At 62.6% G+C, this 57,671-nt stretch carries 47 protein-coding genes and 1 tRNA gene (2 of these 48 only partly in view); 17 read left to right on the top strand and 31 right to left on the bottom strand.

Annotated features, from left to right (window positions below; all coding sequences use genetic code 11):
- From gyrB to dnaA, 6 genes are all read right to left on the bottom strand, one after another.
- Window positions 1-1,319, bottom strand: the 5' portion of a protein-coding gene (gene gyrB / locus INF35_RS08740) for a DNA topoisomerase (ATP-hydrolyzing) subunit B (RefSeq protein ID WP_193501557.1). Its footprint begins 643 nt before the window's first position; 1,319 of the gene's 1,962 nt are visible here — the first part of the coding sequence; it begins with the start codon at window positions 1,317-1,319; the stop codon falls past the left edge of the window.
- A gap of 135 nt (window positions 1,320-1,454) precedes the next feature.
- Window positions 1,455-1,712, bottom strand: a complete 258-nt coding sequence (gene remB / locus INF35_RS08735; protein WP_193501555.1) for an extracellular matrix regulator RemB — start codon at window positions 1,710-1,712, stop codon at window positions 1,455-1,457.
- Window positions 1,713-1,714: 2 nt separating this feature from the next.
- Window positions 1,715-2,875, bottom strand: a complete 1,161-nt coding sequence (gene recF, locus INF35_RS08730) for a DNA replication/repair protein RecF (protein WP_193501553.1) — start codon at window positions 2,873-2,875, stop codon at window positions 1,715-1,717.
- Window positions 2,875-3,129: an RNA-binding S4 domain-containing protein gene (locus INF35_RS08725; RefSeq protein ID WP_193501551.1), complete on the bottom strand. Its 255-nt coding sequence runs from the start codon at window positions 3,127-3,129 to the stop codon at window positions 2,875-2,877. The genes recF and INF35_RS08725 overlap by 1 nt, the downstream gene beginning before the upstream one ends.
- 16 nt (window positions 3,130-3,145) lie before the next feature.
- The gene (gene dnaN / locus INF35_RS08720; protein ID WP_193501549.1) at window positions 3,146-4,252 is read right to left on the bottom strand and encodes a DNA polymerase III subunit beta; all 1,107 of its coding nucleotides are present in this window, start codon (window positions 4,250-4,252) and stop codon (window positions 3,146-3,148) included.
- A gap of 448 nt (window positions 4,253-4,700) precedes the next feature.
- Complete coding sequence (gene dnaA / locus INF35_RS08715) at window positions 4,701-6,011, bottom strand: chromosomal replication initiator protein DnaA (RefSeq protein ID WP_193501547.1); 1,311 nt, start codon at window positions 6,009-6,011, stop codon at window positions 4,701-4,703.
- 357 nt (window positions 6,012-6,368) lie between these two features.
- On the opposite strand from dnaA, the gene INF35_RS08710 reads away from it, so the two are divergent.
- Both INF35_RS08710 and INF35_RS08705 read left to right on the top strand, forming a co-directional pair.
- On the top strand, window positions 6,369-7,205 hold the full coding sequence (locus INF35_RS08710; RefSeq protein ID WP_193501545.1) for an MYG1 family protein: 837 nt from the start codon (window positions 6,369-6,371) through the stop codon (window positions 7,203-7,205).
- Complete coding sequence (locus INF35_RS08705) at window positions 7,205-8,101, top strand: GNAT family N-acetyltransferase (RefSeq protein ID WP_193501543.1); 897 nt, start codon at window positions 7,205-7,207, stop codon at window positions 8,099-8,101. Before INF35_RS08710 ends, INF35_RS08705 begins: the two co-directional genes overlap by 1 nt.
- 180 nt (window positions 8,102-8,281) lie before the next feature.
- Here INF35_RS08705 and INF35_RS08700 read toward each other — a convergent pair whose 3' ends face one another.
- Together INF35_RS08700 and tsaA are read right to left on the bottom strand one after the other, a co-directional pair.
- Window positions 8,282-8,578 (bottom strand): Dabb family protein, encoded by a 297-nt coding sequence (locus INF35_RS08700; RefSeq protein WP_193501541.1) that lies wholly within the window; start codon window positions 8,576-8,578, stop codon window positions 8,282-8,284.
- Window positions 8,579-8,849: 271 nt separating this feature from the next.
- Window positions 8,850-9,551 (bottom strand): tRNA (N6-threonylcarbamoyladenosine(37)-N6)-methyltransferase TrmO, encoded by a 702-nt coding sequence (tsaA, locus tag INF35_RS08695; RefSeq protein ID WP_193501539.1) that lies wholly within the window; start codon window positions 9,549-9,551, stop codon window positions 8,850-8,852.
- 254 nt (window positions 9,552-9,805) lie between these two features.
- Between tsaA and INF35_RS08690 the strand changes: the two genes are divergently transcribed.
- Window positions 9,806-10,213 (top strand): hypothetical protein, encoded by a 408-nt coding sequence (locus INF35_RS08690; protein WP_193501537.1) that lies wholly within the window; start codon window positions 9,806-9,808, stop codon window positions 10,211-10,213.
- An 11-nt stretch (window positions 10,214-10,224) separates the two neighbouring features.
- Here the strand turns inward: INF35_RS08690 and INF35_RS08685 are convergent, their stop codons facing one another.
- Both INF35_RS08685 and INF35_RS08680 read right to left on the bottom strand, forming a co-directional pair.
- The gene (locus tag INF35_RS08685; protein WP_193501536.1) at window positions 10,225-11,208 is read right to left on the bottom strand and encodes a glycosyltransferase family 10 domain-containing protein; all 984 of its coding nucleotides are present in this window, start codon (window positions 11,206-11,208) and stop codon (window positions 10,225-10,227) included.
- 2 nt (window positions 11,209-11,210) lie between these two features.
- Window positions 11,211-11,750 (bottom strand): NUDIX domain-containing protein, encoded by a 540-nt coding sequence (locus INF35_RS08680; RefSeq protein ID WP_193501534.1) that lies wholly within the window; start codon window positions 11,748-11,750, stop codon window positions 11,211-11,213.
- A gap of 647 nt (window positions 11,751-12,397) precedes the next feature.
- Between INF35_RS08680 and nifJ the strand changes: the two genes are divergently transcribed.
- Window positions 12,398-15,928, top strand: a complete 3,531-nt coding sequence (gene nifJ, locus INF35_RS08675) for a pyruvate:ferredoxin (flavodoxin) oxidoreductase (RefSeq protein WP_193501532.1) — start codon at window positions 12,398-12,400, stop codon at window positions 15,926-15,928.
- Window positions 15,929-16,410: 482 nt separating this feature from the next.
- Here nifJ and INF35_RS08670 read toward each other — a convergent pair whose 3' ends face one another.
- The 4 genes from INF35_RS08670 to INF35_RS08655 all read right to left on the bottom strand — a co-directional run bounded on the left by INF35_RS08670 (window position 16,411) and on the right by INF35_RS08655 (window position 19,980).
- Window positions 16,411-17,091: a potassium channel family protein gene (locus INF35_RS08670; RefSeq protein WP_193501530.1), complete on the bottom strand. Its 681-nt coding sequence runs from the start codon at window positions 17,089-17,091 to the stop codon at window positions 16,411-16,413.
- Window positions 17,092-17,289: 198 nt separating this feature from the next.
- Window positions 17,290-18,597, bottom strand: coding sequence for a TrkH family potassium uptake protein (locus tag INF35_RS08665; protein WP_207728285.1), 1,308 nt, complete (start codon window positions 18,595-18,597; stop codon window positions 17,290-17,292).
- Between the two features lie 451 nt (window positions 18,598-19,048).
- Window positions 19,049-19,579, bottom strand: coding sequence for a DUF4234 domain-containing protein (locus INF35_RS08660; RefSeq protein WP_193501528.1), 531 nt, complete (start codon window positions 19,577-19,579; stop codon window positions 19,049-19,051).
- 149 nt (window positions 19,580-19,728) lie between these two features.
- A complete protein-coding gene (locus INF35_RS08655; protein WP_193501526.1) occupies window positions 19,729-19,980 on the bottom strand; it encodes a hypothetical protein in 252 nt (83 codons plus the stop codon).
- A 293-nt stretch (window positions 19,981-20,273) separates the two neighbouring features.
- Between INF35_RS08655 and INF35_RS08650 the strand changes: the two genes are divergently transcribed.
- From INF35_RS08650 to INF35_RS08615, 8 genes are all read left to right on the top strand, one after another.
- Window positions 20,274-20,933: a response regulator transcription factor gene (locus INF35_RS08650; protein WP_193501524.1), complete on the top strand. Its 660-nt coding sequence runs from the start codon at window positions 20,274-20,276 to the stop codon at window positions 20,931-20,933.
- Window positions 20,930-22,375: a sensor histidine kinase gene (locus INF35_RS08645; RefSeq protein WP_193501522.1), complete on the top strand. Its 1,446-nt coding sequence runs from the start codon at window positions 20,930-20,932 to the stop codon at window positions 22,373-22,375. Before INF35_RS08650 ends, INF35_RS08645 begins: the two co-directional genes overlap by 4 nt.
- Window positions 22,363-23,115 (top strand): hypothetical protein, encoded by a 753-nt coding sequence (locus INF35_RS08640; protein ID WP_193501520.1) that lies wholly within the window; start codon window positions 22,363-22,365, stop codon window positions 23,113-23,115. Before INF35_RS08645 ends, INF35_RS08640 begins: the two co-directional genes overlap by 13 nt.
- Window positions 23,116-23,231: 116 nt before the next feature.
- The gene (locus INF35_RS08635; RefSeq protein WP_193501519.1) at window positions 23,232-24,500 is read left to right on the top strand and encodes a cupin domain-containing protein; all 1,269 of its coding nucleotides are present in this window, start codon (window positions 23,232-23,234) and stop codon (window positions 24,498-24,500) included.
- Window positions 24,501-24,526: 26 nt separating this feature from the next.
- The gene (locus INF35_RS08630; protein WP_193501518.1) at window positions 24,527-25,849 is read left to right on the top strand and encodes a hypothetical protein; all 1,323 of its coding nucleotides are present in this window, start codon (window positions 24,527-24,529) and stop codon (window positions 25,847-25,849) included.
- Between the two features lie 268 nt (window positions 25,850-26,117).
- Window positions 26,118-26,783, top strand: a complete 666-nt coding sequence (locus INF35_RS08625) for a response regulator transcription factor (RefSeq protein ID WP_193501517.1) — start codon at window positions 26,118-26,120, stop codon at window positions 26,781-26,783.
- Complete coding sequence (locus INF35_RS13825) at window positions 26,780-28,186, top strand: sensor histidine kinase (protein WP_193501516.1); 1,407 nt, start codon at window positions 26,780-26,782, stop codon at window positions 28,184-28,186. The genes INF35_RS08625 and INF35_RS13825 overlap by 4 nt, the downstream gene beginning before the upstream one ends.
- On the top strand, window positions 28,183-30,441 hold the full coding sequence (locus INF35_RS08615; protein ID WP_193501515.1) for a hypothetical protein: 2,259 nt from the start codon (window positions 28,183-28,185) through the stop codon (window positions 30,439-30,441). Before INF35_RS13825 ends, INF35_RS08615 begins: the two co-directional genes overlap by 4 nt.
- A 72-nt stretch (window positions 30,442-30,513) precedes the next feature.
- Here INF35_RS08615 and INF35_RS08610 read toward each other — a convergent pair whose 3' ends face one another.
- Window positions 30,514-31,104: an RICIN domain-containing protein gene (locus tag INF35_RS08610; RefSeq protein ID WP_193501514.1), complete on the bottom strand. Its 591-nt coding sequence runs from the start codon at window positions 31,102-31,104 to the stop codon at window positions 30,514-30,516.
- 285 nt (window positions 31,105-31,389) lie between these two features.
- On the opposite strand from INF35_RS08610, the gene INF35_RS08605 reads away from it, so the two are divergent.
- Together INF35_RS08605 and INF35_RS08600 are read left to right on the top strand one after the other, a co-directional pair.
- Window positions 31,390-32,574: a DEAD/DEAH box helicase gene (locus tag INF35_RS08605; protein WP_193501513.1), complete on the top strand. Its 1,185-nt coding sequence runs from the start codon at window positions 31,390-31,392 to the stop codon at window positions 32,572-32,574.
- Window positions 32,575-32,737: 163 nt separating this feature from the next.
- Window positions 32,738-32,813 (top strand) — tRNA-Val (locus tag INF35_RS08600).
- A 151-nt stretch (window positions 32,814-32,964) separates the two neighbouring features.
- On the opposite strand, the gene INF35_RS08595 is transcribed toward INF35_RS08600, so the two are convergent.
- From INF35_RS08595 to INF35_RS08520, 16 genes are all read right to left on the bottom strand, one after another.
- Window positions 32,965-33,777, bottom strand: coding sequence for a hypothetical protein (locus tag INF35_RS08595; protein WP_193501511.1), 813 nt, complete (start codon window positions 33,775-33,777; stop codon window positions 32,965-32,967).
- Between the two features lie 213 nt (window positions 33,778-33,990).
- Window positions 33,991-34,563 (bottom strand): HAD family hydrolase, encoded by a 573-nt coding sequence (locus INF35_RS08590; RefSeq protein ID WP_193501509.1) that lies wholly within the window; start codon window positions 34,561-34,563, stop codon window positions 33,991-33,993.
- 13 nt (window positions 34,564-34,576) lie between these two features.
- A complete protein-coding gene (locus INF35_RS08585; protein WP_193501507.1) occupies window positions 34,577-36,514 on the bottom strand; it encodes a lysylphosphatidylglycerol synthase transmembrane domain-containing protein in 1,938 nt (645 codons plus the stop codon).
- Complete coding sequence (locus INF35_RS08580) at window positions 36,511-37,266, bottom strand: glycosyltransferase family protein (RefSeq protein ID WP_193501505.1); 756 nt, start codon at window positions 37,264-37,266, stop codon at window positions 36,511-36,513. The genes INF35_RS08585 and INF35_RS08580 overlap by 4 nt, the downstream gene beginning before the upstream one ends.
- A gap of 9 nt (window positions 37,267-37,275) precedes the next feature.
- A complete protein-coding gene (locus INF35_RS08575; protein ID WP_193501503.1) occupies window positions 37,276-38,310 on the bottom strand; it encodes an NAD-dependent epimerase/dehydratase family protein in 1,035 nt (344 codons plus the stop codon).
- 503 nt (window positions 38,311-38,813) lie between these two features.
- Complete coding sequence (locus INF35_RS08570) at window positions 38,814-39,611, bottom strand: glycosyltransferase family 2 protein (protein WP_193501502.1); 798 nt, start codon at window positions 39,609-39,611, stop codon at window positions 38,814-38,816.
- 151 nt (window positions 39,612-39,762) lie between these two features.
- Complete coding sequence (locus INF35_RS08565; protein WP_193501501.1) at window positions 39,763-41,544, bottom strand: hypothetical protein; 1,782 nt, start codon at window positions 41,542-41,544, stop codon at window positions 39,763-39,765.
- Window positions 41,545-41,572: 28 nt separating this feature from the next.
- The gene (locus INF35_RS08560; protein WP_193501500.1) at window positions 41,573-42,466 is read right to left on the bottom strand and encodes a family 6 glucosyltransferase; all 894 of its coding nucleotides are present in this window, start codon (window positions 42,464-42,466) and stop codon (window positions 41,573-41,575) included.
- A gap of 6 nt (window positions 42,467-42,472) precedes the next feature.
- Window positions 42,473-44,008 (bottom strand): lipopolysaccharide biosynthesis protein, encoded by a 1,536-nt coding sequence (locus INF35_RS08555; RefSeq protein WP_193501499.1) that lies wholly within the window; start codon window positions 44,006-44,008, stop codon window positions 42,473-42,475.
- Window positions 44,009-44,141: 133 nt separating this feature from the next.
- The gene (locus INF35_RS08550; protein ID WP_193501498.1) at window positions 44,142-45,155 is read right to left on the bottom strand and encodes a glycosyltransferase family 2 protein; all 1,014 of its coding nucleotides are present in this window, start codon (window positions 45,153-45,155) and stop codon (window positions 44,142-44,144) included.
- Between the two features lie 37 nt (window positions 45,156-45,192).
- Window positions 45,193-46,128: an alpha-1,2-fucosyltransferase gene (locus INF35_RS08545; RefSeq protein ID WP_193501496.1), complete on the bottom strand. Its 936-nt coding sequence runs from the start codon at window positions 46,126-46,128 to the stop codon at window positions 45,193-45,195.
- Complete coding sequence (locus INF35_RS08540; RefSeq protein WP_193501494.1) at window positions 46,125-47,267, bottom strand: glycosyltransferase; 1,143 nt, start codon at window positions 47,265-47,267, stop codon at window positions 46,125-46,127. Before INF35_RS08540 ends, INF35_RS08545 begins: the two co-directional genes overlap by 4 nt.
- A 47-nt stretch (window positions 47,268-47,314) precedes the next feature.
- The gene (locus INF35_RS08535) at window positions 47,315-48,238 is read right to left on the bottom strand and encodes a hypothetical protein (protein WP_193501492.1); all 924 of its coding nucleotides are present in this window, start codon (window positions 48,236-48,238) and stop codon (window positions 47,315-47,317) included.
- Window positions 48,231-49,349, bottom strand: a complete 1,119-nt coding sequence (locus INF35_RS08530) for a glycosyltransferase family 4 protein (RefSeq protein WP_193501490.1) — start codon at window positions 49,347-49,349, stop codon at window positions 48,231-48,233. Before INF35_RS08530 ends, INF35_RS08535 begins: the two co-directional genes overlap by 8 nt.
- Window positions 49,350-49,432: 83 nt before the next feature.
- Complete coding sequence (locus INF35_RS08525; protein WP_193501489.1) at window positions 49,433-50,461, bottom strand: glucosamine inositolphosphorylceramide transferase family protein; 1,029 nt, start codon at window positions 50,459-50,461, stop codon at window positions 49,433-49,435.
- A gap of 71 nt (window positions 50,462-50,532) precedes the next feature.
- Window positions 50,533-51,753: a glycosyltransferase family 4 protein gene (locus INF35_RS08520; protein WP_193501487.1), complete on the bottom strand. Its 1,221-nt coding sequence runs from the start codon at window positions 51,751-51,753 to the stop codon at window positions 50,533-50,535.
- A gap of 423 nt (window positions 51,754-52,176) precedes the next feature.
- Between INF35_RS08520 and INF35_RS08515 the strand changes: the two genes are divergently transcribed.
- From INF35_RS08515 to INF35_RS08505, 3 genes are all read left to right on the top strand, one after another.
- Entirely contained in the window at window positions 52,177-54,099 is a 1,923-nt protein-coding gene (locus tag INF35_RS08515) for a glycoside hydrolase family 2 protein (protein ID WP_193501485.1), read from the top strand.
- A gap of 105 nt (window positions 54,100-54,204) precedes the next feature.
- On the top strand, window positions 54,205-57,447 hold the full coding sequence (locus INF35_RS08510; protein ID WP_193501484.1) for a glycoside hydrolase family 3 C-terminal domain-containing protein: 3,243 nt from the start codon (window positions 54,205-54,207) through the stop codon (window positions 57,445-57,447).
- Between the two features lies 1 nt (window position 57,448).
- On the top strand, window positions 57,449-57,671 hold the 5' portion of the coding sequence (locus tag INF35_RS08505) for a hypothetical protein (protein WP_193501482.1). 209 nt of this gene lie beyond the right edge of the window; the window shows 223 of its 432 coding nt (coding positions 1-223); its start codon is at window positions 57,449-57,451; its stop codon lies off the right edge, out of view.

Genomic DNA, 57,671 nt, shown 5'->3' with positions numbered 1-57,671 from the left:
TTGCTGGGGTCCTTTTCCCGGCAGTCGGCCAGCTTGCCGGGCATGCGGCTGGTCTCGAGGGCGCTCTTGCGGCGGACGAGATCCCGGGCCTTCTTGGCGGCAGCCCGGGCGCGGGCGGCCTGGGTGGCCTTCTCAAACACCGTCTTGGCAACGGCGGGGTTTTCCTCAAAGTATTCGGTGAGCTTGGCGTAGACCATCTGGCTGACCAGCGTCTTGATATAGGTGTTGCCCAGCTTGGCCTTGGTCTGGCCTTCGAACTGTGCCTCCTGCAGCTTGACGCTGATGACGGCGGTGAGGCCCTCGCGGACATCGGTGCCCGAGAGGTTCTCGTCCTTGTCCTTCAGGTAGCCCTTGGCCCGGCCGAACTCGTTGAACACACGGGTCAGAGCCGTCTTGAAGCCTTCCTCGTGGGTGCCGCCGTCAGGGGTGTGGACGTTGTTGGCAAAGCTCAGGATCAGCTCGTTGAAGCTGTCGTTGTACTGCATGGCCACCTCGGCAATGGCGCCGTTGGCCTCCCCCTTGATATAGATGACCTGGGGATGCAATACCGTCAGGTCCCGCTTTTCGTGCAGGTACTGCACAAAGCTGCGGATGCCGCCCTCGTAGCACATGCTCTCGCGGCGGGGTTCGGGGTTTTCCTCGGTGGTGCGCTCATCGGTGAGGGTGATGCGCACGCCGGCATTGAGGAAGGATTCCTCCCGCAGACGCTTGAGCAGCGTCTCGTAGTCGTAGACCGTGGTCTCGGTGAACATGAGGGGGTCGGGCTTGAAGGTGACGGTGGTGCCGGTGGAGGTGGCGGTGCCGATCTTTTTCAGATCGCCGTCGGCCTTTCCCCGGGTAAACTTCTGTTCATACTCAAAGCCGTCCCGGCGCACCCGGACGATGAGCCACTCGGACAGGGCGTTGACGACGGAAGCGCCCACGCCGTGCAGGCCGCCGGCCACCTTGTAGCCGGAATCCTCGCCGCCGAACTTGCCGCCGGCGTGGAGCACGGTGTAGACGACGGTGACGGCGGGAATGCCCATTTTGGGCTGGATGTCCACCGGGATGCCGCGGCCATTGTCGCTGACTTCAATGATGTCGCCCTTCTTGATGGTGACCTCGATGTGGGTGCAGTATCCGGCCAGAGCCTCGTCGATGGAGTTATCCACGATCTCATAGACCAGATGATGCAGGCCCCGGGGGCCGGTGGAACCGATATACATGCCCGGGCGCTTGCGCACCGCCTCCAGACCCTCCAGGACCTGGATCTGGGCGCCGCTGTACTCGTGATCGGTCACGGTCTCGCGGTTGGTTTCGGTAATGATCTCATTTGCCATTTGGCTGCCATCCTTCCCTTCAAAAAACCTGTTTTCCCTGTTTCCGTGCGGAAATCTCATGGTTTCCGCTCTTCCCTCTATTCTGGTTGGAAAAGGCCCTTTCTGCGGGCCTGATTGTCTGTGGTTTTCCTGTCCTCACTTCACCGAGAAATGCTCCGCCCTACCCTTCAGCGCCGCGGTGGACAGCTGGGACACATAGACGGTGTCGATGGGGAAATCGGTGACGATAAAGCTTTTGGGCAGGTCGTCGGACAGGTCGACGACGGCCCCTTCCTTCTCCGCCCGGGCCAGAAATTCATGGGTGATCCGCCCCGGCGAGGTGGTGTCCAGATCAAAAATGCCGATGATATCCCGGGTGTTCAGGATAAAGTCCCGGCCTGCGTGGAGATACATGCTTACGCTCCCTCCCTGTGTCTGTCCGGCCCCTCTGCAGGCATGGCGGCAGGGACCGCCGCCCCCTCAAAGGGCGTCTCGGAGACTTTGCCGCCCCGCACAAAGACCAGCTTGCCGTTGGTCCGGGCAAAGGCGGCGGAGTCGCAGGTGGTGACAAAGGTCTGCTTGTCCTCAATGCGGGTGAGCAGATAGGCCTGGCGGCTGTCGTCCAACTCGCTGAGCACATCGTCGAGGAGCATCACCGGATGCTCCCCCAGAATCTCCCCCGCCACGCTGGCCTCCGCCAGTTTCAGGCTCAAAACCGCGCTGCGCTGCTGGCCCTGGCTGCCGTAGATGCGGCCGGGCTGGCCGTCGATGTCGATCTCCATATCCTCCCGGTGGGGCCCTGCCAGGCAGAAGCCCGCCCGCAGCTCGGCGCTGCGGACCTCCTCCAGCTTGCGGGCCAGGGCGGCGGGGCCGGGCTCACAGGTGGGCTGGTAGCGCACGGCGAGGGTCTCCGCCCCGCTGGAAATGTCCCGGTAGTTCTGAGCCGCCGCGGGGGCCAGCCGCTCCAGATAGGCCGCCCGCCGCGCCATGAGGTCGGCGCCGCAGACGGACAATGCCTCGTTGAAGGTGTCCAGCATCATGCCGGCCCCGGGGGTAATGTCGTAGGCCTTGAGCAGGGCGTTTTTCTGGGCCACCGTGCGGGCATAGCGGCGCAGGGCCGTGAGATACCCGGGGTACAGCTGGCACAGCGCCGCGTCGAGAAACCGCCGCCGGCCCTCCGGCCCGCCCTTGACCAGGCTTAAATGATTGGGGTCAAAAACCACGGCGGTAAAGGTCCCCGCCACGCTGGCCGCCCGGCCCCGGTCCACCCCGTTGAGGCGGGCGGTGCGCCCCGGGCGCTTGGTGTCCCTGCCGCCCACGGTGAGGCGCAGGCTCTGGTCCCGGTCCCCCGCCGTAAAGTCCGCCTCCAGCACCGCAAAAGGTGCCTCGCGGCGGATGAGCTCGGCGTCCTTGGAGCCCCGGAAGCTCTTGCCCCCGGTAAGCAGCCAGATACTCTCCAAAAGATTGGTCTTGCCCTGGCCGTTGGGCCCGCAGATCACCGTCAAAACGGGGGACGGCGTCAGTTCCGCCGATTCCAGGTTGCGGAAATCCGTCACCTTCAGGCTGTTCAGGCGCATCAGCGACCCTCCGCCACCCGCAGGCTGCGGCCGTCCAGCGTCACCACGTCGCCGGGGACGCATTTTTTGCCCCGCATGGTGCAGACTTCCCCGTTCAGGGCCACGTCCCCGCCCTGGATGCGCTCCTTGGCCTCGCCGCCGGTCTCGCACCAGCCGCAGAACTTGAGCAGCGCTTCCAGCTTGATGAAGTCGGTATGGATGCGCACCGTTTCGGTGGAAGCATTGGTAAGATTTTCCTTGTCAGTATTTTCCATTTTATCCAGTTCTCCCTTACTCGTTCTTGAAGCGCACGGGCAGCACCAGATAGATAAAGTCCTTGCTCTCCACCGGCAGCATCTTGACGGGGCTTAAGGGGCCGTTGATCTCCAGCACCACCTGCTCGGAGCGGGAATTGCGCAGCGCTTCCAGCATATAGCGGTTGTTGAAGCCGATCTCCACGCCGTCGCCCTCCATCTTTTCGGGGGCGAACTCGTCCACCACCTTGCCCAGGGCAGTTTGACAGCGCACCGTGATTTTATCGGGGGCAAAGGTGATGCGCAGGGGGTTTTTCAGCCGCTCGGTGATGATGAGGGAGGCGCGCTCGATGGTATCGATGAAGCGCTTGCACTCCACCGTCACCCGGGTGCGGCAGCCGTCGGGGATGACGCTCTTGTAATTGAGGAACTCGCCCTCGATCAGGCGGCTCATGATGGTGTAGCCGTTGGTGGTAAAGACCACATACCGACGGTTTGCGTCGATCTTGATGTCGTCGTCCCCGCTGCCCATAATCTTCAGAAGTTCCTGCAGGGTCTTTGCGGGGATGATGATGCGGATATCCCGGGTGCACTCCACGTCCCGCTGGATGATGGCCAGCCGGTAGCCGTCCAGGGCCACAATGGTCAGGCTGCCCGGCTCAATGACGAAGAGCTCGCCGGTGTGGGCGGGCTTTTTGTCGTCCTGGGAGACCGCATAGATGGTCTTTTCAATCATTTCACGCAGCATCGAGCATTTTACCGTCATGGTATTCTCGGCGCCGGGGTTGGGCAGCGTTGGATACTCCCCGGCCATCATGGCGGGGATCTCGAATTCGGCCACGCCGCCCCGGATGGTGGCGGTGCCGTTGTCGTCCAGCTCCACGTGGACACTGCCCGCGGGCATGCGGCTGACCATGCTGCCGAAGAGCTTGGCGTCCAGCACCATCTCGCCGGGGACCAGAACGTTGCACTCAATGGTAGTAGTGATTCCCATTTCCATGTCGTAGCCGGTGAGGGTCAGAGAAAAACCCTCCGCCTTGAGGAGAATGCCCTCCAAAACGGGGATGGCCGCCCGGTTGGTGATGGCCCGGGAGACGCCCTCAATGGCAGAGGTGAGAAGAGTTTTTTCGCATTCAAATTTCATAAGCTGTCTGCTCCTGTGGGATGTTAGGGGGATGCCCGTTTTTCGGGGCAGCCGACCGGTTTCAAATTGGATACTCTCGTCTTATCGGCTTTGGGCCTTCTGTTGAGAAGCTGTTTTTCATTTTGCAAGAAACTTTCAAAACAGATGCAGAAAACAGAGACGTGGATAGTAGTAGTAGTAGGGACCGTGGAATCTGTGGAAAAGTCGGACAAAGCCTTTCGCCATGCGGAAAAACGGGCACGAATCCGTTTTTGACAATTTGTGGGGAAAATGTTGAAAGGGTTAAAAATTCAGGCTTTCAACTCGGATTGTGGAAAACGAATGTTAATTGTTGAAAAATCGGTTGAAACTGTTGATACTTTTCAACAGCCCTTTTCCGGCCCGGAATTCCAGCCCCGAAAAGCCCCATTTTCCTTCGATAAAAGGCACTTTTCCGGCGGTTTGTCCGTCAGGTGCGGACATTCTTGATGATGTCGTCCACCGTCTCCTTGATGTGGCGATCCCGTTGAATATTCTCCTCCATGGTTTTCAGGCTGTAGACCACGGTGGAATGATCCCGCTGGAATTCGGAACCGATGGCCTCCATGCTCATGCCGGTGATCTCCCGGATGATGTACATGGCCATCTGGCGGGCGGTGCTCACATTGGCGTTGCGTTTTTTGCCCCGGATGTCGGCAGGCAGCACGTTGTAGGTGCGGGCCACCTCGTTGATGATCTTCTCAATGGTCACCGGGATGGGCTGGGTGTCGTTGAGGGTATCCTTGATGGCGGTCATGGTCACGCCGATGCAGGGAGCGATGCCCTCCAGCATGTAGTAGGCGTTGAGCTTTTTCACCGCGCCCTCCAGCTGGCGGATGTTCTGCTTGAGGTGGTTGGCGATGTATTCCGCCACATCGTCGGGCAGGTCCAGGTTCAGCAGCTCCGCCTTGCGCTTGACGATGGCCACCCGGGTCTCGAAGTCCGGCGGCTGGATGTCGGCGGTCAGGCCCCACTCAAACCGGGTGCGCAGACGCTCTTCCAGACTCTTGATCTCCTTGGCGGGGCGGTCGCAGGCCAGGACGATCTGCTTGCCGGCGTTGTGCAGCGTGTTGAAGGTGTGGAAAAATTCCTCCTGGGTAGCCTCCTTGCCGGCGATGAACTGGATATCGTCGATGAGCAGCACGTCGGCTTCCCGGTACTTCTGGCGGAACTGCTCGGTGGTGTTGGTGCGCACCGCCGTGATGATCTCGTTGGTGAACTTTTCACAGTCCACGTAGACGATGTTGAAATCGGGATGGTTTTTCTTGATCTCGATCTCAATAGCGTTGAGCAGGTGGGTCTTGCCCAGACCCGACGGCCCGTAGATGAACAGCGGGTTGTAGGCGCCGGAAGGATTGGCGGCCACGGCCTGGGCCGCGGCGTAGGCAAACTGGTTGGAGGGACCCTTGATGAAGTTCTCGAAGGTAAAGTCATACCGGCCGGAAGGCAGCGAGTCCTCCGCCGAGGGGGCCGGGGCCTTTTCCGGCTCCGGCTGCGGCACCACGAACTGCACCTCGATGTCAAACCCCAGCACCGACTTGAAGGCTTCCTTCAAAAGGGCGGTGTACCGGTCGGAGACGATCTGACGGATAAAGTCATTGCGCACCGAGAGGGTGACGCAGTTGGAGTTTTCAAAGCTGACGGCCTTGAGTCCGCTGATGTAATACTCGTAGGCGGCGTCCGCCGTGTGGAGGCGGCAGTATTCTTTGGCCGCGTCCAGAACGTCGTTGAAAGAGTCCATTGTATTCCCCACTTCATATCGGAATTTTGCACATAACAATACGGGTATAGTATAGCACAAAACTCTGTACAATACAAATAATATATGTAATATATTATATACAGGAAAAGCCTTTTTTTAAACACCTGTCAAAGGGTGGATTCCGACCCCATAACAGGAAAATCTCCTGCCCTGTTCCCCTCCCTCGGGGGCGAAAAGGCGCCCTCCCCCGCGGCCGGGCAAAGTCCCCGGCGGGGTGTGCAACTGCGGTGCAATCATGGTATAATAACAAAACAGCCGCCACCGGCGGGGAAAATCCCGCCCGGCACAAACACACAAAAGACGGCGGCCCGGACAAGACAAGGAGAGTCAAGGACTATGAAAATACCTGCCAGAGGTTTTACCCACGGCGGCAAGTTCCATGCCGACGATGTGTTTTCCACGGCGCTTTTACAGATCCTGCGCCCGGATATCAAGATCACCCGGGGCTTTACCGTCCCCGACAACTTTGACGGCATTGTCTACGATGTGGGCGGCGGCATGTTCGACCATCATTCCGAGCCCCGGGAGACCCGGGCCAACGGGGTGCCCTACGCCGCCTTCGGCCTGCTGTGGCGGGTGCTGGGCCCCGGCCTGGTGGGCGAGCATCAGGCCCGGCTGCTGGACGAGAACTTTGTCCAGCCCCTCGACCTGAACGACAACACCGGGGAGCAGAACTCCCTGGCCGACGCCATCGGCAGCTTCAACCCGGTGTGGGATTCGGGGGACGACCCCGACGCCTGCTTCTGGAAGGCGGTGCCCTTTGCCAAGGCCGTGCTGGAAAATGAGATCGCCGCGGCCAACGCCGTCAACCGTGCCGACGCCGCCGTCCAGCGGGCCTACAAAAACGCCAAAGACGGCATTGTGGTGCTGCCCGGCTATATGCCCTGGAAAAACGGCCTGTACAAGACCGACGCCCTGTTTGTGGTCTATCCCAGCCAGCGGGGCGGCTACAGCGCCCAGTGCGTCACCGACTACCGTACCCGCCGCAGCAAGGTGCCCTTCCCCGCCGCATGGGCGGGCAAGCCGGAGGCCACCCTGCGGGAGATCTCGGGACTGGGGCTGCGGTTCTGCCATCCCAGCCGCTTCCTGGTGACGGCGGACGACAAGGACCAGGCGGTGGAGGCCTGCCGCTGGGCCCTGCGCGCCGAGGGCCGCCCGGTGGAGGGCGAATGATGTCCCCCCGCACCGGCCCCGCCCCCAGCACCGCCGCCGACTGCCTGCCGGTGGACCCCCCTGCCTGGGTCTATATGCTGCGCTGCGCCGACGGCAGTCTCTACTCCGGCTGGACCAACGACCTGGCCCGGCGGCTGCATGCCCACAACGGCGGCAGCCACGGCGCCCGCTATACCCGGGCCCACGGCGGCGGCACCCTGGCCTATGCCCTGCGCTGCACCGGAAAATCCGACGCCATGCACCGGGAAACCGCCCTGAAAAAGCTGTCCAAAGCCGAGAAGGAAGCTCTGGCCGCCACTTGGGCCAAAGAGAACACCATCACCATCCGGCTGGCCGCCCCGGAGGATGCGGAGACCATCAATGGATTGTACTGCTGGTATGTGGACCACAGCACGGCCACCTACCAGTACGGCCACCCCACGGTGGACGAGACCCGGGCGGACCTCTGCCTTGCCCTGGAAAAGGCCGCCTTTGTGGTGGCGGTGGACGGGGCGGGAAATCTGGCCGGCTATGCCTGCGCCCATCCCTGGCACACTCGGGAGGCCTTCTCCTGGGACGCCGAGACCACCGTCTACTGTGACCCCCACCGCCTGAGCCTGGGGGTGGGCAGACGGCTCTACACCGCCGTGCTGGAAATTCTCAAGGCCAAAGGCTACTGGAACGCCATCGCCCTGGTGGCCGACCCCAACCCGCCCTCGGCGGCTTTTCACAAGGCCCTGGGCTTTACCCGCTACGGCCGGGAGCCCCGCACCGGGTACAAGTTCGGCCGGTGGCTGGGGCTGGATTACTGGGTGCTGCCCCTGCAGGAGGGCACCGGCGCCCCTGCCCCCGTCCACTACGACCTGCCCCCGGAGGAGCTGGAAGCCATCCTGCGCCGGGCCAACGGCGAAAATTGAAACAGAAACAGCGAGAGCCGGGAAGTTTTCCACCAGTTTGTGGAAAACTTCCCGGCTCTTTTTGTTGTGTCCGGAAACCGGTTGGGTCAGGACAAAAAAGAAAAAAGGCCCGGGAGGGTTTCTCTTTTTGTGAGGAACCCCTCCCGGGCACTGCTGCTCAAAAATGAGTAATGTGCCGTATCAATAGTCCAGGCAGGCCCGGTCGCAGGTATAGGGGCGGACGTAGGTGTCGGCCACCTTCACATGGGCGGGGTGATGGCTGTAGACTGCCACGTCCTCCGGCTTCTCCAAAACCGAGACGAGAGCCATGTCATGGGTGCTGGATGCCAGAGGCGCAGAGACAAAATGCAGCTCCACCAGCCCGGGCACCTGGCCCACCAGGCCTTCCAGGTGTTTTGCCATGTCGGCCAGCAGTCGGGGCTTGTCGGCATCGGCAACTTCGGGCTTGAACTTCCACATTACGATATGATGGGTCATGGGTAAAACCTCCAGTCAAAAAAAGATCAGAATGAACAGTAAAGACGGAACCGGCGGGGCGGGCGGCGCCTGCCTTTTGGACAGGCCGGACAAGCCCCCCTCACCGGGGAAAACAAAAGAAATTTTCCACAGCCGGGCCTTCCTTTGTGGAAAACTTTCCGGCCTTTTTCGAAAAAAGCCGGAAAAAACCGGGAAAATCCGCCGAACACCCGGCGACGTGTACAACCGGACGGCGGCGAAACAAAACTGCATGACGGAGAGTAAATCCAACTTACTCCACCGCCACTACGGTAAGCTGCATTTTGTCCGGGTCGTCATCCACCGTAAAGCGGACGGTCAGCCCGGCAAAGGCCATGCCGTAAACCCGGGCCGGGTCGTGCTGGTAGGCGGGCCGGGGGTCCTGGGCCAGGACCCCGGTGAGGGCCGCCCGCTTCTCCTCCGGGACCTTGTTCAGAAGTTCCGGGGGAAAGTCCACCCCCAGCGTCCGGTGGGCGGTCTTGTCGGAAAAGCCGCCCGAAGCATCGGGGTGGCTGTCCACATAGGGCAGGTAGGGCTTGACATCATAAATGGGGGTGCCGTCCAGCAGGTCGGCCCCCGCCACCCGCAGGGCGGGACCGTCAGGGGCGTCCCACTCCACCCTCACCAGCCGCACGCAGGAAAGCCCCAGGGCGTTGGGACGGCAGGGGCTGCGGGTGGCAAAGACCCCCATGCGCACATTGCCGCCCAGCCGGGGCGGGCGGACGGTGGGATGCCAGGGCCGCCCCGCCGCCTGGGAAAACTGCCACACCAGCCAGAGGTGACTGTACTGTTCGATGCCCCGCAGGGCCTCGGCCACCCGGCAGTCGGGGGTGAACACCACCCGGGCTTCCAGCCCCTCCACCAGGCCGCTCTGGCGGGGGATGCCGAACTTCTCGGAAAAGTCGCTCTGGATGTGGGCGACGGGATGAATGGTATAAGCTTCGGAATCAGACATGCAATCACCAGAAAGTCAGTGTGTGGAAGGGGCCTGCCGGGGCGTGCACCGGTGGAAAAGGACACAGACCGGGGAAGTTTTCCACCAATCTGTGGAAAACTTCCCGCCCGCGGGCAGAAACCCTCCTCCGGCAAAAGGCCCATCGGCGGATACCCGGTCAATTTGGCGCCATACAGGCAACAACCGGGGATTTTTTGCGTCTATATTAGTAGAAACTGAGAAACCGGAAACGGTTTGGAACGGGAGAGATTCTTGTGAGAAAACCCATGGTGTGGGGGCTGCTGCTGGCGGCGGCGCTGTTGACGGCGGGCTGTGCCCGAACGGACCTGGACCTGGACATCGGGGAGGCCGGCAGGATAGAACTGTATTCGGGAACAGACGGAGAAATGGTGGTGATCGCCGACGGGGAAGAGATGGAACAGATCACCGGGGAGATCAATGCCATGACCTTCCGCCGGGAAGAACCCAGCGCAGACTACAGCGGCTGGCGCTATCTGCTGAAATGGTACGACAGCCGGGGGCAGCTCATGGAAAAAGTCGTAATACTGAGCGAAACCCGCATCGAGTACGAGGACTATTTTTATGAGGGCGAGGAAGGCGACGGCAGGATAGACCTTGCCCGTCTTGACGAACTTCTGGACGCAGGGCAGGCCGCAAACTGAACCGGAAACACTCACCGGCGCAGCCCCAGCCGGGCCAGCAGACCTTTGGGACGCTTGGCCTCCTCGGCCAGGTCGCGGTAGTAGCGCAGGTCGTTTTCGTAGATGCCGCCCCAGCAGCTGCGGTTGCGGCAGATGGCGCCCTCGGGCCCCTTGGCAAAGATGGCGTCGAGAAAGGCAAAGCAGGCCTTGCCGTCGGTGTAGCGTTCCGCACGGCAGCCGGGGGTCAGGATGGGCGCCCGGCAGTAGCGCAGGTAGAGAGCGTCGTCCTTGTCAATAGCCTGGATGGCGTCGATCAGGGCGTCATTGTCGGGGTAGTCGTCGGCACAGACAAAGCTCTCGGGGTTGAATTCCTCCTTGATGCAGGGGTCCCCCCAGTAGATGGGCACTGTGCCCGCGGCAAAGGCGTCCACAATCTTCTCGGTGCAGTAGCCGGGGTCCCGGCTGTTCTCGTAGGCGATGGAAAACTTGTACTGCTTCTGAAAGGCCAGCTTGTCCGGCACCGGTCCGCCCATGTTGTTTTTGTAGGACCCGCCGCTGTCCACCCGGCGCTTGGCGGACAGCGCCTCAAAAAAGGCGTTGCGCTCGGCGCTGAAATCGTTGCTCACCACAAAGTTGCAGAACTTTTTCCGGGCGAGAAAGTCCTCGTCGGGCAGGGTGTGCTTGATGAGAGCCGGGGCCCAGCTGTCCCGCATGGCGTAGAGGGGCAGCCGGAGATACCGGTCCCCGTATTCCAGCAGCGGAAAACCCATGGAATAGTCAAAGACGTTCAGGTCCGGCCAGCTGTCCTCCCCGGAAAACTGGATGCGGCAGCAGCCGTAGTCCAGGTATGCCCGGCCGAAACCGCAGCTGATGACAAAGTCAGGGTGTTCCTCCGGGCTGCGGCAGACGGTCACGGTGTAGCCGCCCTGACGCAGCACCCGGGTGAAATAGTTGTCCTCGGGGTCCCAGTCGGGGGCCAGGTCGCAGAACCCCAGACGCACCTGTTTGTCCGCCATGGTCACTGCCCTTTCCGCATCAGCGCATAGCGCAGGATGCCGGCGATGGTCTTGGAATCCCGGATGGTGTTGTCCTCCACCATGGCCAGGGCCTTCTCTAAGGGGACCTTGTGCACGTCCAGAAATTCGTCGTCGTCCAGGTGCTGACCGGTGGTGTGCAGCCCCCGGGCGATCCAGATATAAATCTTCTCGCTGTCGTAGCCCACCGTGGGATAGAGTACCCCCAGGGAGGTGTATTCGTCGGCGGTCAGGCCGCATTCCTCCTCCAGCTCCCGCTTGGCGGCGGCAAAGGGGTCCTCTCCCGCCTCCAGCTTGCCGGCGGGCAGCTCCCATACTTCCTCCCCCAGGGCGTAGCGGAACTGGCGCACCATGTAGATCTCATTCTGGTCGGTCACCGGCATGATGCAGGCTCCGCCGTGATGGTGCACCACCTCCCGGGTGGAGGTATTGCCGTTCTCCAGCAGGACCTTGTCCAGCGTCACCCGGATGACCCGGCCGTTAAAAATCATCTGACTGTCCAGCGTTTTCTCACTGTGTGCCATCGTCCCAAAACTCCTTTGCATCAAAAAAATGGGCATTCTTATCCCTCATTCTAAAGTGCCTTTTCCCCGATGTCAACAAGACAGGTCCCTTCTATTTCAATAAGGTAAAAACATCTGTATCTCCCCTCGCCCCTTCGTTGGCCCAACGGCCTTGCCCCCTGCCGGTTCTCTCTCTCCTTGCAGATTTTCCGCCCTGCACCGGCGGGTTTCCACAACTTTCCGCACAGCAGCGAACCTCCCGGCCAAAGAGCTGCTTGTTCTGCCGTCAAAACCCACAAAAGGGCTATGATATTTGCTTTCAAAAATGACGCATATTACAGGTAAAATTTTCCAAGTTCAGCAAGTTGCACATATGTAAATCGAAAATATGTGCAACATTCTATTCAAATGGACTTTACGAAAAACCTTGTTTTTTGGTAAAATGGAGTCAAGCAAAAGCGCCTTTCTTGGGCAGATTTTGCCTGCACCAAATAAGGTACTGTTCCTGCAAAACAGGGGCGTGGAGCCCCGGCATACAACGGGCGTTTCTCATTTCCCCGCAAAACGGGAAAGGGAGGCGTCTGCCTGCATGCCGGGATTTCGGCGGTTGCAAAAGGCCGCATGCCCTTGCGGCGCAGGTGCTGAATATTGTAAACGGAGGAAGAAAAATGCCCAGAGCAAAACAGTCTATGGACGGCAATACCGCTGCGGCGCACGTAGCGTATGCCTTCACCGACGTGGCGGCCATTTACCCGATCACGCCCTCCAGCCCCATGGCAGACACCGTCGACCAGTGGTCTGCTGCCGGTCTGAAGAACATCTTTGGGAACCAGGTCAAGGTCGTTGAGATGGAGTCGGAGGCCGGTGCAGCCGGCGCTGTGCATGGTTCGCTCGGCACTGGCGCCATCACCACCACCTTCACCGCATCCCAGGGCCTGCTGCTCATGATCCCCAACATGTACAAGATCGCAGCTGAGCAGCTGCCCTGCGTCTTTGACGTGTCTGCCCGTACCGTCGCCACCCAGGCGCTGAACATCTTCGGCGACCACAGCGACGTTTACGCCACCCGTCAGACCGGCTTCGCCATGCTGTGCGAATCCAATCCCCAGGAAGTCATGGACCTGTCTCCCGTTGCGCACCTGTCTGCCATCGAGGGCCGCGTCCCCTTCGTCAACTTCTTTGACGGCTTCCGTACCTCCCATGAGATCCAGAAGATCGAGAAGTGGGACTACGAAGATCTGAAGGAAATGTGCAACATGGACGCCGTTGCTCAGTTCCGTGCCGAGGCACTGAACCCCGAGCATCCCAAGACCCGCGGCAGCCATGAGAACGGCGACATCTTCTTCCAGCACCGCGAGGCCTGCAACACGGCTTACGAGGCGCTGCCCGCCGTCGTCAAGAAGTACATGGACAAGATCAATGCCAAGATCGGCACCAACTACGATCTGTTCAACTACTACGGCGCTGAGGATGCAGACCGCGTCATCATCGCCATGGGCTCCATCTGCGACGTTGCCGAGGAAGTCATCGACTACCTGACCGCCAAGGGCGAGAAGGTCGGCCTGGTGCTGGTCCGTCTGTACCGTCCCTGGGTGTCCGAGGCCCTGCTCAAGGTTCTGCCCAAGACCGTCAAGAAGATCGCTGTCCTGGACCGCACCAAGGAGCCCGGCGCTCTGGGCGAGCCCCTGTACCTGGATGTTGCCGCCACCCTGCGTGAGGCCGGCATGAACGATGTCGTGCTGACCGGCGGCCGCTACGGCCTGGGCAGCAAGGACACCCCGCCGTCCTCTGTCTTCGCTGTTTACAAGGAGCTGGAGAAGGACGCTCCCAAGGCCCGCTTCACCATCGGCATCGTCGATGACGTGACCAACCTGAGCCTGCCCGAGGTCAAGCCCGCTCCCATCACCGCTGCCCCCGGCACCAAGGAGTGCAAGTTCTGGGGTCTGGGCGGCGACGGCACTGTCGGCGCCAACAAGAACTCCACCAAGATCATCGGCGACCACACCGACAAGTACATCCAGGCATACTTCCAGTATGACTCCAAGAAGACCGGCGGCGTCACCATCAGCCACCTGCGTTTCGGCGACAAGCCCATCCGCAGCCCCTACTACATCAACCAGGCTGACTTTGTTGCCTGCCACAACCCCGCTTACATCCACATGGGCATGAAGATGGTCCAGGATGTCAAGCCCGGCGGCGTCTTCATGATCAACTGCCAGTGGACCGACGAGGAGCTGGACCAGCACCTCAACGCTGCTGACAAGAAGTACATCGCGGACAACAACATCCAGCTGTACACCATCAACGCCATCGACAAGGCCATCGAAATCGGCATGGGCAAGCGCACCAACACCATCCTGCAGTCCGCCTTCTTCAAGCTGGCCGACATCATGCCCATCGACGAGGCTGTCGATTACATGAAGCAGGCCGCCAAGAAGAGCTACGGCAAGAAGGGCGACGCTGTTGTCGAGATGAACTACAAGGCCATCGACGCCGGCGTGGACGCTGTCCACAAGGTCGAGGTCCCCGCTTCCTGGTCCAACCCCGCTCCCGACGCTCCCGCCAAGGAGCTGTCCGGCCGTCCTGAAGTTGTCAAGATGGTCCGCGACATCATGGAGCCCGTTGCCCGTATGGACGGCGACAGCCTGCCGGTTTCCGCCTTTGCCCACAACGCCAACGGCCAGTGGGAGCTGGGCGCCTCCGCTTACGAGAAGCGCGGCACCGCTGTTATGGTTCCCGAGTGGGATGCTGAGAAGTGCATTCAGTGCAACCAGTGTGCCTTTGTCTGCTCTCATGCCACCATCCGTCCCTTCTGCCTGACCGCCGATGAGCTGGCCGCCGCTCCCGAGAGCCTGAAGTCTGCCGACCTCAAGCCCAAGCCCGGCGAGTACAAGTTCACCATGGCTGTCAGCCCGCTGGACTGCATGGGCTGCGGCGAGTGCGTCACCGTCTGCCCCACCAAGGCCATCGAGATGAAGCCGCAGGAGAGCCAGTCCGCACAGCAGGCTGCTTTCGACTACTGCGTCGAGAACATCCGCAAGAAGCCCGGCATGATGGCCGAGACCACCGTCAAGGGTTCTCAGTTCAACCAGCCGCTGCTTGAGTTCTCCGGCTCCTGCGCAGGCTGCGCCGAGACCTCTTATGCCCGCCTGATCACCCAGCTCTTCGGCGAGAAGATGTTCATCTCCAACGCCACCGGCTGCTCTTCCATCTGGGGCGGCACCGCTTCCATCAGCCCCTACACCGTCAACAAGGAATCCGGCTGCGGCCCCGCCTGGATCAACTCCCTGTTTGAGGACAACGCTGAGCACGGCCTCGGCATGCAGATCGGTTACGAGACCGTCCGCGAGAACCTCATCAAGAAGGTTGAGGCCCTGAAGGGCAAGAGCGCTGAGCTGGATGCTGTCATCGACAAGTATCTGGAGACCAAGGCCAACACCAAGGCCAACGATCAGCCCACCAAGGACCTGATCGCTGCTCTGGAAGCCTGCGGCTGCGACGAGTCCAAGGAGATCCTGAAGGACAAGCAGTACCTGGCCAAGAAGAGCTTCTGGATCTTCGGCGGCGACGGCTGGGCATACGACATCGGCTACGGCGGCCTGGATCACGTCCTGGCTTCCGGCCACGACGTCAATGTCATGGTCTTCGACACCGAGATGTACTCCAACACCGGCGGACAGGCTTCCAAGGCCTCCAACATCGGTGAGGTCTGCCAGTTCGCTGCAGCCGGCAAGGAGATCAGCAAGAAGAGCCTGGCCGAGATCTGCATGACCTACGGCTACATCTACGTTGCTCAGATCGCTCTGGGCGCCAACATGGCTCAGGCTGTCAAGGCCATTGCCGAGGCCGAGGCTTATCCCGGCCCCTCCATCATCATCGGCTACGCTCCCTGCGAGCTGCACGGTGTCAAGGGCGGCATGACCAACTGCCAGAACGAGATGAAGAAGGCTGTCGAGGCCGGTTACTGGAACCTGTTCACCTTCAACCCGGCTCTCAAGGCCGAGGGCAAGAACCCCTTCACCCTCACCTCCAAGGCCGGCAACATGGACAAGTATCAGGACTTCCTGGCCAACGAGACCCGTTACAGCCGCCTGAGCCGCGCCTTCCCGGAGCGTGCCAAGGAGCTGTTCGCCAAGAACCAGGAGGCTGCAGAGGCCCGTTACGAGCATCTGACCCGTCTGGTCGAGCTGTACAAATAATCAGCCCGATTTTTGGCAAAGCGGCATAGTTGGATTCGTCCGATCTAAGCTGAAATAAAGAGCTCCCCCTGTGTCCCGAAAAGGAATGCAGGGGGAGCTTTTGTTTTGTTTGGGTGGTTCTCCGGGGAGAAAGCCGATGATTTGCTATCTTTTTCAACAAAACTGTTGAAAAAGATACCGGCAAAGGCAGTCTGTCCGGGGGACGGGTCCGGCCCCTAAAAGGGCAAAACAAAACCCCGGGCAGTCCCATGGTACAGCTACCAGGGACCGCCCGGGGCGTTTATCAGAAAGTGCACGGAAAGGCGGCCGGACTTTCCACAAATTCAGAGAAAATGTTGAAAACTCTCCCGGCCCGCTCCATCGAAGGGGGGAGGCAGGCGCCCCGTCCCAAACCCTGTGGGCAGCGAGGCGCAAAGCGACCGGCTCAATGGGCAAAGGGGAGAGGGGGACGACGTGGTAAAAGACCGGGGAAAATTCCCGTATCAGTTGTTTTCGTCCCACTCATCCAGACGCAGCAGGGCGTCCCGGCTGCCGGAGACGATCATCACGTCGTTGGGCTGGAAGCAGTAGTCGGGGCGGATGTTGTCGGTGACTTTGCCGCCGCTCTCCACCGCGATGACGTTGAGGCCGAACTTGGCGCGGATGTCCAGCTCCAGAATGGTCTTGCCCACGAACTTGTCCGGCACGATGAGCTTGGAGATGTTGATGCTCTCACTCAGCTGGATGAAGTCCAGCACGCGGGTGGTCTCCAGACGGTTGGCCAGGCGCAGGGCCATGTCCCGCTCGGGGTAGACGACCTCGGCGCCCAGCTTGGCCAGGATCTCGCCATGCTCGGCGCTGGTGGCCTTGGCGATCACCTGGGGCACGCCCAGGCTGACCAGGTTCAGCGTGGTCAGGATGGAGCTTTCCATATGCTCGCCGATGCAGACGATGCCGACGTCGCAGTTCTGGATGCCGGTCTCCATCAGGCTTTTTTTGTCCAGGGTGTTCACCACCAGGGCGTTCTCGGTATACTCGCGCAGCTCGCGGACCTTTTCCTCGTCCCGGTCAATGACCATGATGTCGGCCCCCGACTGGGCCAGATCCACCGCCAGCGCATAGCCGAACCGGCCCAGGCCGACGATACCGTAGGAGAGTTTTTCTTTCTTGCGTTTGTGGAACATAACAGGGGACCTCCAGTCCAAAATACAGGCGAATGGGGCGAAGCGTTTTTGAAAATTAGGAATGAGAAATGAGAAATTCAGGTAACCCGGCGGCCTGCGGCCGCCTAAAAAAGGGGGCGGCTGCTGAAGTTTACGCCATTTTGAGCGCACGCAGTGCGCGGACCGCCAAAATTCCCAACTCCGAATTCCTTATGGAAATCAGCCGATGGCCAGGTTGCCGTCAGGGAAACGGGTGCGCTCGCCATGGCTGAAATACCACATCGAGGCGATGGTCAGGGGACCCAGGCGGCCGATATACATGATCAGGATGGAAAGCAGCTTGCTGGCGTCGGACAAACCGGCGGTGATGCCGGTGGACAGACCGACGGTGCCAAAGGCGCTGACGACCTCGAACAGCGCCTGCATCGAGGTGACCTGCGGGTCAAAGATCAGCATCAGGTAGGTGCCCACAATGACGACGCACAGCGCCAGCAGCGTGATGACCGACGCTTTGCGGAACGCATCCCTGGGCACCGCAAAGCGGAACGCCTTCTCGCTCTTGTTGGTGGCGGCGGACTTGATGCCCTGGATCAGCGCAAAGAAGGTGCTGGTCTTGATGCCGCCGCCGGTCGATCCCGGCGAAGCGCCGATGAACATCAGCACCGCCAGCACCAGCAGGCCGGTGTCGTTGAACTCTCCCAGCGGATAGGTCGAGAAACCGGCGGTACGGGCCGACACGCTGTGGAAGAAAGCGCCCAGCCAGGTCACATCCTCGGTCAGCTTGATCAGCAGCGCGCCCACCACGATCAGCACAACGCTGACCGAGATGACCACGCGGGAATGCATCGACAGCTTGCGCCAGCAAAAGCGTTTCTGCCATACTTCCCGGATGACCAGGAAACCGATGCCGCCAAAAAAGATCAGCCCGCAGGTGACCAGGTTGAGCAGCAAATCGTCCCGGTAGGGGATCAGGTTCTGGAAGTTGCCCAGGATGTCAAAGCCGGAGTTGTTGAAGGCGGCGATGGAGTGGAACAGGCTGATGCCCAGCGCCCGGACGGGCGGGTAGTCCTGCACAAAGACGAGAAAGCTGAGCGCCGCGCCGGCCAGCTCAAAGATCAGGGTGGTCAAAAGGATGGCCTTGACCAGCCGGACCAGGCCGCTGCTGGAATCGACGTTGGAGGCCTCGCGGATCAGGGTGCGGCCCTTCAGGTCGATGCGCTTGCCCATGGCGATGATAATGCCTGCGCCCACCGATGTGACGCCCAGACCGCCCACCTGGATGAGCAGGGCAAGAATGGTCTGGCCCAGGGGAGTAAAGGTGTCGCCCGCATCCACGGCAATGAGGCCGGTGACGCAGACGGCGCTGGTGGAGGTGTACAGTGCGTCGATATAGCGCAGGGTAACGCCGTCCTTGACGCTGCAGGGCAGCATCAGCAGGGCCGAGCCCAGCAGGATGACCGCGGCAAAGCCCATGGCGATGATGCGCCCGGGGGGCTGCCGCTTGACAGCTTCAATCAGTGTACTCATAATCCTCTTTTGGTTCGTTCCGGTACGGCGGGCAGGGGCACGCCGCACCGGCGTAGTCGCAGCGAAAAGAAAAAGGCGGGCAGTCTCTCCAAAGCGCCGCAAACAACGCCCGGACAGCGACCGTCCGGGTCTATCATAACACAAATACAAAAAATGTACAGAGGGTAAGCCGTCAAAGGCTCAAAAAGTCCGTACAGCGGAACGAAATTTTACAATACCTCCAGGAACAGCGCAAAAATTGCGGGTACGGGACGGGGAACACGGCAAAGGGAGGCCGGGGCGGAGCTTCCCCTTTGTCCGGAAAGACGGGGAGCCGGCGGCAAAAAAAGCGGTCCCCGCGCCGCAAAGGCGAGGGACCGCTGAAAAAACTGTCTGTGGCAAGCCTTCCGCAGAGGCTCCCGGGGAGGCGGCGCCGTTTCCGCAGGGACAGCGCCGGGTCAGGACGGGGGCATCAGACGTGGCGGTTGATGGTATCCTGGAACAGGGCCATGTTGATGATCTGCAGGCCGAAGATGGCCAGGATCAGGTTGAGGGCGCCGCCGCTGGTATCCCCGTTGAGCATGCTGCAGTTCTGGCCCATCTTGTAAGCCCAGTACAGGCCGTAGATGCCGCAGGTGATGATGTTGAACAGAATGACCATGCCGCCGCTGGTGGCATTGGGATTGCCGGAGAGGGTATTGATCTCATCGGTGAGCTTGATGATCCAGTAGATGGCGTAAAGGCCGCAGGTGAGGATGGACAGCACGATGGCCAGCACGATGCTGCGGGGCTGGATCATGTATCCGTAGGAAGGGCCATAGTTGGGCGCATAGCCGCCCTGACGAGGGCCGTAACCCTGGGGATTGCTGTATCCCTGCTGAGAGCCGCGGCCCTGGTAGGCTCCGCCGCCGGGGTTGGGGGATGCGGGCAGTCGGGCACCACAGGAAGTGCAGAATCCGGCAGAATCCGGATTGGGTGCGCCGCAGGACGTACAACGTTTCATAACAGATTCCTCCTAAAAATGCAGATAAAATGCATGTTTCTACTATAATACCCCATATTGTATGCAAACACAACAGGAAAAGAAAGCGCAACTGCAAATAATTTCTGATTTTTTGTGGCTTGCAGGCAGACCCCCCGGGCAGGAAACCGCTACACCCGGGGCAGATTTTCCGGCGGGTCAAAGCCGTAGCTGCGGCAGTAGGCCCGGACATCGTCGGGGCAGCGCACGGCCACCGCCTGCAGCAGCCGCCCGGTGGGCGCGTGGTAAAAACCGATGACGGCCTCCCCGGTGCAGATGCTCTTCTCAATGCGCAGATCGGCGGCGGAAAGCCCCTCCGGCGGGGAGAGGACCTCCGCCTCCCGGCGGGACGGGCGGGAAAAGAAGCGGGAAACAATGCCCATGGGTGCTACCTCCCTGAAAAATCCCAAAGGGCCGGAAGTTCGGACAACGACGGCGGACAGAGGATAAAGTTTTCCACAGAGCTGTGGAAAACTTCCGCCCCGGCAGGTTCCGGCGGGGGACGGCGGAAAAGTAAAATTTTTCCGTTCCGAACCCCCGCGGTGGCGTGGGGGATAAAAATATTGTACGATATTGCTGACCGGCTGAAAAGCCCTTCTTTGAAACAAAAATGACAACGGCAGGCATTACCATAGAAGTATCTGTCCCGGAAACCCTGCCGAAAGGAGCCCTGCCCATGTACCCTGTGCTCATTGTGGAGGACGAGCGCCCCATCGCCGACCTCATCGACCTGACCCTGCGCCGCATGCAGTATACCTGCGTCCAGGCCCACAGCGGCGAGCAGGCCGCCGACCTGATCCTAAGCCGGAAGTTCGACCTGATCCTGCTGGATGTCATGCTTCCCGGCATCGACGGCTTCGGCCTGATGGAATACATCGCCCCCACCGGCACACCGGTGATCTTTCTCAGCGCCCGGGCCAGTGTGGAGGACCGGGTCAAGGGTCTGCGCCTGGGGGCCTACGACTACATCGTCAAACCCTTCGCCCCCGAGGAGCTGCTGGCCCGGGTGGACGGCCTCATGCGCCACACCGGCCGCCGCAGCGCCAGCATCCGGCTGTGGGATGTGGCCATCGACCCGGCTGCCCGGGGGGTGACCCGGGCCGGGCAGCCGGTGGACCTCACCCCCAAGGAGTACGACCTGCTCATGGTGCTGGTGCAGAGCCGGGGCATTGCCCTCTACCGCAGCGTGCTGCTGGAGCGGGTATGGGGGCTGGACAGCGACACGGGGCCCCGGGCGCTGGATCTGTACATCTCCCGCCTGCGCAAAAAGCTGGGCTGGGGGGACAAGATCCGCACCGTGTCCGGGGTAGGGTATCTGTTGGAGGGGGAAACATGAACTTTGCACACAAGCTCACCCTGGCGGTGGCCCTGCTGCTCTGCGTGACCCTGTCGGCGGGCGGGGCCTGGACCATCGGGCAGAACTTTTCCGCCGCTCTGGACGCCGCTGCCTCCGATGCCGCCGTGGCCCACATGCGGGAGCGCTACGCCGTGGAGGACCTGCTGGCGGACAGCACCTCCCTGGCCGGTGCCGCCGACGCGGTGGAGGACTACGCCGGCACCCTGCAACTGTCGGGGGGCGGCGAGGGCTACCGCTTTGCCGTCCTCACGGGGGAGGGGGTGGTGGTCTGGTCGGACATGCCCGCCCAGGTCACCTTTGCCGACCAGTGGGAGGCGGTGCAGGCGGGCACCGGGGGCATGCTTTACTGCGGGACAAAAACCGCCCGCTATCTGCTGCTGGCCTCCCCCCTGCAGCGTGTGGGGCAGATGGAGCAGGGGGCGGAGAAGGGTCTTTATCTGGTGGGGGGCTACGATGTCACCCGGGAGTTCACCGAGCATGGCCGTCAGCTGCGGCAGTATCTGGCGGTGGAGTGCGTGGCGCTGGTGCTGGCCCTCACGGCGGCGGCGCTGCTGGCCTGGGCCCTGACCCGCCCTCTGCGTCAGCTGGAAGCCGCCAGCCGGGACATCGGGGCGGGGCAGTATGACCGGAGGGTGGCAGTGTCGGGCGGGGGAGAGTTCGCCCGTCTGGCCCAGGGCTTCAACACCATGGCGGGGGCGGTGGAGAGCCACATGGAGGCCCTCCGCCGCCAGAATGAGAGCCGCACCCGCTTTGTGGCGGCCTTCACCCACGAGCTCAAGACCCCCATGACCGCCATTCTGGGCTATGCCGACCTGCTGCGCAGCGGGGAACAGCCTGCCGATGTGCGCCAGCTGGCCGCCGACTACATTTATCACGAGTCCGCCCGGCTGGAACATCTCAGCCGGGAACTGCTCACCCTCATGGGGGTGGAGGAGGGCCCGCCCCCCATCCTCCAGCCCGAGAGCGTGGCGGGCATCTTCGGGGATGCCCTGCGCAGCCTGCCCGACCTGGGAGGTGTCCGGCTGGAAAGCCACTGTCCCCCCGGGGCAAAGGTGCTGGGCAACCGGGCGCTGCTGGCCGACCTGGTGCGCAACCTCATCCTCAACGCCGCAGCGGCCACCGCCCCCGGGGGCACCATCACCCTGTGCTGTGAGCGGCAGGGGACCGGCTGGCGGCTGAGCGTGCAGGACAACGGCCGGGGCATCCCGCCGGAGGACCTGCCCCACGTCACCGAGGCCTTTTACATGGCGGACAAGAGCCGCACCCGGGCCCGGGGCGGCAGCGGGCTGGGGCTCAGCCTGTGTGCGGCCATCGCTGCCGCCCACGGCAGCAAACTTGCCATTGAGAGCACCCCGGGCGCGGGCACCTGCGTCACCATCGACCTGAAGGACGGAGAGGAGGCTGCCCCATGCGAGCCATAATCTTTTTGCAGCATTTCCGGGGAAAAGCCGCCGCGGGGATTCTCACGGCGGGGGTGGTCCTGCTGTGCGGGGCCTCCCTGCTGCTGCCCGGGGTACTGGGCGCCCGGCAGGAGGCCGCCCTGACCGAAAGCCCCCTGCCCCGTCCCGCTGTGGCGGGCCTGCCCGACGAACAGGCAAGGGCCATCCCCATCCTGTATGATCTCTACCGCGCCCGGCTGCAGCCCGGCAACTTCGGCTGGCAGGAGGGGGATGCCTCCCTGCTTCCTCAGCTGGAACAGTGCCTTGCCCATCTGGCGGAGGCAGGGGTGCTTCCCCGGGAAATGACCGAGTCGGTGCAGCCGGTGCTGGATGCCGCCGCTGCGGGGGAGGAGGGCGCCTCCTTCCTGACCCAGCAGACCGGCAGCTTTGCGGGGGTGCAGATCACCGCCGGGGCGGGGACCTCCGGGCGCAGCGGGCCGGACTGCGGCTTTGTCTCCGCCGTGTGGGACACGGCCACCGGGGGCGTGGTGTCCCTCAATCTGTCGGGACAGCTGCCCCAGGCCGACCCGGCGGCCATGCTGGATGCCTGGCGGCAGGACCTGGGCCTGGACGCCCTGGACGACTGGCAGGATGAGGCCATGGAGAACGGCCTTACCTCCTGGTCGGACAAAGCCCAGGTCTACCTCTACTGCGCGGTGGAGGAGACCGGCCTGCGCCTGACCATGACCAACCTTTCGGGGATGGACAAGGGCAAAAGCTGAGGACAGTTGTAAAGATCAGCACCGGTGAAACAAAAATGACAAGGGGACATGGTAGGCTGTAGCCATACCGCCGCGGATAGATCACGGCGTTCTCAACTGGAAAGGTGGTTTGTTCCATGAAAAAGAACCTTCTCCGCGGCACAGCCCTGACGGCGGCCGCCCTCCTCGCCCTCTCCCTGACGGCCTGCGGCCCGGCGGGGGATGGGGACGACGCCTCCCCCCTCGCCACACAGGAGTCCGCCTCCGACGCCCACATGGCCCAGAGCACAGACCCCCTGCAGATGCTCTCCCACGGCAGCGACGACGGCTTCTACCTCTCCCTCATGGACATGACCCGGGGCAGCGAGGACCGCACCGAGCTCATGGGCTACATCGACTACGCCCAGGCCCGGGCCGCCGTGCTCTGCGCCCAGCCCAACTGCACCCACAGCGACGAGAGCTGCCCCGCCTGGCGGGGTATCTGGGGCGGGTCGGCCTGGGTACTGCCCGACGGGGAACACATTGTCACCAACACCGGGGACGAGGACAGCTACACCCTCACCCTCTGCAAACCGGACGGCACGGTGGAAAAGACCCTCTGCCGCACGGCGGACAACAACGTCCCCACCCTGGCGGACAGCACCTGGCTCTACTGCGTGGTGGCGCCGGGGGGCAGCATCGTCCGGGTACCCCTGGCGGGGGGCGACCCCGAACCTCTCACCAGTCTCAACGCCTACGACGTGGAGGGCTGCCTGGGCCGGGAAGTCCTCTATCCCAGCTACGGCAGTGAGGAACAGGCCGACGGCACCAGCCGCAGCACCCTGAAATACACCGCCTGCAACATTGACACCGGCGCCGCCCGCACCCTGCTGGAAGTGAGCTATCCTTCCGGCGTCATCAGCAACCCCTATCTGGGGGAGGACACTCTCTACTGGTATGACCCCCAGGGGGATACCCTGGTCCAGGTGGATGTGAGGACCGGCAGCGAGACCCGCATGCCTCTGGAATGGGAGTTCGGCCGGGGCGGCTGCGGGGAGATCTACCAGACCACCATATCCGCCCAGGTGGAGGGCAAGCTCATCGTGGACCAGTACGGGGAGGACGGCGCCTGCCGGGCGGTGGTGGACCCTGCCGACGGCACCGCCGCCGAGCTGACCATGGGCTATGTGCGCAACGGACATTCCGAGGCGGTGCAGATCCTGGCCCAGAGCAGCCACGGCCTTCTGGTCAAGTACGAGAACCGGATGGTCACCCGGGACGAAGTGCGGGAGGACGGCACCGTGGGGGAGATGGACATCGAGAAGGTGCGCCTGGCTCTCATCGCCCCGGAGGATTTCCTCACCAACCAGCCCAACTACCGGGACATCACCCCGGTGGAGGGCTTTGACGGCGAATTTGTCTGCTGACCGCCGCCGGGAAAGGAGTTTCAACCATGAGAAAGCCCCTTCGCCCTCTGGCTGGCCTGACCGCCGCCCTGTTGGCCCTCTCTCTGGCGGGCTGCGGCCCTGCCGGCCGCACCGGGACCTCCCATAGCCCCGCCGGCACTGCCTCCGACGCCGCCCCGGCGGGCGGGGATTTGACCCTCATCACCAACGGCAATGACAAGGGCCTCTACACAAACATCTATCAGAGCGACGGTACCGGCGGCGGGCGCAGCCTGCGCTGCTGGGTGGACTACGCCGCAGCCACCCGGACGGTGCTGTGCGCCAAGCCCAACTGCACCCACGACAGCGACTTCTGCACCGCCTGGATCAATCCCGAGGCCAGCGAGACCGATTACCTGCTGGGGGACAAGCTGCTCTGCGCCGGGTACGGCATGGATGGCATGACCCTCACCCTGCGGAGCAGCGACGGCTCCGACCCCAAAGCGCTCTACACCACCGCCGACGAGGTGGTCCCCCGCCTTACCGACGGCAGCTGGCTCTATTTTGAGCAGCAGACCATGGACGACGAGGGGGGCAGCACCAACGCCCTCTACCGGCTGCCCCTGGCGGGAGGTGAGGCCCAGCGCCTCTTTGACCTGCCCTACCAGAGCGGCTCGGATGCAGGCATTCTGGGCTGCACCGGGCGGGAGATCGTCCTCTACACCTTCCAGTGGGGGGATGACCCCATGCCGGAGCAGACCGACGGCATGAGCCAGGAGGACTACGACGCCGCCCTGGCCGCCTGGGAGGACAGCCAGCAGGGCAGTCACCGGGTCTATACCAAGAACGTGGACACCGGGGAGGAGCGGGAGCTGACTTCCTGGACCTCCCAGATCGGCAGCGCGGGAAGCACGGTGGCCATGGTGGAGGGCACCCTCTACCTGCTGCCCGACCAGAGCCTGGGCGAGCTGACCGTCATCGACCCCGCCGACGGCAAGACCGCCACCACCCCGGTGGCCTGGCCCTTTGAACTGGGAGCGGAGGAGATCTACACCGTCACCATCCGGGGCATGGTGGGAGGCAGGCTCATTGCCGATGTGACCACCCTGGAGGGGGATGACCGCCGGGCGGCCATCGACCCTGCCGACGGCACCGCCGCCGAGCTCAAGCTCAACTACCTGTCCAACGGCCATGTCCGGGGCATCCGCATGCTGGGCCAGGGCGGCGGCGCCGTGCTGGTCTGCTACGAGCAGCGGATGGAGGACGCGGTGTCGGTGGGCTCCGACGGCATGACCTTTGTGGGTACCGATGTGAGCGAGCGCTGGGCCATGATCGACGACGCCGACTTCCTCTCCGACACCCCCGCCTACCGGGACGTGCAGACCGCCTGAACCCCCTTTTATCAGCCTTCCCCTTCCGGGCAAATCTCCGGATGTTCCAATACACACCCCGCCAGCAGAGAGAAGCCGGCGGGGCTTTTTTGCGCGGGCGGGACTTATGGGATATAATAGAAAAGAAATAGGGATTGCAGGGGGGCCCGGCCCCGGCGATCCGGACCGAAATGTTACAACCCGGATACAACTTGGTGATATGCTCTGACTGGAAATCCATTGCCCGAACCCAGTCAACACCCGGAAAGAGGAAAGGAGCCGCCCCGCCATGAACCGTATTCTGATCGTTGAGGATGAAACCAATATCGCGCGTCTGATCCAGATGAGCCTGTCCCGCGCGGGGTATTCCTGTACCGTCCTCAACGACGGCATGGAGGCCGCCAACTGCATCGAGCAGAACAGCTTTGACCTGGCACTTTTGGACATCATGCTGCCGGGGCTGGACGGCTACGCCCTGCTGGAATACCTGCGCCCCATGGGCACGCCGGTCATCTTCATCACGGCCAAAAGCGCCCTCAAGGACCGGGTGCAGGGGCTGCGCCTGGGGGCGGACGACTACCTGGTCAAGCCCTTTGAGATCGAGGAGCTCATGGCCCGGGTGGAGACGGTGCTGCGCCGCACCGGAAAAGGGGGCCGGGTGCTCACCGCCTTCGACGTGGAGCTGGACACCGTCTCCCGCACAGTGACCAAAGGGGGCAAACCTCTCGACCTGACGCCCTTGGAGTTCGGCCTGCTGGAACAGCTCATGCGCAACCGGGGGGCCGCCCTCTACCGGGATGTACTGTATGAGCGGGTGTGGGGCGGCGAGATGACCGAGACCCGCACCCTGGATCTGCACATCCAGCGCCTGCGCAAAAAGCTGGGCTGGCAGGACCGCATCGAGACGGTGTACAAGGTGGGCTACCGCCTGAAAAAGGAGGAGGAGACTCCGTGAAGTTTGCCCAGAAACTGGGCTGTGCCATGGTGCTGGTGCTGGCGGTGTCCTTCTCGGCGGGGGGCTGCGCCCTGCTGTACGGCGACTTTGCCGACCGCCTGGCCGAGGCCGATACCCAGAACCAGGCCCAGCATTCTCTGGCCTGCTACGCCGTGGAGAGCGAGATCCTGTCCCTCTACAGCCTGGGGGACGCCATCACCGGGGAGGACCTGGCCGCCCAGGTGGAGGAGCTCTCCTCCACCGCCCCCGAAGGCAGCGCCTTTGCCCTGTGGTATCAGAATGAGATGGTGTGGGGGGAGCTGCCCGGGGACATCCTGCCCGCCGACATGGGCTCCTCCCAGCTCCGTTACATCCGCACCGGAGATACGGTCAGCGCCGTCTACTGCTCCGACCTGCTGGACGGCGCCCGGCTGTTCTCGGTGTTTGACGTGACCTCCCTGTACGACGCCCGCACCCGCAGCCTGCTGCGCTTCCTCACCATGGAAGGGGTGGTGCTGCTCTGCTCGGCGGTGGTGGCGGCCCTGCTCAGCCGGCGTATGACCCGACCCCTGGCCCTGCTCAATCAGGTCAGCGGGGAGATCGCCGCAGGGGCCTACGACCGCCGCACCGCCGTGCCCGGCAATGACGAGGTGGCCCAGCTCAGCCGCAGCTTTGACCACATGGCCGCCGCCGTGGAGGACAAGGTGGCCCAGCTGGAGCTGTCGGTGCAGCAGCGGGACGACTTTATGGGGGCTTTCACCCACGAGCTCAAGACCCCCATGACCAGCATCATCGGCTATGCGGACATGCTGCGCAGCGTTCAGTGCGACCCCGACGAGCAGAAGGAGGCCGCCAACGCCATCTTCCACGAGGCAAAGCGGCTGGAATCGCTGAGCCGCAAGCTGCTGCAGCTGCTCCACCTCAGCGACGAGGCCCTGACCCTGGGCCCGGTGGAACTGGAACGTGTGCTGGCCGCGGCGGAAAAGCTCATGACCCCCGTCTGCCGCAAGGCGGGCGTCACCCTGCGCATGCCCGCCCGGCGGGCTTTTACGGTGCGGGGGGACGCCGACCTGCTCGTCGACCTGCTCTGCAACCTGACCCAGAACGCCGTCAAGGCCAGCCATGAGGGCCAGATCGTGGAAATTTTGTGCCGTCCCCGCAGGGACGGCGCCATCCTGCTGGGGGTAGCGGACGCCGGTATCGGCATCCCCTCCCAGGCCGTCAGCCGGGTGACCGAACCCTTTTACATGGTGGACAAGTCCCGCGCCCGCAAAAGCGGCGGCAGCGGTCTGGGCCTGGCCCTGTGCAGCAGCATTGCCCGGGCCCACGGCACCGAACTGCGCATCCAGAGTCGGGAGGGCCGGGGCACCTGCGTCACCGTGACCCTGAACTCCATCCCGTCCCAAGGAGGTGATACCCCGTGATCTTCCCCCATAAAGCAGCCCGCCCCGGCGGCAAAAAGTCTGACCCCAACCCCGCCGCCCCGGCCCCGGAAAACCCCGAGGCGGCCGGAACCCCGGAACATGCGGAAAATCCCGGGCCCCGCACCCCGGCAAATACCACCCCCGGGGAGGAAACCACCGCCCGGGACACCGACCTGGACTGGTCGCTGCTGCGGGAGCCGGTGGAGGAGGACGACACCACCCGCCGGAGATTCCCCTTCTGGGCAGTGGGGTGCGCCCTGGTCATCCTTCTGGGGATGCTGGCGCCCTCGGCCATGTTTGCCCTCACCGACACCGCCTTCTTTTCCAACCGGGAACAGACGGGGGGCGGGTATCAGTCCCTTACCCCCAAGGGCAGCGACTACTATCTGGTGCGCATGCTCCATGAGCGCCGGGACGCCAATTATGCCAGCAACATGGAGGGGGACAACGGCCAGGGGGGCTTTTACTATCAGAGCTACGACTCCACCGGAAGCCTGCCCATAGACTACACCCTGAGCCCCAAGGTACAGCAGGTCTTTGATGAATACACCTCCCTGGGCATTGTGGATTACGCCTGGATGGAGAGCTTTTACGTCGACATGGCCGCCGAGGGCATCGAACCGGAAATGAATTTCTCCGGCTCCAGCGATACCCTGGGCTTTCTGTCCATCGCCTGCGACGTGAACGGCAGCCGCCGTCTGGGCATCACCATGGAGGCCCACACCGGCAAGGTGGTGGAGCTGTTTTTCCAGGTCACCGACCCGGGCCTGGCCTATTCCCCCAATGTGCAGCAGGTGCTGAACCAGTGGATCGCCCTCAACGATCTGGAAGGGCTGGGGGACTGGACGGTGCCCGCCGGCACCTGCTGGGAGGATGTGAGCCTCTACAGCGCCCGGGGAGAGGTCATTGCCCTCTGCTGGTATGAGAATACCGGGGACAGGGCCGTTTTCTGGCTGGACATGCAGCCCTGCACCCCCGAGATGCTGGCGGCGGGAACCTTTGCCTCCCCGGCGGAGGACTCCGCCATCACCAACGAAATGCTGGACCGGGAAAGCCTGAAACAGCCCGCCCAGTGGAACGGAGGTGTGTACAGCACCGGGGATGAGGGGTATTACATCCGCCCCCTGCCCGACGGCTCGGGGCAGGTGCGGCGTCTGGACTATGCCTCCGGCACCGACAGCTGTGTCTGCCGGAAGCCCGGCTGCACCCACGACAATGCCGACTGCCCCGCCTGGTTAAGCCCGGAGGAAGTGATCTATGCCTCCCCCAAACTGTTTGCGGCGGAGGGGAGCGTCTATCTGATCTCCTCGGGCAACCAGGGCGTCTACAGCGCGGAGGCGGCCATCTCCCTCCTGATGCAGAACGGCCTGGACCCCACCGAGGAAAACATCCGCAAGGTCCTGCGGGTGGGCATCGACCGCATTTCCGCCGACGGCCTGACCCGGGAGGCGGTGGCCGACCTGCCCGTGGGTGTTTCCAACTGGTACTGTGTGGCGGTGGACGGGACCAAAGCCTATTTTGCCCGGTCCCTCATCTATCAGGACAGCGAGGAACCGGCGGACAATTATCTGGTCTGCGATGTGTCCACCGGTCAGATCACCGAAGGCCCGGCGCAGTTTTTCCGGTACGAGGAGGTGCTGGGCTGTTACGGGGGCTGCCTGGTGGTGCGTCGGACGGTGGACCCCATGGATATCCTCCATTACTGGAGCCAGGCTCTGGGCACGGCGGGGGAGACTACGGACCTGTCCTGCTATGAGCTGGTGGACCCGGCCACAGGGGAGCGGCGCGCCGTCTCCACAGGAAACTATTTCGAGCTGTATCCCCAGTGGTCCGGCCTGTTTTCCGCCCGGGACAAACTGGTCACTGTGGGAATCTCCACAGGCGGCGCGTGCCGTGTGAACATGGTGGACCTGCGCACCGGAGTTGAGGAGGAGACCAACCTGCCGGACCTTCTGATGGAGCGGGTGCTGGGGGGCGATGCCGACATGGGCTCCCACATGGCGCCCGACTGCGGCCTGCCCTGGGTGCAGTTCTGGTATGACGACACGGTGATTTTCTACGACCCCACCACGGGAAAATACAGCTACAGCGTGCTGCCCGGCGGCTGCGTGGTGCGGGCCATGACCGGGGATGGCCGGGTGGTGGCGGAAAACCGGCTCACCCCCGGCGAGGGCGCCTATCTCATCGGCCCGGCGGAGGCCCTGCAAACCAGCCTGGAGGCCTTCCAGCCTCTGCGGTGGGCCGATGCCCCATAAACAGCAAGAGCCTTTCCCCCACACTGGGGGAAAGGCTCTTTTGTGCAGAAAAACAGGGAGAACAGCGCGGCCTTACTTGGCCTTGCGGGCCCGGGCGGCTGCCTTGCCGGCGGCCTTTTTGGCCCGGGAACCGGTGCCGGTCTGGATGCGGGTGCTCTTGGGGGCACGGGTCACCACGGGAGCGGCGGGTTCTTTCTGGAGCAGCTTGTCGGGCACCGGATCGATGCGCCACAGCTGGTTTTCTCCAAAGACATCCTGCCAGATCTGGGCCTGGGTGCCGTTGTCCACCCGCATGCCCACCAGATCAATGACCTTGTCGGCCAGAACATTGCGCAGCTTGACGCAGCCGTTGGACGCGGGAACCACCTGCCAGCGCTGGCTGGCCCCCGATGTCATCGACCACTGGTGGACCCAGGTGCCGTTGGCCACACCGCCCATGGCCAGGTCCATGACCTTGCCGGTAAAGCGGTTGCGGATGCGGTACTGACCGTCGGCGGCCACCTCAAAGGACCACTGCTGCCAGGGCTGGCCCTCATAACTCCAAAGGCGCACAGACGCGCCGTTTTCGGTGTTGAAGTCAGCCACTTCCAGCACGCGGCCGTTGGCCGCTGCGATGGTGTAATAAGCTCCTTCCCGGATGACGGTTTGTGCGGATTTTCTCATGTGTGATGCCTCCTTTGCCGCGGCATTGCCGGGCGGTTTTGCGCGGTTTTGTCAGGACAATTCCCCCGCGTATGTATCTGGTTTCATTATAACATTTCACCAACGCGCAGTTTTGCCAAAATTTGACGGTCGGCCTTGTATATCCCGCGCAAAGGCCGCTTGCCCTGCCGGGGGAATGTTGGTATAATGTTTTTCAGATGACAGAATTTTGATGACAGCAGGCGGTTTTCCCCCATTTGTGCGCGGGGGCAGGGCCGCCCGTAAGGAAAGGCAGACAGACGGCTTATGCAGTTCAGTGAATTATCCCTGCGCCCCGAGATCCTGCGCGCCACCCGGGAGATGGGCTTTACCGAGATGACCGAGATCCAGCAAAAGGCCATTCCCCTCATGATGGAAGGCCACGACATGATCGCCAAGGCCCCCACCGGCACCGGCAAGACGGTGGCCTTCGGCATTCCCATCCTGTCCGGCATCGACACCGGACGCAAAAAGCCCCAGGCGGTCATCCTCAGCCCCACCCGGGAGCTGGCCCAGCAGATCGCCTCCGACCTGCAGGCCCTGGCCCAGTTCATGGAGGGGGTGCGCATCGTCTGCGTCTATGGCGGCGCCGGGCTGGAAAAGCAGCAGAAACAGCTCAAGGCGGGCTGCCAGATCGTGGTGGCCACTCCCGGCCGTCTGATGGACCATTACCGCCACCACGCCATTGACCTGAGCGAGGTGGAGACGGTGGTGCTGGATGAGGCCGACGAGATGCTGAACATGGGCTTTTACAAGGATGTGCGGCACATCATCGACCTGATGAAGCACCGCAAGAGTTTGTCCATGTTCTCGGCCACCATCAGCCGGGAGGTGCTGGACATCGGCTGGCTGTATCAGAAAAACGCCGCCGAGGTGGATGTCCAGCCCATGCTGGAGAGCATGCCCAAGATCGCCCAGTACAAGCTTTTGACCACCGGCCGGGACAAGCTGGCCGACCTGGCCCAGATCATCATCTCCGAGGGCTACAAGCGGGTGATGGTCTTCTGCAACACCAAGTACAACACCGGCATGCTGGCCAATCAGCTGGCGCGGCTCAACTTCAATGTGGACTGCCTCCACGGGGATTTGTCCCAGGCGGAGCGCAACCGCATCATGACCCGGTTCAAGGCGGGGGAGATCGCGGTGCTGGTGGCCACCGACGTGGCGGCCCGGGGCATTGATGTCTCCGATGTGGACGCCGTCATCAACTACGATGTCCCCGAGGAGAACGAGCACTACACCCATCGCATCGGCCGCACCGGCCGTGCCCGGCGGGAGGGCGCCAGCTATCTCTTCTACACCAGGGAGGAGACCAAGCGGGTGGACACCCTGCTGCGCCTGACCCGCAACACCGACGACTGCCGCAGCGTCCACTTTGACTTCAACCACGAAAAACTGGTGGTGGAGGAGCAGAAGAAGGAGGACAAGTTCCAGATCCGCAGCTACTTCTGATGCTTGCCGCCCGGCTTTGTGCCGCCCCGCCGCCGCAAAAGCCGCGATTTTCCTACAAAAACTCCCGAGGCCGAAAAAAGATTTGGCTCCGGGAGATTTTTTTTGCAAAAAGGCTTGATTTTTGGGTACAGGTTTGATATAATAACAAAGTCGCAAGACAAATGGACGGTTAGCTCAGCTGGTAGAGCATCTGCTTGACGTGCAGGAGGTCACAGGTTCGAGTCCTGTACCGTCCACCAAACAGACCGGTTCTTCGGAACCGGTCATTTTTTTGTTTCGGGCGGGACCGGACAAAACCGCCGGCCCTGCGCAGCAAAAAGAACCTCCTGCCTTTGGGCAGGAGGTCCTTTTGCGTAAGTTCAGTTTGCACACCGGAAACCCGGCAGGGCATTACTCCGCCACAGTCACAGAGGTGATGTGGGGGTTGACGCCCTCGTACCAGTAGAGGAAGCCCTCGGCGTCAATGGTCTGGCCAATCTGCAGGTTCTCGACGGCGGCGTAGACGTCGGTGGTGCTGTCGCAGAGGTAGCTCTCCACGGTGAAGGTGTAGGTCTCGCCGTTGTAGGAGACCTTGAAGTACAGGTCGTCGCCGTCCTCGCCGGAGCCGTCGGAATTGTACAGGAAGGCATGCTCGTTGCCGTCGGCGTCGGTGATGGGCGCAACGGTCAGGCCGGTGAAGGTGACCAGCTGGTTCTGATGGTCGGCGAGTTCCTCGGTGCCCAGCAGGTCGGTGACATCCAGCGGGGTGGCGATGAAGGAATCGGCGTCCTCCACAAACTCGAAGGTGGCTTCCATCAGCTCGATCTCGCCGGACCACTCGCTCTTGTAGCCGGTGACGCGGATGCAGGTGCCTGGGGTCAGCTTTTCGTAGTCTTCCTCAGAGCAGGCCATGTCGTAGAAGAAGTAGGCGCCGTCCTCATCCTGAGCATAGACGGTAGCCTTGTCCTCCCACCAGGACTGCTTGGCCTGAACGTAAGCTTCCACGGTGACCTGGGTGTCCACATCGGCAGCCATGTACTCGTCGTAGCTCAGCACCTCGCCGGAAGCGGTCTCGGTGGAAGCAGCCTCGGAGCTGTCGGTGGCCACGGAGGAGGACTCCTCAGCGGTGGACTGGCTCTCGGAAGTGGAGGAAGTATTGCCTGCGCAGGCGGCCAGAGACAGGGCCATGCCCAGCGCCAGGGCAGCGGAAATCAGCTTTTTCATGATAATTTCTCCTTTTGGTGTACATCTTGTGTGTGATGGACAACATATCCATTATACCGACAACGGGCCAAAAATCAACCGAAACACCGCGAATCCCAAGGTTTTGGCATCAAAATGTTACCGATACGGCAAAGTCTGGCAGCCGGAAAAGAAAAGGGGCAGGCATCCCGCGGGAAAGAATCTCCCGGGATGCCTGCCTCCTGCCGGATGAAATCAGAACCGGTCCGCCACAAACACCGCCGCGCCGGTGGCACGGGCAGCGGCAAGGCCGGTGGAGGAATCCTCAAAGATCATGGTAGTCTCCGGCGTGGCGCCCAGAAGCTCCATAGCCCGGAGATACCCCTCGGGGTCGGGTTTGTTGTGCTCCACATCCTCCGAGGTCAAAATCACCTCAAACCAGTCCCGGCAGCCGAAATAGTCCAGAATCTCGGTGGCGTTCTGCCGGCTGCCGGTGGTGACCAGCCCCAGCCGGGCGGTGGGGCGCATGGCGGCCAGCAGGGCAAAAAGAGCCTCGTTTTTCCGGGCCGCCCCCAGGCAGGCGGAGTAGAGCTCCTTTTTCCGGTCGTGGACCCGTTCCAGCAGGGCCGGGTCGGGGTCGCCGCCCATGAGCGGGGGCAGAAAACTCTTGTAATGCCCGCCGTTGCAGCATTTGGCGTAGTATTCGTCGGTGACGGTAAAGCCTACTTCCTCCAGGGCGCGGCGGTAGCTGGCGGCGTTCACCGTCACCGTGTCAAAGAGGGTGCCGTCCAGGTCCACCAGCACGGCGGTATAGGGTCTGTGTTCCATGAAAATACCTCGTTCAATCGTGGGGATACCACCGGGCAATGTCGTTGGCCACCATCAGAAGCCCCGCAAAGAACATGGGCGCCCGCTTGCGGTCCTTGGAGATCTTGTAGGGCATGAGCCGCAGCCAGTGGATGAGCTCATGCAGGAAGATGCTCTCCACCTGCCGGGGGGTGTACCGGCTTTCCAGATAGGCGCGCACCTCGGCAAACAGGGCGTCGTAGGCGGCGGACCGGGTAAAGGTGAACTCAATGCGGTTCTCGTGCACCGACACCCGGGGGGTCATCATCATGAACTCGTAGCCGCCGTGGAGGCTTTGCAGCAACTTGCCGTAATCCAGGAAGGGGCTTTCGTGCAGGTTGCCGGTGTTGGGGTCGATGAGATACCAGGTATCCGCCCCCGTGCGGCAGATGATGTTTTCCAGCGTCAGGTCGCCGTGAATGGTGGCGATGGGGTCGTCGGCAAACAGTTCGGTCAGGTAGGTCCGGTCAAAGAGGCGGCCCAGGGCGGGCAGGCCCAGATAGGGCGCGCCGTTGATCCACACCCGGTCGTACTCGCACAGCTCCCGCAGGCCCCGGGCCTCCCGGATGCGGGCCAGATTGCCGTCCACCTTTTTGTCCAGGTATTCCGCCAGGGCGGCGGGGTCGGCGGACTTTGCGGGAGTGTAGAGGGTTTTGTCCAGAGTGGCCAGCACATCCCGCAGGATGGCGGCGCTCTTTTCCACCGGGTTGGAGTGGAGGTAGCGGAACATGCTCACCGCCTGGGCGGAGTATTCCATGTCATACCAGCAGCAGCCCGGCTCGGCCTCTCCCCGCAGGATGTTGCACAGGGGCAGGCGGCCTTCCTGGGCGCGGAGCCATTCCAGCTGCACCGCCAGCTTGTCCCCGTCCGCCCCGAAGGCGTACTTGCGCCAGAAAGTCCCCGAATGGTCCATGCACAGCATGGTGGTGGCGTTGGACCCCGCCGAGTGGTCCTCCAGAATGGTGACCCCTCGGTTGATGCGCAAAAATTGCTCCACAAAGGGCTTGTTCTGCAAGCCGAAATACTGGCTCAAAAAGGCGCTGCGGTCCCGGGGGTCCACCTGGGGCAGCAGGTTCAGGTAGTCGTCCTCGTCGGAGGGCTCGGGGGCAGCGGCCGCCGCCGCGTGGTTGATGCCGCTGCGCATTTTGTCGGGCAGCAGGGTCACCGCCCACATGACGAGAAGGGGCAGAATGTACCAGGCCAGCATCATGCCCTGGGCAAGGGGGGCGCTGTCGTGGAGCTGCCCTGTCAGGGAAAAGCTGGTCACGTCCACGGCGTCCCGGCCGAAGAGCATGGTGAACACCTCCACCATGCCGAAATCGGCCCCCAGTTGGGAGAGGCCCTCCGCCAGCACCCGGTAGGAGGCCAGATAGGAGGCCCACATGAGGCCAGTATTCACGGCCAGACGGGACAGCCGCACCCGGCCCAGGTCCTTGAAGGTGTTGATGAGGCTCCAGCAAAACACTAGGCCGTCCAGCTTGAGGGTGTCGTTAAAGATACCGCAGACCTTCAGGCACAGCCGCTTGATGGGGCCCCGCAGCCGGATGACCAGCACCAGGGCCACGGCCAGGGCGGCGGAGAAGGCCAGGTAATAGTGGGTTTCGTCCTCAATGCCCGGGGCGCCGGACAGCCGGAACACGCCGAAGAGCAGCGTCACCAGCCAGACATCCAGAAACCGGTCCATGATGACGGTGGCCAGGGCAAAGCCCACCCCGTTTTTCATCTTGCGGCCGGTGAACCAGGCCCGGAACAGGTCGCCGATGTGAAAGGGCAAAAGGAAGTTGACGGCATAGCCCCCTGCCAGACCCCGCAGCATGGCCCCCCGCATGGGCCGCTCATAGATGCGGATGAACTGCTCCCACCGCAGAATGCGGAAGAGATGCCCCAAAAGCAGCAGCACCACCGATGCCAGCAATAACAACACAGCGGTCATTGGTCCAGCGCCTCAAAGCCGGCGGCGTTTTCGGGCTGTTCCGCCAGGGCGTACTCGGCGGGGGTACCGAAGGGCAGGTGCAGGTCGGTGGCAAAGCCGCGGACAACTTTGCCCTCCCCGGCCAGCACGTTGTAGACGCCGGAGACAAAGAACTCCTTGTACTGGCAGACGGTGAGATACTTGGCGCAGGCTTCCAGGTAGGTGGCCTTGTCTTTGAAGTAGTAGGCCCCGCAGATGGCGTCGTGGCTGACCACTTCTTTTTCCACTGTGCGGCGGACGAGACCGTCCTCCCCGTACTGCAGATAGCTGTAGGCGGGGGAGTCGGAGGCAAAGGTCAGAAGGGCGCCGTCGGGGCCGTCGGCAAAGTGGCCTGCCCGGCAGAACTCGTCAAAGGCGGAGCAGAGGAAGAGGTGGTCGCAGTCGTTGAAGAGCACCGGCACCTCGTCGGGCAGGTCCTGGCAGCCTTCCCGGCAGGTGACCGCTGCCCCGGGAGTCACGTCGTCCAGGGCGACAATTCGGGCGTCGGGCCAGTATGCCCGGATGCGGCGTTCCAGGTCGAAGTCTTTCAGATGTTCCTTCAGCACCACAAAGGTGATGCCGTCCAGGTCGATGTTTTTGGCAATGCTCCGGGCCGCCCAGTAGAAAAAGGGCTTGCCGTGGATCTCGATGAGGGGTTTGGGGCAGACGAAGCCGTTTTCAAAAAAGCGGCTGCCCCGCCCGGCCATGGGCATGACAAGGTGTAGCTTGGACATGGGGCAAAATCACTCCTTTGCGGCTGCGGCGTCCCGGACGGCCAGCATGGCGCACTCGTTCTCAATGACCCGGGCCAGGCCTTCCTCAATGGAGACCTGGGGCTGCCAGCCGTACAGTTCTTTGGCGTGGGTGTTGTCGCACAGGGAATACTTGTTGACCTCGTGGTCGAGGATTTCCGGGCGGATGCCGTAGGCGCCGCCGTACAGTTCGGGGTACTTGGACCAGTAGTGGGCGGTATCCCAGTATTTGGCCGGGATGTCCTTGTGCATCAGGCGGCAGGCGATGGCGTACAGTTCCCGCACCGAGTAGTTGGTGTTGCTGGACACGTTGACGGCGTCGAAGCTCTTGCGGTCGGTGACCCGCAGAGCCAGGTCGATGAGGTCGTCCACATAGATATAGTCCCGGCGCTGGTTGCCGTCGGAGTGGAATTCGGGGACGCGGTCATAGTACAGTTCCCGGATCATATAGCCCACGAAGGGAGGCTGTTTGCGCAGGCAGTCGATGTGAGGACCGTAGACGTTGGCAAACCGCAGGCAGGTGACGTTCATGTTGTAGGTGGTGGCAAAGCTGCGGCAGAACTGCTCGGCGCAGTATTTGGTGTTGGGGTAGATGAGGGTGGGGGGATTGAACTTGTCCTCCACGGTGGGGAACTCGGTCTCGTTTTCGTACATGGCGTTGGTGGAGGCCTGCACCAGATGCTTGACGCCGGTGCGGCGGCAGAGTTCCAGCAGGTTGACGAGGCCCATGGTGTTCACCGAGACAGCCTCCACCGGGTCGCTCTGGCAGTCGGGCAGGGGCGCGATACCGGCAATGTTGTACACCACGTCGAAGTGTTCCTGCTCAAAGAGGGCGGGGAGTTTTTCCCGGTCGCGGATGTCCATATGCAGCACGTCGGCGGCGAAATCGTGGTCGTCGAAGTGGAGGTTATCCAGGTTGCCGTAAGAGAAGTTGTCGATGCCGATGACGGTGTCCCCCCGCTTCCACAGGGCGTGGCAGAGCTGACCGCCGATGAAGCCGGCAGCGCCGGTGACCAATACTTTCATGGGAAAATCCTCCTTTTGGGGTGGTTGTATCTGTTTGGGTGATTGGATGGTTTTTGATTATTGGTGTGATTCTTTATGGGCGAACGGGCGGCGGTTTGCAGGCCCGTTAGATTTAAGATTTTTGTTTGGTAACCCGTTGTGTCTTTATAGTACGACGCTTCGGGCGGGCGGCAGCTTTTCCGTGGCCTTACTTCTTTCGCCGCCGAAAGAAGTAAGCAAGAAAGGCGCCCCTAGTTCCGAGGCGGGGGGCACGGCTTAAGGGGCCTGCGGGCCCCTTAAGAAACCCCGGGGCACAGTGTGGGTCGGCCGAGAATTGCCTCCTGCAACTTGAGATGACCGGTCTATGGGTCGTGCCCCGTGCATCACAAGATAAACGGTCACCCGGCCTCCCGGATTTGTGCGGCGGTCCGCTCCCGCAGACCGCCGCCTGGGGAAAGGTTTTTCGCTTTTTCTCTGATATCCAGCCTTTTTCATACCCCGCCTGATGGCAAGGTTGCATCCTCTCACAGATTGGACGCCACCACCTGGTAGCTGTAGTCGTCGATGATTTTGGTGCGCATTTCCTGTTCCACAAACTTTTTGTGGCCGGTCAGGTACTGGCCGCACATGCGCAGCAGGCTCATGGCAAAGCTGGTCAGCTTGGTGTTGGACACCTGGTCCTCCTCCCGCCAGCTGATGGGGAAGAACAGCATCTTCTGCTTGTAATGGCACTGGGCCAGGATCATGCAGTCGTTGAAGTAGAGGGTATCCGGGAACTTGATATAGTACCGGTTTTTCAGGGATTCCACCCGGTACAGGTTGAGCCCGCTGCCCAGGTCGGTGATCTTGTGCAGCGTCACCAGGCTGAACAGCCAGTTGAACCCGTAGTTGCCGAAGATCCGCAGGGCGCTGTACCCTTGGATGCGGCTGCCCCGCATGAACCGGGACCCCAGACAGCAGTCGTATTTCTCATATTCGCCGGATTCCACCAGCGGGCACAGGTCCCGCACGTCCCCCTGGTCGTCCCCGTGGAGCACCACCAGATAGTCGTATCCGTGGTCCATGGCATACCCGAAGGCCACCTTATGGCTGCCGCCCAGGCCGTAGTTCTGGTCGTTGCGCAAAAGGCGCACCGGGGCCTGGGGGTGGGCGGCCATCCAGGCCTTTACCGCCTCCTCAGTGCCGTCGGTGGAGCGGTTGTTCACCACAATGCACTCCCCCGCAAAGGTCTGGACCCTGGGGTCCAGCAGCTGGTCCAGCACCCGGGGCACCTGGTGCTCACAGTTATAGGCCGGGATAAAAATCAGAAATTTCTTTGGCAAAACAGGATGCCTCCCTTTGTCAGCTTCCGGGGGCGGCAAAAACTCCCCCAATCCCCTATATGATACCACATCCCGCCCCGTTTGTCAGCGCACAAAAATCCCCCGCAGAAAACTCCTTTCCGCGGGGGATTTCCTTGATTTTTGGGAAGGCTCAGTGCTCCACCGTCAGCACTTCCAGCGAGGCGCTGCCGTAGTGCACCCGGCTGCGGCCGGAGATGGTAAAGTGTTCCTCCAGCCAGGCGTGGAACTCATCCAGATCCCGGATGCAGTCGTCGTTGTAGACGATGATGTCGGGGGTCTTTTCGGGCAGTTCCAGATAGTAGCTGGCAAAGCGGTTGTCACTGTCGGTGGAGGAGATCACCGATGCCTGGGCGGTCTCCAGCGTGCCGTCCGCCATGAGGAAGGCCAGCCCGTGGACATCCCCGGTGGAGATCAGCACCTTCTCCCCGGTGTGGGAGTCCAGCGCCTCCTCCAGCGCATAGTACATGTCGGCGGTGGCGGTATCCGCCCAGGTCCCGGCGGCGGGGCCGTCGGACAGGTAGGTGAGGGAAGTGTTCAGCACATCGCAGGGCTTCCACCCCGTGGTCAGGATGAGGAAGGCCCGGCAGACAAACAGAAATGCCACAAAGGACAGCACAATGCCGTCGGCCCAGTCGGCATCCAGGGCGTAGGGGGTGCAGGGGTCGGTGTCACCGTTTTCGGCGGCGCGGGTCTGCAGGGCCAGGGCCAGCACGGCGCAGAGGCCCGGCCAGGTCAGGTACATGAAGGTGGCGGAAAATCCCAGCAGGGTGGACCGCAGGATAAACAGGTAGGCCGCCACCCCGGGCAGATAGCCCAGCCAGAACAGCCGGTCCCGGGGGGTGCCCCGGCCCGAGCGGAAGAACCACAGCCCTCCGATGACCAGCACCGGGCAGAAGTACCGCTCATCCAGGCTGGAATCCCGCAGCGCCCGGGCCAGGCAGAGAAGCACGGTAGCAGCGGAAAACAGGGCAAACAGAATGTTGAGCCAGTACCGGATGTTGCGGATGGGGCGTTCATGGCGCAGGGCGATGTCCCGGGCGATGCCGGCGCAGACGACGGCCAGGGCGGCACCCCCCGGCTTGACCAGGAACTTGGCCACATCGGCGGCCTGACTGCCCAGCAGCGCCAGCCGCTGGGAGAAGGTGAAGTCATACTGGGGGTCGTTGAGGATGAGGGCGGCCCTTGCCATGAGGGTGCGCACCGACATATCCTGCAGCACATAGAGCAGGAAGGCCCCGGCGCAGACCACACAGGTCAGCAGAGTGACCAGCATGCCGGCGGGCAGGCCGAGAAAGCGTTTTTCTCCGGCCCGGCGGCCCAGCAAAAACATGCCGATGAGGTAGACGGGGGCAGCAAAAGCGCTCTGGGGGAAGGCCAGCACGCTGAGGCTGAGGAAGATGCCTCCCGGCACCAGCTTCCACAGCTTTTTGCAACCGTCGGCATAGTAGGCGTAGAAGCAGAGGAAGGCCGCCACCGTGAAGTGGAACTGCTGGGAGATGTAATCGGGGGCCAGGAACCACTTGGGGGTGTAGGCGAACAGGGCCAGGGCGGTGAGAAAGGCGGTGCGGGGGGCCAGGTCCCGGCGCATGGTGCGGTAGAACCACACCGACAGAAGGGCCTTGAGCACCAGCATGACCACCCGCATATAGAGCAGAATGCCGGTGGTGGTGCCGGTGATGGCCCAGTACGGCCACATAAGGGCGGCGTCGGTGAGGGCCGAGAGCTGATGGGGTTCCCACATGGTGTAGAAGAGGCTGTCTCCCTGGATCAGCCGCCAGCCGATGGACAGGGCGTATTCCTCGTCGATCTCCAGGCCCACGAACAGCGTCTTGACCACCGAGGCCGCCGCCAGCAGAATCAGCAGCGCCCCGATGAAATGTTCGGGACCGATGTGTCGTTTGGTCGCCTGCATAGGCGCCTCCTTTCGGGCGTGGGGGATGTCAGGGATTGTGTCCGGCGGGATACCGGGGCAGATGCTTGAGCAGCAGGGTATCCCGCACCGCCAGAAACACCGGCAGGTAGTTCTGGCAGAAGGCATCCCACTTGCGGGCCGCAAAGCTCATCTCCGGCTTTTTGCCCTTGACGGCGGTCATGTCGATCCACCTGGACTTGTCCCGCACTGTGATCTTGGGGGTAAAGGGGAGATGCCAGCCCTCGGGATACCAGTAGGCGGGGGTCAGCAGGCGGTACTGGGCGGGGTCCAGCTCGGCAATGTAGCGGTTGAGCTGGCTCTCGTCGTGCCACAGGGCGATGACCCCGTCGGCCAGGTCGTCGTCGGTGCGCCTGGCCAGGGTATGGCACATGGCCAGGAAGGCCTCCGACGTGCCCCCGTTGAGCCCCCCGGACACATAGTCCCGCCCGCAGTTGTAGGGGATGTAGGCCCGGCATTTGGGGTTGCGGTCGTAGGAGTAAAAGGGCGGCGTCTTGTCCCAGAAGCCCGGCTGCTGCACCACCAGCAATACCTCCCCCTGCTGGGTGCGGGGGAGAAACTCCTCCGCCGTCACCACCTGCTCGCACAGCAGGTTGGCGTTGGCAAAGAACAGATAGTCGAAGGCCTTGAGGGCCTCCTCCTGGGAGAGGAACATCTCAAACCGCTTGAGGGTGCTGTAGGGCCAGTCGTAGGCCTCCTGATAGATGCGGCGGACATCGGGCTCTGTGTCGTATTCGATGGCGGGCGCGTCGGTAAAGACAAAGAAGGTCTTGTCACACTCGGGCAGGAAATTCTGCCGGAAGGTCTTGTAAAAGTCGGGCCAGAACACCGTGTACTTGCCGGTACAGATGTAGAGCACCGCCACCGAGGGCCGGGCCCCGGCAGGGAAAACTTGGCTGGACATGAGGGCTCAGGCCTCCTTTCGGCGGATGCGGCGCCACAGCTGGAGGGCGCGGCCCCGCAGGTATTCGGCGTCGCTGGTGAAGCCGTAGAAAACAAGGTTCATGGCGTTGGGCAGGATGCAGACCACCACCGCCCGGGCGATGACCCCCAGCCATCCGCCCCCCAGCAGGGAGCAGACCCAGTAGGTGACGGCCATGTCGGCGGCCAGGGTGAGGGCGTGAATCAGCTGCAGGCGGAGATACCGTCCCCCGCAGCCTCGCATGAACCGGCCGAACACCACTTTGGCCCGGCCGAACCACATGAGGCAGTGGGCGAACACGGTGGCGGCCACCACGCCCGCCAGCCCGAAGGGCCCGACCAGCACAAAGCTCAGAACCAGATTGGAGACGCCGCTGGCCACCATGAACCACTGGTCCTCCTCAAAATGGCCCAGCACCGCCCGGTAGGAGCCCAGCATCCGGTGGTTCCAGCCCACGTACTCGTTTAAGCAGAACCAGAAGACGTAGGACATGGGCAACAGCCACTTGCTGCCCAGCCACACCGTGATAAAGGGCTGGAACAGGCAGAAATAGGCCACCGCCACAAAGCTGCCGAAGAGATAGCTGAACAGGTCCATGCTCCAGAAGACCTTTTTCTGGTGATCGTCGGCCTCGGCGGTCTTGTCGTAAACGATGTTGCCGATGGCGGCGGCGAAGCTGTCCAAAATCTTGTTGCCGATGTTGGTGACGGAGGAGGAGACGTTGGAGTAGTTGCCCAGATAGGTGACGCTGGCGGAGCCCCGCATGCGGGTCATGACCAGGCTGTCGGAGGTGCCGTAGATGGCGTTGGACACCCGGTGCACCAGATAGTACCGCAGATCCCGGAAAAGCCCCAGCTCCTTGAAGTCCGCCCAGGAGACCCGCACGTCCTGCACCTCGGGGAAATCCCGGCGGTAGCGCCAGGCCACCACCACATTGGCCAGGGTGTTGAACACAATGGTAATGCCGAAATACAGAATGTAGTTATTGGCATAATTCAACGAGATGTAAATTCTCGCCAGATAGGTCAGCACGTTGAAGACAAAGTCGATGCGGGTGCAGACATAGCCCTGCTGGGTGCAGGTGTAGAGCAGCCGCCTTGTGACCAGGAAATAGCTGGACAGGGTGGACAGCGTCTGCAGGATATAGATGGCGTGGACGGCGTTCCAGTCGGTGTCCGCCTCCACAATGAGCAGGGGCAGGAAAAACCAGAAGAGGGCCGCCAGCACAAAGATGGCCCCGCCGATGAGGCGATAGGTCCACTTGTACAGCGACATGTATTTGCTGATCTTGTCCACATCTTTGGCGGCGATCTGTTCATACAGCCGGTAGCTGATGACGCTGCCCACGCCGAACTCGGCGATGGAAAAGACGCTGAACAGCTGCTCGATGACGGTGGAGGTGCCGGGGATGGTGATGTCGAAGTTGGAGACAAACAGTGCCCGGGCCACAAGCCCCAACAAAAGCAGCACAAAGCTGGAGCCCAGGGTGTACAGCAGGTTGATGATGGTGCGTTTGGTCCTCATGGACGAAACCCTTTCCTGTGAGTGAATTGGATATAGTCAGCCCGCCCGGCAGGCGGGGAAGCGGGCAGGACGCCCGGCGGGGAAAGCCCCGGGGGACGGCCGCAGCCTGGGGGCAGGGACGAGGGAGGCTTCCTCAGCGTTTGCCTTTCAGCCGCCCGCAGAACCACAGGGCGAACTTTGCCCCGAAGAGTTTGAGCAGCAGGCGGAAGAGCACCCAGTCCGCCCGGCCCCGGCACTGGTCGCCGTGGTCGAAGAGGGGGCGGCACTGGTCGATGAGGGGGGCGCAGGCCTGGCGGACGGCTTTGTCCCGGCAGGCGGCGGCCCGGGCCTCCGGCCAGAAGGCATTGGCCATGCGGCGGAGGATCTCGTTGCGCTGGGCGGGGAGGCATTCGCCCTCGGCAAAGACCTGGGCAAAGCCCCGCTGGGCCGCCAGAATGCCGGTGAAGTGCTTGGGCAGGTTGGAGTTCATCAGGCTGCCCGCCCGGTTTTCCCGGTAATGGGTCATGACCAGGTCGAGGAAACAGAGCTTTTTGCAGTGGAGCAGCAGAAGCAGGTCGAAGGGGTAATCCTCCGCCCACACCACCGACGGCCAGAACTCCACTCCGCTGTCCAGGAGGAACTGCCGCCGCAGGCAGAACTTCCACACCGACCAGTGGGCGCTGTCGTACAGCCGTTTGACCCGGGCGGCGTAGTCGTCGCTCTCAAAGGGGCCGGGCACAAAGTCGATGGCGGCGGGGGCACTCAGGGTGCCGTCCCCCTCGTCGAGAGAGAGGTACCGGGCCACATACCAGTCAAAGCCGGGGTTTGCGTCCAGGCCGGCCCGCAGGTTTTCCAGCATGCCGGGGGCCCACTCGTCGTCGCTGTCCAGAAAGAGCAGCCATTCGCCGGAGGCCGCGGCGATGCCGGTGTTGCGGGCCCCGGCCAGGCCCTGGTTTTGCTGGTGCAGGGCCATGACCCCGGGGCATTCGGCGGCAAAGGCGTCGCACATGGCCCCCGAGGTATCGGTGGAGCCGTCGTCCACAAGGATGCATTCCCAGTCGGGGTCCCCGGCCTGCTCCACCACGCTTTTGACGCACAGGGGCAGGTATTTTTCCACATTATACACCGGCACGATGACCGAAAACCGGATCTTGCCTTCCCGCCGCATGGCGGCACCTCCTGTCCTTGTGTTGTGTCCCGGAATCTTACAGCCCGGTGGGCACCAGCGTCCAACCGGGCAGATAGAGGGCGCTCTCCTTGCCGTTGGCGTACCAGCGGGCGGGGGCGTAGACCTGTTTGTCGGGGGCATCCCCCAGATACTGGGCCCACCAGCTGTAGGTGGAATTGCTGATGATGAAGTGGCGGCAGAGCTGCATGAGGGCCAGATCCCCCGCCGCGCTGCCCGGGGTCAGATAGACGGCAGGCAGCCCCGCCGTGTCCAGATGATCCTGAGCCCAGAGAATGTCGTCGGAAAAGACAAAGAGCTTTGCCTCCGGCCACTGTTCTTTGACCTGGGCGCAGCAGCGGGCGTAGTAGTCGGGGGTGCAGACCTGCAAAGCGGCGTTCTCGGGGTTCTGGTAGTCTCCCCGGCGCAGATGCAGGCAGACGGGGCAGGGCTCCGCCCCGATGGCCGCCGCCCGGTCGGGGTCGGGGGCGTTCACCGGGCGAAGTTCCGCCCGGATGGTGTCTTTGTGGTCGGCAAAGTAGGCCTCACTCTGGAAATACCCCCAGGCCAGCAGGTCGGGGGGAACGTGAAAGCCCTTGCCCCGGCGGCAGGGCACATAGCCGTCGGTGACAAAGTGGAGGCCCAGGGCGTTTAAGACCGGGGCTATTTTGGCTTCAAAGGGCTGCCAGTTGACATCCATCATGCCGCCCTTCTGCTCGTGGCGGATCATGAGAACCTTGAGGGCGTTCTGCAGGGGCAGATGATGCTTGGCAAAGGCTGCGTCGGTTTTGATGTGCACCTCGGGGGCGATGCGCAGGGCACTGAGGGCGCAGTGGGTGTGGGCGGGACCGCCGGACTTCCAGTCCTCCCGGTCCAGCAGGGTGACCCCCTCCCCGGTGCGCAGGCCCAGGGCCCGGGCAAAGGCGTAGAGGAACATCTGGTTGCCCAGTCCCCCGGTGAGTTCGGCGTAGATCATGAAGCGTTCTCCTTTTTCGGGGCAGGCCCGGAGGCTCCGGGGACGAGGGCGTCGTACAGCGCCTCCATCCGGCGGGCGGCGGCGCACAGCTCATACCCGGCGGCTTCCAGCTTGTCCCAGCGGCTCTGGTGCACCCCGCAGTCGGCGATCCGCCGGGCGGTGTCGGCCCAGGTTTCAAAGGAGGCGGACAGGGGCAGGAACTCCACCAGCCCCGTCACCGAGCCGTCGGCGGGGACGTTGGTGGAGGCAAGACAGGGCACTCCGCAGCCCTGGGCCTCCACCAGAGTGACCGGGCTGCCCTCAAACTCGCTGGGCAGCAAGAACAGGTCGAAGGCGTTCATGTAGGCGGGGACGTTGTCCTGCACCCCCGCCTGGATGACCACATCCCCCAGGCCCAGGGCGGCAATCTTGCCGTCCACCGCGGGTTTGTCCTCCCCCCCGCCCACCAGCAGGAGCTTCCAGGAGGGGGCGGCGGCGTGCATGGCCGCGAAGATGTCCAAAAGGTACAAAAGGTTTTTCTGGTGGTTGTACCGCCCCACAAAGCCCGCCAGCTTGTCAGTGTCGGCCACACCGTACCGGGCGCGGATGTCCGCCCGGGCGGCGGCGTCGGGGTGAAAGCGGCCTTTATCCACTGCGTTGCAGGCCACTGCAAAGTTGGGCTTCTCGTCAATATGGTCCCCAAAGACGAAGCGCCCTGCCGCCACGCTGCACCCCAGAAAGTAGTCGGCCCAGTGCTGGTAGAACCGGTGGGCGATCTGCCAGCTCAGGGTCATGGGCGGGTAGACGATGTGGCTGTGGACGATGAGTTTCGCCCCCGGGCAGGCGTGGCGGATGACCCCGCAGGCCAGGGCGTTGACCTTGCTTGTCGTGTGAAAATGCACAATGTCGTAATTTTTGTGCTGCCGGAAGAAGCCGGGATAGAAAAACAGCCGCTGTTTGTCGTTGCCGGGCATCCAGTAGATGTGTTTGACCCCGGCGACGCGCAGGGCATCCTCCCCGCTGGGCACCCCCTGGGGGGCGTGGGTGGCCAGCAGGTCCACCTCATAGCGGGCCAGGTCCATGGACCCCAGAAGATTCTGGATGTACCGCTGGATGCCGCCGTTGACGGTCAGGGCGCTGCCGATCATCAGAATGCGCATGGGCCTGCTCCTTTCCTGTAAATTTCGGTAAGATCATGCCGGGCGGCTTACCAGTAGCTGCCGCCCTCCACCGCATCCTTGTTGCGGATGCCCTCGTTTTCGCCGGGGCGGACCCAGGCGTCGTTGTACAGCCGGGAGAGGATGGGATGGTCGTCCCACCGCTTGCCCCGGATGCCGAAGAGCAGCTGGGTGGCCCCCGCCATCTGTACCGCCTGGGATTTCAGCTCCCGGGCGCAGAAAGCGGCCAGGGGCAGGCCGTAGGCCCCCGCCCCGATGACCGCCACGTCAAAGGGCTCCTTGGCCATCTCCTCCTCCATGGCGGTGAGGGCGTCGAACCAGGACTGGTAGCCGGTCTCCTGACCGCCCAGGCCCTGCACCGCCTTCACCACCCGCAGGGAGGCAAACTCGGGCAGCACGTCGGGGTTCTGGAAGAGCTGCTCCCGCCGGGCATACTGCCTCCGGATGGTGTCCGCAAAGGGATGGACCACCAGTACCCGTTTGCCCGCCAGCGCCGCCGACCAGGGCGACGCATGATAGTAGGGTTCCAGCGCCCGCAGCTTGGCAAAGCGGGTCTCGGCCCCGCAGCCCCGGATGACCTCCCGCTCGGCCCCCACGTCCCACAGGGCCAGCAGGTCGGCGGTATGGGCGGCGTCGGCGTAGAGCTTGCAGAACCGCTCCAGGGTGGCGTCGTCGGTGGGGAACATGCCGGACAGATCCCGCATCTCGGCACGAATTTTCGGGGAGAAGTGCTCGGTCTCTCCCTTTTGCTGTTTCAGGTATTCGGCCATGCAGCGCATCTCGGTAGCGCCGCACCGCCCGGCCCAGAAAGGCCGTCCCCAGCGGATGCACTGGGCAATGTAGTTGTTGCCGTCCTCGGCGTCCATGATCTCCACGCCCCGGTACCGCCAGCCGAACCGCATGCCTTTGTACAGATCCCGGGCTTTCTGCAAAAGTTTGGCGTCGTTATCCATGGGCGGGCACTCCCTTCTTTTCCAGCATGGCCAGGGCGGTCTCGGCGCTGTTGCCCCAGAGAAAATGCTCGTTCACCCGGCGCTGGGCGGCAGGGCCCATCTCGGGGTCGGCAGCGGCCCGGCGGACGGCGTCGGGCAGGGCGGCGTCGGTGTCGGCCAGCACCCCGGACACCCCGTCCTCAAGGATGAGTTCCGGCCCCGGGGCACGGCGGGCGGCGGGGGGACAGCCCGCATACATGGCTTCCAGCAGGCTCATGCCGAAGATCTCGTGGTCGTTTAAGTTGACAAAGACATCGCAGGCATGGTAGTAGGCATGCACCGCCGTGTTGGGCAGGGCGGGGATGCGGGTGTACCGGTCGCCGTATGGCGCCATGGCCTTGTCCAGCTCTGCCGCCAGAGACCCCTGGCCGATGACGATGAGATGCCACTCGGGGCCCAGCTGTTCCAGGAGGGGCGGCAGGGCCATGGGCCGCTTGTAAGGGTCGAGGCGACCCACAAAGAGAAGATACCGGGCGGCGGTGTCCAGCTTCAGCTCGGCCCGCACCTCGGCGGCAGTGCCGGGGATCATGGGGATGATGGCGGTGTCCAGTCCCACCGGCATGACCCCGGCGCAGGAGACCCCAAGGCTCTCCATCTCTTTTGCCACCGCGGGGGTCTTGGCGTAGGTGGGGGTGCGGCGGTAGACGGCGAGGTTTCGGCGCAGCAGCAGGTCCATGACCAGCCGGACGGCGGGGGTGCGGGAATCGCTCTTCAGCGCCCCCAGCTGGCTGTAAAAGAAGATGCCGTGCTTTTGGCAAAAGCGGTAGAGCCCCGGCACGCCCAGGGAGTTGTCCCCCATGACGTGGACGGCGTCCACCCCCTCCTCCAGCAGGGGCTGCCAGCTCTTGTAAAAGGCGTGGACGGCCAGGGCCCGGGCGGGCAGATAGAGCACCCGGACATTGGGTTCCAGGTCCTCGGCCTCAGGGGCGGAGAGGGAGGTGTCGGGGTAGACGGCAAGGGCGCGGCAGCCCAGGGCGGCAAAAGCCCGGGCCAGGCCCACCTCCTGCCGGTTGTAGGCGCCCTTTCGGCCGGACGCACCGCAGTACAGCTGCGGAATGGCAATAGTCAGCATGAAAGCCTCCTGAATGGGATGACAAGGCAAAAACGCGCAGTTCTTTTGCGATTGCTCAAGATGCTGCGCGGGAAAAGGCAGAATCAGTCCTCCGGCTCACCCTTGCTGTCGGGGGCATCCCCGGGGACGGCAGGGGCTGCCGGGCCGGGAGCTGCCGCAGGGGCGGCGGGCTGTTTGGGCAGACGGGTGAGGTAGCGGGCGTCGATGACCTCGAACCGGTCGTCCCGGCAGTAGGTGTGGATGCCCACCACGTCGGCCCGGTTCAGGCCGGTGATGGTGACAATGTGGGGCTCCGCCGCGCAGAGGGGGATCTCGCTGGCTCCCCGGCGGGCGAAAAACTGCAGGTAGACGCCGTAGTCCACCTTGGTGCTCACCTGGGTGGGATGGATGGTCTGGCCGCCCAGCTCGAACATGGGCCCGGCGTTGCGGAAGCCGAGACCATACTCCCGGTGCTGCAGGTTGAAGGGCTCGTCCGGTTCCAGCTCAAAATCGTGGCTGACCAGACCGGCGTCCTCCTGCCCGGCGGTGTGGCGCAGGGTGTAGCGGCGGTAGCGGGTGTAGAGCTGGTTTTCCGGTTTGGTCTCGCTGCACAGCAGTGTCAGCTCGTCGTCGGTCTTGTCCAGCAGGATGGTGTCGCACAGCTCGCACCCCACCTGAAAGCAGGCGGCCTGTTCCCACTTGCCGGGAAACTCCGCGCAGCGGTAGAGGTCCAACGTGTGCAGGGCGCTGGACTCGGGGATCATCCAGGTCTCCCCCCGCCAGTCAAAGACGGTGGGGAAGGAAAGATGACTGCCGGTGGACAGCACCACCCGGGGCTCCCCCAGGGTTCCGTCCTCGGCCAGGGGGATGGCGGCGATGTCCCCCCGCCCGGCGGCTAGGTCAAAGGCCTCGCAGAAGATCCACCGCTCGTCGCCGTGATGGTAAAGCAGGGGGTCGGCATACCAGGTACGGCCGTCAAAGGGCAGGGGAGTATAGGCCCCCTCACCCAGGGCAGGCAGGGGCGCCTCGGGGGGAATGGGACGCAGGGCAATGGTGTAGATCTCCTTTTGCCCGGTAAGTTTCTTGAAAAGACGGTCCGGCGGCATGTGCAGCGCCCGGTACACCTGATTCATAGGGTCGTCTCCTTGTCGTTGGTTCGTGGAATTCTATATAAATTGCATGAATTAATTATATAAGGTACGGCTCAGCGGCGGGAGTCCCGGGCAAGGACCCGGGCGTAGATGTCGGCCAGACGGCGGTAGTCCGCCTGGGGACCGCCGCCGGTTTTTTCCAGGGCCGCCCGGCGGATGGCATCGGGGTCCATGGCGGCCAGGGCCTCAGGCAGGGCAAGCACCGCCCGCGCCAGGTCGGCGGCATCCCCGGGGGCGAAGGTCAGCCCGTCGGCTCCCTCGGTCACCGAGGCCCCCACATTGCCCAGGGCACTGGCCAGCACCGGGGTGCCCACAAGATGGGCCTCGGCGGGGACCAGGGCAAAACTCTCGTAACAGAGGCTGGCGGCCACCACCGCCATGCTTTGGGCCATAAGGGCGTGGAGGTCCTTTGGGGCCAGCCGCCCGGCAAATTCCACGTTGGGGCCGGCCAGCTCCCGGGCCCGGGCTTCCAGAGGGCCGTCCCCCACCAGGATCAGCCGGGGAGCGCCGGGGGTCTGTTCCAGCTGCCGCCAGGCTTCCAGAACGGTGAGCAGGCCTTTGAGCTCCTCCAGCCGCCCGGCGTAAACCACCTGATTCTTGCGGGCAGAAAAGGGGAGAGGCGCCCCCTCCGGCAGAGTGACGGACACCGGATTGGCCTTGACGAAAAGCCGGGCCGGGTCAAAGACGGGATGCAGGGCGTTGAACTCCAGCAGCTTGTCCCGGTCAAACTCGGTGGGGGTGATGAGGAAAACCTGCCGGTAGGTGCCCAGCAGCCGGTGAAAGGCATACACCGCCGCGCAGACCAGACTCTGGGCCCTGCTGCCCCGGTAGCAGGCATGGCGCACGGCGCAGAACAGGCTGTGGTGGGGGCAGTCCTCGCAGACTTTGCCCTGGCGCAGCAAAACGCCGTTGGGACAGAACAGCCGGAAATTGTGCAGCGTCTGGACGACGGGCACCCCTTCCTTCCGGCAGGCCCAAAACACCGAGGGGCTGGTCACCAGCAGGGTGTTGTGCACGTGGACCAGGTCGATCTGCTCCTTGCGGATGAGGGCCCGCACCTCCCCCATGGCCTTGAAGCTGAACACCGCCCGCAACGGCAGCAGCAGTTTCTGCCAAAGGCCGTCGGCCTCATGGTTGCTGCGCTCATAGACAAAGACGGTATGGCCGTGCTGTTCCAGCAGGGCGCGCTCGGCGTCAAAGACGGCATCCTCCCCCCCGGGCAGCCGGTAGCGGGTGTGGATGAGCAGAATGCGCCGGGGGGCGGGCTGTGACATGGCCGTGGGCTCCTTTCGGGGAGGATTTGGCGGCGGGTCCTGCGGTGCTGCGCTGTTTTTTGCGAAAGGGAAGGATTCCGCTGTGGGTGCAGTCCGGCCCGCCGTCTCTTATCCGTTTATTATACCCTCTCCCTGTATAAAAGAAAAGCCCCGACAGCGCAGGGGAGCGCGCGGGGGCGGTGTGCCGAAGACATTGTTGCTATTTTGTTGAACATGCACAAATTTGACGAAATTTTATGAGCAGGTCGAAACCACTTAGGTCATTTTTTTGCCCACTTGTGAAAAAACTGTTGTCATTTTGTGGCCGGGATGTTAAATTGTAAATAGTTATCATCCGTTAAAATGCACAGCGGCCGCCGGGGCGTTGTGCAAAAAAAACAGCATTTTGCGCGCCGGGCAGCGGCGCAGGTAAGGAGATGGAGCATGCGTAATCGGATTTCCCTGAACAAGGGCTGGACTTTCTGCGGCCCCGACCGCACCACTACGGCCGTGGATGTGCCGCATACCTGGAACGCCATCGACGGCCAGGACGGCGGCAACGATTACTGGCGCGGCAGCTGCACTTACACCCGCAGCTTTGACCGTCCCGACTTTGATCCTGCCACCCAGGTGGTCTATCTGGAATTCCAGGGCGTCAATGCCTCGGCGGATGTGACCCTCAACGGCAAGGAGGTCATCCATCACGACGGCGGCTACTCCACCTTCCGCGCCGACATCACCGCCCTGCTGGCCGACAAAAACGACCTGACCGTGGTGGCAGACAACAGCAAGAACGACCGCGTCTATCCCCAGAAGGCGGACTTCACCTTCTACGGCGGCATCTACCGCGATGTGGACCTCATTGTGGTCAGCAAGGATCACTTTGACATGGACCACTTCGGCGGCCCCGGCCTCAAGGTAACCCCTACCGTGGACGGCAAGGACGGCAAGGTCCAGGTGGAAAGCTGGACCAATGTGGAAAAGCCTTCCGTCACCGTCACCCTCACCGACGCCCAGGGCAAGGTGGTGGCTTCCGGCGAGGGCACCGACGTAACCCTTACCATCCCCAAAGTTCATCTGTGGGACGGCGTGGAGGACCCCTACCTCTACACCGCCACCCTGCAGCTCAAGAAAAACGGCAAGGCCGTGGACGAGATCAGCTGCCGCTTCGGCGTGCGCAGCTTCCGCGTGGACCCCAAGGAGGGCTTCTTCCTCAACGGCCGCAAGTATCCCCTGCACGGCGTCTCCCGCCATCAGGACCGCAAAGGCATCGGCAACGCCCTCACCAAGGAAATGCACAAGGAGGATATGGACCTGATCCGCGAGATCGGCGCCAACACCATCCGCCTTGCACACTATCAGCACGACCAGTACTTCTACGACCTGTGCGACGAGTACGGCATGATCGTCTGGGCCGAGATCCCCTATATCTCGGAGCATATGCCCAACGGCCGCGAGAACACCATCAGCCAGATGAAAGAGCTCATCACCCAGAACTACAACCATGCTTCCATCGTCTGCTGGGGCGTCTCCAACGAGATCACCATCTCCACCAAGGACAAGGCCGACATGCTGGACAACCACCGCGTGCTCAACGACCTCTGCCACGAGATGGACAAGACCCGCCCCACCACCCTGGCCTGCTACGCCATGTGCGGCCCCTTTAATAAGGTGGCCCACCTGACCGACCTGGTCAGCTGGAACCTCTACCTGGGCTGGTACGTGCCCGGCCTCTTCCTCAACGATCTGTGGATCGACTTCTTCCACCTGTGCTACCCCAACCGCTGCCTGGGCTACTCCGAGTACGGCTGCGAGGCCATGCCCAACCTGCACTCCTCCAAGCCCCACCGCGGCGACCACACCGAGGAATACCAGGCCATCTACCACGAGTTCATGCTCAAGTGCTTTGAGCGCCACCCCTATATGTGGTCCACCCACGTGTGGAATATGTTCGACTTTGCCGCCGACGCCCGCGACCAGGGCGGCGAGCCGGGCATGAACCACAAGGGCCTGGTCACCTTTGACCGCAAGATCAAGAAGGACGCTTTCTACGCCTACAAGGCTTACTGGAGCAAGGAGCCGTTCGTCCATATCTGCGGCAAGCGCTTTGCCGACCGCACCGAAGCCGAGACCACCGTCAAGGTCTACTCCAACCAGCCGGAAGTTTCGCTGTACAAGGACGGCCAGCTGGTGGAGACCAAGCGCGGCGAAAAAGTGTTTGAGTTCCGGGTCAGCCTGGACCCGGAGACCCGCTTTGAGGCCAAGGCCGGCGCCTGCACCGACAGCGCCGTGCTGCACAAGGTGGACACCCCCAACCCCGACTACGTGATGAAGGGCAAGAGCTCCAACAGCGCCAACTGGGTGTAAAGCTTTTAACTATACAAAATTCCAATGTAATAGAAAGGAGGGGAGTGATTTCGGTAAAACGAACATACATTTTATATTGACGTATGAAGGAGGACGAAGCAAAGAATGAAGCAATCATCCAAAAAGGCATTGTGGCGCGGCATTAGCGGTATCGCGTGCTTCACCATGTGTCTGTCTTTGATCCTGGGCAGCGCCCTGGAGGCCAACGCGGCCACCATCGACACCTACCTGGGCACCAACAGCGAGGCCCTGGTATCGGAAAATAACGAAGAGAACCCGCTGTACGATAAGTTCGCCCCCCCGGCCGAGCTGCTCAACGAGGACGGCACCGGCAACTCTAAGGCGCTGATCGAGGCCGCCATCGACCTCAACCGCCGCGAGGTCGCCGAGGGCAGCGTCCTGCTGAAGAACAACGGCGCGCTGCCGCTGGACAGCGGCTCCAACGTGACGCTGCTGGGCATCCGCTCGCACTCGAACCTGCTGGGCTCCAGCTTCGGCGTGAAAGCGCAGGGTGCCTACATCAGCCTGGAGCAGGCCCTGAGCCAGAACCGTACCGATTTCGCCAACACCATCGCGTGGTCGGTGGGCAGCCGCGGCGCGGCGCCTTCTGCCACCATCAGCGAGTGGACCGGCGACGAGTTCGATTTTGAGGGCGCCGGCTTCAACATTAACCCCACCATGGTCGATATCTACGAAGCTCTGGGCGAGACTTATGTCCATTACGAGAACGAGCCGGCCGCCGAAGTCTATGACCCGGGCGAGCCTTCTGTGGACGAGATTGCCGCTGTCAACGGTAGCTACAAAGATAGCTTTGCCGAGTACGGCGACGCCGCCATCGTCGTCATCGCTCGACCCAGCTGCGAGCAGGTTGACTACCTGCCCGGCGGCGTGGCCGAGGGCCTTGGCTTTGAGCATGGCGAGCCGCTCTCTCTGACCCAGAACGAACTGGATGCCATCAAGCTGGCCAAAGAAGCCAGCGACAAGGTCATCGTGCTGATTTCCAGCTCCGCTTCGGTCGAAATCGGCACCCTGAAGAACGACCCTGACGTCGATGCTATTCTGTGGATCGGCGCCCCCGGCTGCTATGGTATGCTGGGTGTGGCAGATATCCTCTGTGGCCGCGTCAGCCCTTCCGGCGGTCTGTTCGACATCTTTACTGCTTACAATATGTCTGCTCCTGCCATGCAGAATATGGGCAAGATGTATTACACCAACACCGAGGGCACCATCACCCGCACTGGCGGCGTCCTGGGCTTCAACCCCGGCGCTTACCTCATCGAGGCGGAGGACATCTACGTTGGCTACCGCTACTATGAGACCCGCTATTACGACTCTGTTGCCGGCACCGGCAATGCCACCAGCCCGGTCGGCGCTTACGGCTCCGATACCGAGTGGAACTACGACAACGAGGTCACTTACGGCTTCGGCTACGGCCTGAGCTATACCGAGTTCACCTACGAGTTCCAGGGCGAGCCTACCTTTGACATCACTGTCGACCCCGAGACTGGTGCCCCCAACGCCTACGCCACCTTCAACGTCAAGGTCACCAACGTGGGCGATGTCGCCGGCAAGACCCCTGTCCAAATCTATGGCCAGGCGCCTTACACCCCCGGCGGCATTGAGAAATCCGCCATCCAGCTGCTGAACTTTGAGAAGACCGAGATCCTCGAGCCTGGCGCTTCCGAAGTGGTCCCCGTTAAGGTTGACCTGCAGTACATTGCCAGCTACGATGAGAATTATGACAACGGTGACGGCACCACCGGCACCTACATCATGGATCCCGGCACTTACTACTTCTCTGTCGGCAACGGCGCGCATGATGCGCTGAACCACATCATGGCCGCCCAGGAGATGGACGCCGAACTGATGTCCGGCACCGGCAACGCCGCGCAGGCTTTGGCCGTTGAGATTGACGAGAACTTCATCTCCAAGACAATGTTCTCGATCTCCAAGACCGGCTACAAAATCTCCAACCAGCTGCCCTATGCCGACTGGAACTACTACCAGCCTGGCGAGGTCACCTACCTGACCCGTACCGACTGGGCCGGCACCTTCCCTGAGACCTACGACGCTATGACCCTGACCAACGAGGAACTGATCAACAACCTCAACGGTTACACCTACACCCTGCAGACCAGCGACGACACCAGCGAAGTGGTCTGGGGCGCGGATAACGGCATCTCCTTCTACGAGATGTACGGTGTGCCCTACGACGACCCGAAGTGGGACCAGCTGCTGGATCAGCTGACTCTGGAAGAGGCCATGTACATCTTCACCTTCGGCGGCCCCTCCATCCCCGGCGCTGATTCCATTGGCACCGTCGAGACCTACATGACCGAGAACGCCGGCAACGGCATCGCTGTCAACCTCAACGCCTCCAAGGACCCCAACGCCCCGTGGGCTATCCCCGCCAGCGACCCCAACGGCAACTGGCACCCCGAGGTCTTTGCCAACGCCCCCATGGGCGCTTCGACCTTCAACCCCGAGCTGATGTATGAGCTGGGCCAGTTCACCGGCATTGAGTCGCTGTTCACCGGTATCAACATCCTGTGGGGCCCCGGCCTGAACACCCATCGCCATGCGTACAACGGCCGTAACGGCGAGTATTACTCCGAGGATCCCGTGCTGTCCGGTGTAGCGGCGATGGAATTCGCTATCGGCGCGCTGGATTACGGCCTGGTCGCCGCTCCCAAGCACTTTGCCTTCAACGACCAGGAGTCCGAGCGCGGCGGCGTGTCTCCCTACATGACCGAGCAGCGCGCCCGTGAGGTCGAGCTGCGTGCTTACCAGATCGCCTTTGAGGCTACCAAGTACGACACCGAGGATTACGACGCCGGTATGCGCGGCCTGATGACCTCCTTCTCCAAGATCGGCTCCATCGAGTGCACCACCAGCGAGGGCTTGATGACTGAGATCCTGGCCAACGAATGGGGCTTCATCGGCTACGCGGTCACCGACATTTACGACGACGTTGACCTGTGGAGCGCCGTGCTGAACTCCGGCACCACCTGTTTCGACACCCGTGGCCAGGCCGGATTCTACGGCACGACCACGCTGGAAAGCTCCAACCTGTTCCAGAATCTGATCGAAGGCCGCGGTCTGGACGCCAACTTCATTGATGGCGACCTGAACCTGCAGTTGAAGCTGAAGGATGCGGTGCATAAGAACATCTACGCTTGGAGCGAGAGCCATCTGATGAACCGCTACAATGCTACGACCCACATCGAGAGCCAGATGACCTGGTGGCGTGTTGCTTACTATGGTCTGGCCGGCGTTTCCGGCGCTGTGCTGCTGCTGGGCGTGGTGATGTATGTTATGGCCTCCACCCGCAAGAAGGAGGAAGTGTGACATGAAAAAGGGTACTGCCTTTTATATCAGCGCCGTAGCCGCCGTTTTGGGCGCCATCGGCGTGGCGCTGGCTGCGTACAGCAGCATGATCAGCACCGATAATGCACTTGTCAATATGCCCTTGGTCATTGGCGCCGGCGTGGTCGGCGTAGTGCTGGTGGTTGCGGCCATGTTGGCCCCTGCCAGCATGGGCAACCACAACCCGGTCACCGCACTGGGCGTGC

Origin of the sequence: Gemmiger gallinarum, assembly GCF_014982805.1 — a bacterium.
Lineage (GTDB): Bacteria > Bacillota > Clostridia > Oscillospirales > Ruminococcaceae > Gemmiger > Gemmiger gallinarum.
The sequence above is the reverse complement of the archived record's forward strand: the minus strand, read 5'-3'. Positions and strand labels throughout refer to the sequence as shown.

Excerpts from the sequence above, each read along its gene's own strand:
- remB (WP_193501555.1), bottom strand. The coding sequence starts at position 1,712 with ATGTATCTCCACGCAGGCCGGGACTTTATCCTGAACACCCGGGATATC.
- recF (WP_193501553.1), bottom strand. The coding sequence starts at position 2,875 with ATGCGCCTGAACAGCCTGAAGGTGACGGATTTCCGCAACCTGGAATCG.
- INF35_RS08725 (WP_193501551.1), bottom strand. The coding sequence starts at position 3,129 with ATGGAAAATACTGACAAGGAAAATCTTACCAATGCTTCCACCGAAACG.
- dnaN (WP_193501549.1), bottom strand. The coding sequence starts at position 4,252 with ATGAAATTTGAATGCGAAAAAACTCTTCTCACCTCTGCCATTGAGGGC.
- dnaA (WP_193501547.1), bottom strand. The coding sequence starts at position 6,011 with ATGGACTCTTTCAACGACGTTCTGGACGCGGCCAAAGAATACTGCCGC.
- INF35_RS08710 (WP_193501545.1), top strand. The coding sequence starts at position 6,369 with ATGAAAATACCTGCCAGAGGTTTTACCCACGGCGGCAAGTTCCATGCC.
- INF35_RS08705 (WP_193501543.1), top strand. The coding sequence starts at position 7,205 with ATGTCCCCCCGCACCGGCCCCGCCCCCAGCACCGCCGCCGACTGCCTG.
- INF35_RS08700 (WP_193501541.1), bottom strand. The coding sequence starts at position 8,578 with ATGACCCATCATATCGTAATGTGGAAGTTCAAGCCCGAAGTTGCCGAT.
- tsaA (WP_193501539.1), bottom strand. The coding sequence starts at position 9,551 with ATGTCTGATTCCGAAGCTTATACCATTCATCCCGTCGCCCACATCCAG.
- INF35_RS08685 (WP_193501536.1), bottom strand. The coding sequence starts at position 11,208 with ATGGCGGACAAACAGGTGCGTCTGGGGTTCTGCGACCTGGCCCCCGAC.
- INF35_RS08680 (WP_193501534.1), bottom strand. The coding sequence starts at position 11,750 with ATGGCACACAGTGAGAAAACGCTGGACAGTCAGATGATTTTTAACGGC.
- nifJ (WP_193501532.1), top strand. The coding sequence starts at position 12,398 with ATGCCCAGAGCAAAACAGTCTATGGACGGCAATACCGCTGCGGCGCAC.
- INF35_RS08670 (WP_193501530.1), bottom strand. The coding sequence starts at position 17,091 with ATGTTCCACAAACGCAAGAAAGAAAAACTCTCCTACGGTATCGTCGGC.
- INF35_RS08665 (WP_207728285.1), bottom strand. The coding sequence starts at position 18,597 with ATGAGTACACTGATTGAAGCTGTCAAGCGGCAGCCCCCCGGGCGCATC.
- INF35_RS08660 (WP_193501528.1), bottom strand. The coding sequence starts at position 19,579 with ATGAAACGTTGTACGTCCTGCGGCGCACCCAATCCGGATTCTGCCGGA.
- INF35_RS08655 (WP_193501526.1), bottom strand. The coding sequence starts at position 19,980 with ATGGGCATTGTTTCCCGCTTCTTTTCCCGCCCGTCCCGCCGGGAGGCG.
- INF35_RS08650 (WP_193501524.1), top strand. The coding sequence starts at position 20,274 with ATGTACCCTGTGCTCATTGTGGAGGACGAGCGCCCCATCGCCGACCTC.
- INF35_RS08645 (WP_193501522.1), top strand. The coding sequence starts at position 20,930 with ATGAACTTTGCACACAAGCTCACCCTGGCGGTGGCCCTGCTGCTCTGC.
- INF35_RS08640 (WP_193501520.1), top strand. The coding sequence starts at position 22,363 with ATGCGAGCCATAATCTTTTTGCAGCATTTCCGGGGAAAAGCCGCCGCG.
- INF35_RS08635 (WP_193501519.1), top strand. The coding sequence starts at position 23,232 with ATGAAAAAGAACCTTCTCCGCGGCACAGCCCTGACGGCGGCCGCCCTC.
- INF35_RS08630 (WP_193501518.1), top strand. The coding sequence starts at position 24,527 with ATGAGAAAGCCCCTTCGCCCTCTGGCTGGCCTGACCGCCGCCCTGTTG.
- INF35_RS08625 (WP_193501517.1), top strand. The coding sequence starts at position 26,118 with ATGAACCGTATTCTGATCGTTGAGGATGAAACCAATATCGCGCGTCTG.
- INF35_RS08610 (WP_193501514.1), bottom strand. The coding sequence starts at position 31,104 with ATGAGAAAATCCGCACAAACCGTCATCCGGGAAGGAGCTTATTACACC.
- INF35_RS08605 (WP_193501513.1), top strand. The coding sequence starts at position 31,390 with ATGCAGTTCAGTGAATTATCCCTGCGCCCCGAGATCCTGCGCGCCACC.
- INF35_RS08595 (WP_193501511.1), bottom strand. The coding sequence starts at position 33,777 with ATGAAAAAGCTGATTTCCGCTGCCCTGGCGCTGGGCATGGCCCTGTCT.
- INF35_RS08590 (WP_193501509.1), bottom strand. The coding sequence starts at position 34,563 with ATGGAACACAGACCCTATACCGCCGTGCTGGTGGACCTGGACGGCACC.
- INF35_RS08585 (WP_193501507.1), bottom strand. The coding sequence starts at position 36,514 with ATGACCGCTGTGTTGTTATTGCTGGCATCGGTGGTGCTGCTGCTTTTG.
- INF35_RS08580 (WP_193501505.1), bottom strand. The coding sequence starts at position 37,266 with ATGTCCAAGCTACACCTTGTCATGCCCATGGCCGGGCGGGGCAGCCGC.
- INF35_RS08575 (WP_193501503.1), bottom strand. The coding sequence starts at position 38,310 with ATGAAAGTATTGGTCACCGGCGCTGCCGGCTTCATCGGCGGTCAGCTC.
- INF35_RS08565 (WP_193501501.1), bottom strand. The coding sequence starts at position 41,544 with ATGCAGGCGACCAAACGACACATCGGTCCCGAACATTTCATCGGGGCG.
- INF35_RS08560 (WP_193501500.1), bottom strand. The coding sequence starts at position 42,466 with ATGTCCAGCCAAGTTTTCCCTGCCGGGGCCCGGCCCTCGGTGGCGGTG.
- INF35_RS08555 (WP_193501499.1), bottom strand. The coding sequence starts at position 44,008 with ATGAGGACCAAACGCACCATCATCAACCTGCTGTACACCCTGGGCTCC.
- INF35_RS08550 (WP_193501498.1), bottom strand. The coding sequence starts at position 45,155 with ATGCGGCGGGAAGGCAAGATCCGGTTTTCGGTCATCGTGCCGGTGTAT.
- INF35_RS08545 (WP_193501496.1), bottom strand. The coding sequence starts at position 46,128 with ATGATCTACGCCGAACTCACCGGGGGACTGGGCAACCAGATGTTCCTC.
- INF35_RS08540 (WP_193501494.1), bottom strand. The coding sequence starts at position 47,267 with ATGCGCATTCTGATGATCGGCAGCGCCCTGACCGTCAACGGCGGCATC.
- INF35_RS08535 (WP_193501492.1), bottom strand. The coding sequence starts at position 48,238 with ATGGATAACGACGCCAAACTTTTGCAGAAAGCCCGGGATCTGTACAAA.
- INF35_RS08530 (WP_193501490.1), bottom strand. The coding sequence starts at position 49,349 with ATGCTGACTATTGCCATTCCGCAGCTGTACTGCGGTGCGTCCGGCCGA.
- INF35_RS08525 (WP_193501489.1), bottom strand. The coding sequence starts at position 50,461 with ATGAATCAGGTGTACCGGGCGCTGCACATGCCGCCGGACCGTCTTTTC.
- INF35_RS08520 (WP_193501487.1), bottom strand. The coding sequence starts at position 51,753 with ATGTCACAGCCCGCCCCCCGGCGCATTCTGCTCATCCACACCCGCTAC.
- INF35_RS08515 (WP_193501485.1), top strand. The coding sequence starts at position 52,177 with ATGCGTAATCGGATTTCCCTGAACAAGGGCTGGACTTTCTGCGGCCCC.
- INF35_RS08510 (WP_193501484.1), top strand. The coding sequence starts at position 54,205 with ATGAAGCAATCATCCAAAAAGGCATTGTGGCGCGGCATTAGCGGTATC.